A 57,671-nucleotide genomic window follows, 5' to 3' on the forward strand; every position below is an offset into this window, starting at 1 on the left:
CCCTGATTTTGTCTCTGCCCCCTTCGCCTTCGACGCTCTTGGCTCCGTTTTTCTCTATTTCTTACGGGGGAGTTTAGTCTCCGCCGCACTTGCCTTCTTTTTTACCTTTTGCGTCGCCGCCACATTTACCTTCGCCGCACTTACCTTCTTTTTTACCTTTTGCGTCACCGCCACATTTGCCTTCACCGCACTTTCCTTCGGCAGCATCTAATTGGTAACCAGAAACAAGTTGCTGAAATTCAAACGGGTTTGCTTGTACATCGGCAGATACAAAACTCGCAGAACCCACGACTACTGCACCTAATGTTAATGCGATTGTATTATTTTTTACTGTATTCATTATATTTGCTCTCTATACTCAATGTGTGTAAATCATCGCAATGTAAATATCGTTTTAAATTGCGTGTATGTTTAAGTAGACCTGTGATGAAATAAAAACTTTCATTTTTATTTTATTTAATCGAAAAAATTTGCATCATGCGTTCTCGCTTTAACTATGAGTAACAATTACAGATTTATCAATATGCAATTTACAGGTAAACTAAGCACCTTATTTTTAAAATATAATCGCTTTATGAAACTTGTTTTAGCACCTATGGAAGGTGTTGTAGATTTTAAAATGCGCCAATTGTTAACTGACCTCGGTGGGTTTGATTTATGCGTGACCGAATTTGTAAGAGTGGTTCAAGCACGCTTACCTGAAAAAGTATTTTATCGATACTGCCCAGAACTAAATAATAATGGCTATACCCGAGCAGGCACCCCGGTGCGTATACAATTGCTTGGCCAAGAGGCGAATCCATTAGCTGAAAACGCAGTCAGGGCGATTGATTTGGGTTCTCATGGTGTTGACCTTAATTTTGGATGTCCTGCGAAAACAGTTAACCGCAGCCGCGGTGGTGCCGTTTTGCTTAAAGATCCCGAGCATATGTATACCATAATTAAAGCAGTTAGAGATGCGGTAGATTCAAAACATGAAGTGAGTGCAAAGATACGTTTAGGATTTGATGACGACAGTAAAAGCCAAGAAATTATTGATGCGGTTGTAAGTGCTGGTGCTAATAGCGTTGCGATTCATGCCAGAACAAAACGCGATGGATACAACCCGCCAGCATATTGGGAAAAGATACCGCCTATAATAAAAGGAAAAAATATTGCTGTTGTTGCAAATGGTGAAATATGGCAAGTTGAAGACGCAATGCTATGCCAAAAAAGAAGCGGTTGCAGTGACTTAATGCTTGGCAGGGGCGCACTATCTCACCCTGATTTAGCAAAAAAAATAAAAGCGCATGTCAACAATGAGCACTATGAGGGTTTAGAGTGGGAGCATGTTCTCTATCACTTAATTCACTCAGCTATTCATCATGATCCAGCTAAAGATGAAAAATATTTTGCATCTAGAACTAAACAATGGCTAGGTTATTTAAAGCGTCAATACCCACAGGCAATAACGTTATTTGATGAAATTCGTAGGTTAAAAACCAAAGAAGACGTATCTGCAGTTTTAAAAAAATATGCAAAAGCACCACAACTTGATTCAAATCATGACAGTTAATTAAATGCAATTAGATAATAACAGTATAACGAGCAGTTAATGTAAAAGGGTTATGCTGATAATGAACCACCAAAAGCGCTTATATGATGAACTAACACAAGTTAAATCAAACATACTTGTTATGCTTTCTAAATCGTCTCATCCTGACCACCAAGGTTTAATCACAACATTAAGACATACAGCAAATAATGAATGGTTAGACCTTGCTGCAAAGAAGCTCGGTCCTGAGTATGCTAACTTAATTAACCGTATGACTATGCTAGAGGCCGCAGTGAGTCAAATTGATATAGGTCAGTATGGCTACTGTTGTGATTGTGAAGAAAAAATCGCAACGGCGTTGCTTCAAGAAGACCCAGCAACACAACGTTGTACAACGTGCGACATTAAAAGGACATCGAACTAATTATTGAAAGTCATAAGCTATAACCCTCTTTAGTTGGTGCCTGCTGAGCTTTTGAGGTTAAAATTTGTTTAAACGGGGTACGAAATTTATTGGCCTATAGGCAAAGTAAAACCTCTGTACCCTACTCATGCCAGTTAACGAATTGTACTTAAGGCAACTAATAATAAGCTGCCCTAGGACGGGCTAAAAAAAAGAAGCAACCCATGTTTAAAATATACGCTGCGTAATTACCTATTAAATGATAGGTATCTTCACCCAAGGCTTTGCCTTACCAAAAGTCTCGGCAGATAAAAAATCCTAGATTAATGACAAACCTGTCCACAAAAACTAAACGATTGACCTGGATAAAGAATAATATCTTCAACTAAGTATTGCGCGGTCTGTTCTGGCACTTTAAGACGCTTTGATAAATTAACTTTAGCCTGAGCAATCGTCCATGCGTGGTAATGAATACCTATATCTGTTTCCATCATTGCAAGCATGAGCAACTTATCCTTATTAGACAATTTTGCTTTGCTAGCCATAGCGGGCAAATCTAAGTAATGTGCTTGCCAGTCAAGTCCATTAATCAATGGCTCTTCAGATAAATACTGCACTACAAACGATTTAATATGATTTTGTGCAAATTTGGCATTAATAACTGCACTTTCCAGAACTTTAAGTTTTTCGTTAATAATAACAACCCACTCTAGAGGTGAATTAACTGCACTACCATAATAATTGAGTTTACTCTGATACCACTCTGAACCATTAGAAAGCCCTCTTAAACCAACACTTCCTCGAGGCTTATAGTTGGCCAAATAGTTAGAAAAGGCCCTGATGTGGCTTTTAATTGCCCCTTGTGTAGCCTTGTTTTCAATAGCTTGCGCTACATATTCCTGTAGTAAAGCATACTCTAACTTATTTAGTTTTAAATTACTTTGCTTAGCAATTTCTAACTTAGCTTGGGTAAATTTAAGCCACTTTATAGTCTGCTCAACAGTGCTAGTGGAGTGTTTAAATAAGCTCATATTATTTAAAACATTTACTTGGGCTGGCCAAGGAAAAAACCGCTCAGGAAACCGCTCTGCAATAACCAAATAATTAACTTGAGTAATTTGATTAGGTGTTAACTTCATCGTCATCAATTGCTGATAAATAGCATGACGGTTATCAAGATATTCGTTCGAATAAACGATATTTTCATCTGTAAATTTTTTATTATTTGTTCCCTCTTCTAATACCAACGCAGTATTTAAAGACTTTAAGGCGCTTCGTGCCTCATCAAAAGAACTAAAACTATCACTCTTATCAGTACAGCCAATCAGAAACGCACACAATAATAATGATAAAAAAAACGTTTTATACATAGTAATCCTAATAAAAAAAGCCCCAGAGGGGCTTTTTAAAAGTTGCTAATGTTAGCTAAAATTAAATTTTAACACCGTTGCGAGCGGCTTTATCTTTAATGTAGGTAGACCAACCTTTTGCAAACTTACGTGTGCGTGGGTCATCCATAGCTTTAACAATAGCAGCATAAGCTTGCTTATACTTGCCTTGGTAGTAATACGCTTCAGCTAAATCTGAATATATAGTCCCTTTTTTGTCAGAGCCAAGTTCTAACGCCTTGTTCAAGCGAACAACGGCAGCACTAAACTTCTCAGATTGTAAAAGTAATGAACCTGCTTTGCGGTAAAGCTCAGCGTCGTCATCAAATTTAGCAGCTTCTTCATAATACTTAGCAGCTTTCTCTATATCTTTAGAGCGATGATAGTTACTTGCAACCGCGTTGACATTTTGCTTAGTACGTTTAACTTTTTCTTCTTTAATTGCCTTTTCAAGCGTTACAGCCGCTTTGTAAGGAATTTCATTTAAAGAATAAAAGTTAGCAAGTACTTTATATTCAACTTCGTTTTCAAAGTAACCGTTTTTGAAAGCCACTTCCATTGTTGCAAGGCCTTTTTGATATTCTTCGGTTTGTAGGTAGTATTTACCTAAACCAACCCAAGCTTTCTTATCATCAGGCCAAACTTTAACAATTTCTTCACCCACTTTAACCATATTTGCATAATCTTTAGTTTCAAAGTATGCACCAAGTTTAAGCTGGTAAGGGCCTTTGTTAGGCTCTTTTTGAAGCGCTATTGCTTTGTTAGCAGGCTCAAAAACATCACTGAATTGCTCTAACTGAAAGTTAGCTTGCGCAATACGAGTATATACAGTTGGATCTTCCTCACCTGTGAAGTCCATCCATGCTGTGTATGCTTTTTTTGCTTCTTTGTATTTTTCAGTACCCGCGTACAAATCACCTAATAACTTAAGTGTTTGTTCGTGGTCTGCAAAGTTCAAAATATCAGGCGCTACTGCTAGCTTGCTGTATTTGATTGCATCAGCGTAGTTTTCTTTCTGCGCGTACATGCTACCTAAGTAACGATTTACAGTCGCTTTATCAAACTCATCTGAAGGGTCAATCTCTCTCAGCAATACAATCGCTTCGTCAACTTTTTCTTCGTTATACAAGTCAAACGCTTTAATTACTTTTTTACCAGTACGCTCGCCCATGATCTTAGTTTTTGCTTTCTTACGCTCTTCAATTTTCGCGTAATCTGGCGCCGCTAATACAGATGAACTTAAAGTTGCACCTGACACAGACATAAGAATTGCAAGAGCAGTTACTTTAGATAAATTTCTCATTACTCGCCTCCTTAGCCTTGGTTAAGTTTAAAATCTAGTTGAACTTGTAAACCAACTTGTTTTTGTGGCTTACCGTCAATGATTTTCGGACGGTATTTCCACTTACGAAGTGCACGTTTAGCTTCACGGTCAAAGATACGTTTAGGCTCTGCGTCGATTACATCAACATCAATAACCCCACCTAACTCATCAATTGTGAACGAAAGTTGTACCCAACCTTCTTTACCATCACGCGCTGCTTGCGTTGGATATTTTGGTTCAATACGAACGATAGGTGTCGCATCACCATCTCGTCCAAATGCACCTGGACCACTTAGTCCACCAGCAGAACTCCCTACGTCGATGCTTGGCATGTTAAATGACATTGCACCTGGGTTAGGATTAGTATCCGGCTGTGGCGGCTGCGGTTTAGGCGGCTGCTTTGGCGGTGGCGGAGGCGGAGGCGGTACACGCTTCCTCTCCTGCACCTTAGATTCAGGCGGATTCGTCATAATTTCGACTATGATCTGCTCTTTTTGTTCCGTATTACGGTCAGCCCCACCAGAGATGAGGTAAGCCATGAAGTAGAACAAGCCGAAAGTAACTGCCCCACCTGCAATCAGTGAAAACAGAAAACGAATCATTACTGATCTCCAGCTATTGAAATTCTTAGGTTATCGCCCGTCGCTTTAATCTGGTCCATAACTTTAACCACTGTGCCGTGTTTTGCTTCTTTATCAGCTTGCAAAATTACAACGTCAGTAGGTTGTTCTGCTAATAAGCTTTCAATCTTCGCTGAAACACGTTCAACGTCAACTTGCTGCTTATCAATCCAGATTGCGCCATCACTACGTATAGCAATAAAAATGTTAGCATTTTTTTGCTTCGTAGCTTGGGCAGCTTTAGGTTTATTGACCTCGATACCAGCCTCTTTAACGAACGATGTAGTTACGATAAAGAAAATAAGCATGATAAATACGATGTCAAGCATTGGTGTCATATCTACCGCTGCTTCTTCTTCTTCACGAAAACGTTGTTTACGTGCCATATTTAATTCTCTCTCTAGTGATGAGGCATGCTATCTACAAGTTTGGCTTTCACCATTCTCGCTCTTGCCTCAAGGCGTGAGCTAAAGAAAACTCCAGATAGTGCCGCAACCATTCCAGCCATTGTTGGGATTGTTGCCATTGAAATACCTGATGCCATTAAACGTGCATTACCAGTACCTTGAGTTGCCATGGTTTCAAAAACCGCGATCATACCCGTTACAGTTCCAAGTAAGCCTATTAAAGGACAAACAGCTACTAATGTTTTAATCAACAACATACGCTGATCTAATTTTTCAGACGCTTCAGAAATCCATGCTTCACGGATTCTGTGTGCGTACCAAGACGTAGTGTCTTGGCGGGCATCCCACTTTGCAACAATATCCTTCGTTAAACGAGGAAACTCTGCAAGTAAGAACCAATAGCGCTCAATCATTAAAACCCACATCAGAAAGAGTGCTATCGCGACCACGTATAAAACCTGGCCGCCTGTGCCAACAAAATCCCTGATAGATTCCCATATCTCCATCAGGACTAGCATTAGGCTTTCTCCTTCTCCGCGTGAGTAGCGATGATACCAGCGCTTTGCTCATCAAGGATATGTAATACCGACTTACTACGACCTGCAACAATAGAGTGCAATAGGATAAGTGGTAGTGCTGCAATTAGACCTAGCGCTGTAGTTACAAGTGCTAGAGAGATGTTACCAGCCATGATCTTCGGATCGCCCGTACCGAACAATGTGATTGTTTGGAACGTTAAAATCATACCGATTACTGTACCTAGTAGACCTAGTAATGGTGCGATAGCAGCAAGGATCTTGATGATGTTGATACCAGCTTCAACACGTGGAGTTTCACGTAGAATCGCTTCATCAAGTTTAAGTTCAAGGTTTTCAACATCTTGAGACTTGTTGTCATGATACACTTTAAGAATACGACCCAGAGGGTTGTTTGTATTCGGTGTAGACAAGTTCTTAAGTTGTGATTTGATCTTAGAAGTAGTAAGCGCTAAGTCAATGAAACGAACTAAGAAGATTAATAGGCCTACAGCAAGTAATACAGTGATGATGTAACCAACTTCAGCACCTTGCTCGTAGTATTCCATTAACGTTTTCTTCTGCGTATTAATACGTAAGATAGCACCGCGTGTAGGGTCAATGTAAACGCCCGCGTAGCTATCAGAAGACGTTGCTTCTAGGTTAGAAATGCCATCTAGAATGTAGCTATCAGGTTGTTTACCTAAAGGCTGGATAGACTTTGTTTCTGGTGAATAGATTAAGTAACCTTCGTCAGCAACTAAGTTAAAGTTACCAATACGAGTGATTTTCTTAACCGCAGTGTTTCCGTCAAGACCAGCAACTTCAGATTCAAAAGTAGAAACTTTTGCTGACTCTGTCATTTCTGTTTGAAGTGAAATCCAAAGCTCTTCTAACTCACGAACTGTTGGAAGTTCTTTAGCGGCTGCTAGTGAACGAAGTACTTCAGCACGGCCTGGTTTTTCAGCACTTACTAAAGATGCTTCAATTGAACCAATTGCGTCTTGCGCTGCACGACGTACAACACCAAACATCTCACCTAACGTACCTTGCGCGTTTTGTAGAGCTTGCTCTTTTTCCGCTAAAGTATTTTCGTTTTGTGCATATTGCTTAGCTAAAGAGTCACCACGTGCTTTTTCAGCAGCTAGTTGGCTTTTCGCTTTATTAAGTAAAGATTGCTTGTCAGCACGCTCTGATAAGAACTCTTGCTCACGTTGCTTGTTGATTTTACCTTCAGAGATACGCTCTTGCTTAACTTGCTCAAGAATTTTGTCTAAAGCGTCAGTGTTTGCGTGTGCGTTAAGCGCGGTACCTGCAGAAACAGATAGTACTGCTGCAACAGCAAAACCTTTAAATAGTTTCTTCATTATTGATTACTCCGCGCCAAAGATTGGTAGTTTAACAAGTTCTAGTGTCGCTTGCTTACGTGCCATGCGGATCACTTCTTTAACAGGTTTTAGGTATTCTTCACCTAATTCTTTCCACTGTTTAGTGTTGTTATCCCATACCCAAGCATGTTTCAAGTCAAAAGACTGAGCAACATAAGTAATACGACCTAAACGACCGATATCTACGTTGATGTTTTTGCCATCAATTTCCAGCGTACCTTGAGAAGCAGTTACTGCAGAGCTGTATGCTGTTTCAACTGTGTAAGCTTCAAGAACCTGACGGAATTTTTCAGACGTAGTAACAGAAGCTGATGCCATAATGTCACGAAGTCTTTCAACACGGCCTAGGCGCGTTTCAAGATTGAATGGAACGTCCGCTTTGATGAATTGCTCAAGCGTATCGATCATGCGATACATCAAAGGCACAACGTTTTGTTTAGTGTTATCGATAGTCGCGATTTGACGATCGAACGATTCAATCGATGCATTTTGGTCAGCGACCAAACGTGCTACGTGATCGTTGTACACTTTCATAAGTTCAGTCTCATCAACGATGCTACGGTACTCAGCGATTAGCTCTTGAGTTTGACCGTATACATTGTCAATTTTAGTTTGAGACTTAACAGCAGCCTTTTGAATTGTTTGACCTGCTTTTTGCACGTCATTCAAAGGATCTGCAATCACATTGCTGCTTGCAAATGCAAAAGCGCCAACCAACGCAGTTGCTACAAGACTCTTTCTGATTTTAACAGACATAGTTCCCAACCAATTAAGTAATGTTACTTTTATAATTTAATTATCCTCCGAAGAGAACAACCCTGATATCTTTTAATAGATATCAACCTTTCAATAATGCTAAATGCAATAAGCGCTGTCAACTTGATGTTGGAGGTAATTAGCAAATAAATCACCTACCGATGGACCACATTAAAGTAGCACCAATAAAATGTTAACATTATTGCAACCAACTGTATTATCAACACTCCTAGCAAACCCCAATAAGGTTGATGTTTGACTGGATAGACCTCTAAACAAACAACATAAATGCAACATTTAGTTCAAACTAGATATATGTAAAAAAAAAATAAAAACATTTAAAAAAAAACTCTTTTAGAGGCTCTATTTGACGTTTTTTTATCATTTTTTAGCACTTTAACTCAGAAAAAGAACGGTTTAACGCACAAAAATCAAACGTTACACATATTGAAAGTTGTAAAGCTAATAGAGGGAATTCAATATCGAATTTGTGAAGGTTTTTTCGCACTCAAAAACTATAAGCAGCGTTCTAAACTGATGGACGAAATAAAATCTCATTAATGGCTTCGGCTAAATCAAAATTAAAACAGACTTTTTTTAGTTAATTATTTTCATGAAGCTTAAACCGAGTCTTTATCTATGTTGACTGTATATTACTTATTAGCTCACTATCCAAACTCAAAGTTTTGACGATTAACCATATAATCTAGTTTGAAGCTGAGTTTTGTAAATATTAATACTTTAAAACTTACAAGTTAACCTAGAAGAGTTACGAAAATATTAGAACTTTATAGGAAGCACAAAATTAATAATGCATAAATACTGTTTAGCATATTTAAATTGAAATCAGGTTTCTAACAAAATTAAGACATATAATGGTCTTTTGGAGTTTAGATATAAGAAATGAGCGCTATTAATGATTGGAGGTATTGAGCTTTTTTAGTATGAGAGCGTTTTAAGGGATGATGGTGAAACAGAGAACTGCTTCACCAAGATGAACATGAGTTCACATAATTAAAATTATGCTGCTTCAACGTTCTCAGCTTCAGGGCCTTTTTGACCTTGTTTGATGCTGAATGTCACTGCTTGACCTTCGCTAAGAGTGCGAAAACCAGAACCAGAGATTGCGCTGAAGTGTACAAACACGTCAGGACCGTTTTCTTGTTCAATGAAACCAAAGCCTTTAGCTTCGTTGAAAAACTTTACTTTACCAGAAACCGACATACTAAATTTTCCTGTAAGTCAATAATTAAAAATTCTGCCACGTTATTGTGGCAATAGCCTCCTTGAGTCAATGCTCATAAAAATAGAGGTATAGTACAGGAACAAGTAATAACCTAACTGGTAACCTTAAACGCAGCACAATATCCGTAAATTCAATTCATAAAAACTCAAAGCAAGGTAAGATTAACACATTCTATTTTTTTTCGCTCTATTAATTGAAAATAATTTCTAAAAAAACTTACCCCGTGAGTAAAAACAGATAAGACTTTGATTAAAATAAATAAAAATAAAATATTATTGTAATATTTATTACAAAACCCTAATAAAAATACAGCAATTGCTAACCCTTTACAGGCTAATTACTGTTCATACTAAAACAAACAAGAAATAATTATTAAGTAACAAGCCAATTTGCAGCTTTTTATACAAGCCTTGAGCCTAAATATTTACATACAAAAAAGCCGCTGTAGAAAGCGGCTCTTATTTCAAGTGCTTAATTTTACTTTAAAACAGCCCAATCAATTACAGATTCAGCTTTTATCGGTACTACTTCAGAATCACCAAGCGTATAACTTGCAGGCACAGTCCAAGGCGACTTTTGCAATGTAATTGTATCGCTATTGCGCGCTAAACCATAAAAGTCTGGGCCGAAGTGGCTTGCAAAACCCTCAAGCTTATCTAAAGCACCTGCTTCTTCAAAAGCTTCTGCGTAAAGCTCAATAGCAGCATGAGCCGTGTAAGCTCCCGCACAACCGCACGCAGCTTCTTTCTTGTCTTTATAATGAGGCGCTGAGTCAGTACCTAAAAAGAACTTTTTACTGCCACTAATAGCTGCAGCCATAAGTGCCTGTTGATGAATGTTACGTTTTAATATTGGCAAACAGTAATAATGAGGACGGATTCCCCCTGCTAACATGTGATTACGGTTGTACAATAAATGGTGTGCAGTAATCGTTGCCGCTACATTACTCGGCGCATTATTCACAAAATCAACCGCATCTTTCGTTGTTATGTGCTCCAGTACAATTTTAAGCTCTGGAAAGTCGTTAACTACATCCCCTAAAATGGTTTCTAAAAATACTTTCTCTCTGTCAAAAATATCAATTGATGAATCAGTTACTTCACCGTGAACAAGTAAAAGCATACCAACATCTTGCATAGCACTAAGCACTGAATATATATTTTTGACAGAAGTTACGCCAGAATCAGAATTGGTTGTCGCGCCAGCAGGATAAAGTTTAGCAGCAAAGACTTTGCCTGATGCCTTAGCTTTAATTATTTCTTCAGGTGTTGTTTTATCTGTAAGATATAAAACCATCAATGGTTCGAAGTTCCCTTGTGGCTTAGCTGCCATTATACGGTCTCTGTACGCTAAAGCAGTATCAGTACAGGTTGCTGGAGGAACCAGATTTGGCATTATAATAGCACGCCCCATATAGCGGCTAATATCTCGCACCGTATCTTTAAGCTGATCACCATCGCGTAAATGCACATGCCAATCGTCAGGTCGGGTAATTGTTAACGTTGTTACAGGGGTTGTATTATTACTGGTCATTACTTCATTCCACAGCTGAATTTTTGTGATCATAGGCATATGATCTTTTCGAGTAAAGATTTTATTAAAAATAATCAATGACTGATTTTCCCCATATTATTTACAGCTTTGTTAAAACGTTTATCGTTTTATTTTGTAGAAGCGTTAATATTAGGTTAACGTAGTTATTTGTGTGTAAAAAGAATAAATAATTTGCCTATGTCGAACGATATCGATACCTCTAAAGCGCTTGAATTAAAAACAGATCAACTCAGTATCATAAATCAGTTTTCATCAAGCCTATTACAACTCGACACATTAGATGAGCTATTTGAATATGTAACGACTCAAGTTGTGAATCGTCTTGGATTTGTTGACTGTGTTATTTACCTCGCTGATGACTCTGCGTCTAAGCTAAGCCTTGTTGCGTCTATGGGAGTCGATCGCCAAAGATACAAATACAAAGCCCAACGTAAAGTAATCAATTTTAATGAAGGTATATCAGGGTTTGTAGCAACCACAAAAAAGGCAATAATTTTGGGCGATGTCACAAAAGATAGCCGCTATATTGCAGACGAACGCCCTGCTCAATCAGAGCTTTGCGTGCCTTTAGTATATAAAGACCGTATTCTAGGTGTTATTGATTGTGAACACCCGGCTATGAACTATTTTACTAATGCGCACCTCGAAATATTAACAACAGTGGCACATCTTTTAAGCGCTAAAATAAACCAAGTTAACATGGTCAATAGCCTTCAATCGACTGTAGAACAATTGAACGATGCACAAAAGCTTGAAAACAGTCTTCTTCAAATAGCTAACTTAACCTATAAAGCCAGTGACTTAGATACATTTTTTGAATCTTTACACACTATTATTAATAGCTTATTACGAGCCGATAACTTTTTTATTGGGCTATACGATAAGCAAATCGACATTCTCGATATTGTTTACATTGTTGAAGCCGGAATACAAACAAACACACATCAAAAAATCTCCAAAGAGCAGCTTAAAGACACCGCGTCTTACTTTCTATTGCAAACAGATCAAGCCATGTTGTTAACAAAACAAGACTACATTGATCATATCGAGCAAGGTAATTTCAAATTAATTGGTCGCCAGGCTGAATCCTGGTTAGGCGTACCATTTAAAGCCAATGAACGAATGAGTGGGGTAATTGTTGTGCAAAGTTACCATGAAGCACATCATTATAATGAACACGATAGTTCACTGCTTACCTACGTGAGTAGGCAAATAAGCATGGCAATTGATAGACAGTTGGCTAGGCAGGAGCTTGAACACAAAGCTTTACATGATGGATTAACAGGGCTTGCTAATCGCTCTTTACTGATAGAAAGAATTAAGCATGCAATTTTACGCTTAACGCGTGTAAAAAAAGGCACTGTTCATGCCCTACTTTATTTAGACTTTGATCGATTTAAAAGCATTAATGACGCGCTCGGCCACGAAGTTGGCGACCATTTTTTAATTAAAATTTGTGAATTGATAAAAGGCACCGTTCGCAACACTGATACTTTCTCACGTTTGGGTGGCGACGAGTTTGCTATTTTAATGGAAAACATAACTCATCGTAATCAAGTCAAAGAAGCGCTCAACCGTATACAAGAAGCGCTCTCTCAACCAATAAATGTTGATGGCCATTTATTGCAAGCCTCAACCAGTATAGGGATTGCCTATACCGATAACGTTGACGATAAAGCCTACCTCTTATTGCAACAAGCAGATGCTGCTATGTACGAGGCTAAATCAACAGGGCGTGGGCAAGTTAAATTTTTCAACAATACAATGAGAAAAAAACTCAAAACCCACGCCGACATCGAAAATGATTTACAACTTGGTATTGAACAAAATGAATTTGAGCTCTATTTTCAGCCCATTTTTACTATTTTAGAAAGCCACGTTATTGGCTTTGAGGCACTTGTTCGTTGGCACCATCCTAAAAAAGGATTTGTTTCTCCCAATGACTTTATTCCTATCGCAGAAAAAACAGGCCAAATAATTAACCTCGATTTACATCTACTCGATTTAGCCGCACAGCATATTTCAAAATGGCATCAACAAGGACACCGTTTTTTAAAAGTCACTGTGAATGTATCATCGCGTCATTTTGCAAGCCTAGATTTTGTAGCTCAAATCCATGCTATTTATAACAAATACCAGTTGCCATTAGGGTCTTTGTGCTTAGAAATAACAGAGTCTGGATTAATAGAAAACTTAGAGCTTGCCACACAAATCATTGAAGGGCTCTCGCCGCTTAAAGTAAAACTGTGTCTTGATGATTTTGGAACAGGTTACTCTGCACTAGGCTACTTACATCAGCTGCCAATTCATATTCTGAAGATAGATAAAAGCTTTATTGACCACGTACAAGATTCAACAAACCCTCTGGTTGAGGCTATTTTGTCACTCGCTAAGTCGTTAAAACTTGAAGTTGTTGCTGAAGGCATTGAGACTATTGGACAGTTAGAAACTTTACAAGCTACGCACTGTGAATACGGACAAGGTTACTTAAAATCAAAGGCAGTTACCGCACATGAAGCTATATTACTAATTAATAAACCACTTTAGCCTCAATACATAATATCACCGATAGATATTAAGCCTAGCAGCTAGGTGATGTAGGTCTTTATGTATTAAAGCTTGTTCAAGCTAGAGGACCTTTGGGGTTTGAAACCTAGCGGGCTCGATAACTTGCCCCTGCGTTATTTTATTGGCTTACATTTATTTAAGGATAAGTAAAAGCTAAGCAAAGCTTTCGCGTCCTGTTCACGCCCCCTTTCCTTCAGCCATCTAAGCAAAAAAGCGTAAATAAACTTTAGGCAGAGCGCTTTAGGCTGAACCTGTTTGGCATTAATACTACGTTAACGCTAATTTATGGAAAACAACCACACTACATAGGCTCTGCCTTGCCAAGTACCATACAGGCTGCTGCAAATTCAACCTTGAAAGATTAACAGACCTAAAGCAGCTAAAAATTTTTTAAAACAGACACATTAACTTTTCATCATGAAGTAAATTAATACAAACAATAAAAAACCAGCTTTAATCTAGCAGTTTACGCTAAAAGTAAAATTTTTAATTAAAGAAAGTATAATTATTAGCAGATTTTGGACGTCTAGACGTTGAAACGTTTTTTATATAGGCGTAGTATTAAATAACAATAAGTACCGCTCAATTTTTTCATGAGAATTTTTAAAGATGATTGGCATAAAACATTTAAAAACTATTGCAACTCTCAAAGAAACAGGGTCTTTAGTTAATACCGCGAGAGAATTATTTTTAACTCAGTCTGCGCTGTCGCATCAAATTAAAGATTTGGAAAACAAGCTAGACTGTCAACTGTTCGAACGTAAAACACAACCTGTTCGGTTTACGCCACAAGGAATGTTATTGCTTGAATTAGCCCATGAGATATTACCTAAAATTGAAGCCACAAAGTGCCGTTTAAAAGAAAGTTTAAATCAGCCAATTTCACAATTACGACTAAGCGTTGAATGCCATGCGTGTTTTCACTGGCTACTTCCAACAATCAAAGATTTTAATAACTTTTGGCCAGATATAAAAATTGATTATGAACGTGGTTTTAGTTACGACGCTATTCCAGATTTACTGAACGATGAATTAGACTTAGTGCTAACATCAGACATCCGTGAACCCGATAAGCTAGAGTATGCTCATTTATTCGACTTTAAGTTAAAGTTAATTGTTGCACCTGATCACGATTTAGCTAAAAAAGCGTATGTAACCGCACTTGATTTAAAAAGCGAAACCATTATTTCATACCCTATTCCGCGTGAGCGCCAAGATATATTTAAGCACTTTATTCAAAACGCCCGCTTTGACGGCACACTTAAAAATGTTGATCAAGGCTTATTAATTTTTCAGCTAGTGAGCGCTGGAATGGGAGTAGCAGCATTACCTGATTGGTTGGTCACACCATACGAAAGCCAAGGACTGATAAAATCGATTCCACTGGGTGCACTTGGTTTAACTCGCCCAATGTACTTAGCAATGAAAAAAGACATGAAAGACAACCCCGTATATCGTCACTTTTTAAATACATGCAAACTAAATAACGGTCGATAAATCATTCATTAGTGAGTAACATTACTTTAATTATTGCTTTTATGTTGCTCATTATGTTCGCTTTAAAAAAGTTAGTTGGTAGCTTGCTTATGCCACTCCCTTTGCTTGGTCTTTTTACACTTCTCGCTTTGTTTTCAGCATTCAAAGGCCGCAAATTTTCTCTAGTAATTGCATGTTTAGGTCTTTCAACATTGTTGGCAATAAGTACACCGTTTGTTGCTAACCTGATTTTAAAAAACAACGAGCCAGCAACTCTTTCTTTTCACCCATCAAAACATCCAGAATTAGACAAGATTGTTGTGCTGGGCTGCGATATAAATCCCAGTCCTGCATTAAGTGCCAATAATCAATTAGGTAATTGCGCACTTACCCGTCTGGTTGAAGGGGTCAAATTGGCCAAACACTACCCAAAATCGCAGCTTATTGTTTCTGGCGGCGGTTATGAGAATATTACTAACAGCAGTTTAATGTATCAAACTGCCATTGACTTAGGCATCGATAAAAATAGGCTTATACAAAATCCATATGCCATGGACACAGCACAAGAAGCTGCGCTGCTTGCGCCAAAATTAGTTGATTTTAAAGTAGCGTTAGTAACTTCGGTATTGCATATGCCCAGAGCCCAAAATTTGTTTTCAGTACAAGGTGTAACAAGCATTCCTGCAGCAACTGACTTTCACAATTTTGCCGCGTTTCCTCTTCATAAACAGTTTGTTCCAAATGCTCAAGTATTACTAGCTGTAACGCAATACTGCCATGAAATGATAGGAACTGCGTGGATAGCAGTACGTCGATGGTTAGACCCTGAAGCACTTTAAATACCGTGCTATCGGGCAGCTTTTAACGCGAAAGTTTGACTGGCTTGCGCTTAATGTGTGCCGTTTGAGAGAAGCAAACTCAAATATCAATACAGTAATTATGTGAGTAACGTCTTAGCTAGATTTATTTTCAAACACTAACGTTATTTCACTTTTGCAGTGCTTACTAATGAGTGTTTAGTCCAAAGCCGATAAAATACGACTAAAAACACGCCTAGCAGCAATATACTCAGCGCAGTTAAGTTCTCTACACCTAAAGACTCAAAAGCTGCTCCAAAAGTATACCCTCCACCGACTAAAATAGTGACCCATAAAAAAGCTGAACAGGCATTTAAGGTGCTAAATAGGCGCCAAGATATGTTGGTTAACCCTATCGGGTGTGCCCCTATTGTGCGCAAACCTTTGGGGTATCGGTATAAAAATATGTAAGCCAGGCCATAACGATTTGCGAGCGCGCTTGCTGTTTTAAATAGCTGACCTATTTTGTTTGGTTTTTCTAGCCATGAAGTACCGTAGGCTCTTGCTAGGGCAAACCGTATTTCATCACCCACGTAGCCGCCCATAAAAGTAGCTACAATAACTAAATTAATATCAAGCGCACCTGTGTGAGCAGCGTAGCCTGCAAATAAAGGCAGCCAGCCACTTTTCAATGCACAATAGCCAAAGAGTAACAGATAAACAAATAAGCCGTACTGCTCGAGTAGAGCCAAAACCCCTTCCATTATTATCCTTATAAAGTCATTTTTTATAAAACCAGTGATATATAACGAATTGGGTAATTTAAAAGATCGTTATTAGGAGTAAAACAGCTTAACTTATAACAGAGCCATTTAATTGGCCGATGTTCAAATAACGTATGTGTAAAGCCGAAACAGCGTCGAGGCTCTACTCACACCAGTTTTAAAAAAATAGATAGAGTTTGCTAGAACAGCACTAGCAAACTATTGAACCATTCTTGTTTTAGTTTACACAGGGTTATCAATATCAATAAAACTCACTTCAAAACCGTACTCCTTGGCAAGCAGCTCACCCAGTGCTTTGATACCGTAGCGCTCAGTTGCATGATGCCCTGCTGCAAAAAAATCAATATTTTGTTCTCGTGAACTATGAATAGTTTGCTCTGACGCTTCACCTGTTAAATATGCATCAATACCTTGCTCAGCAGCTAAATCAATATAACCTTGGCCACCACCAGTACACAGCGCAATGGTGTGTATTTTACTTGTGCGAACTAAGCTAGTCAGTGGTGCTCGGTTAAGCACCTTAGCTATTTTAGCTGCAAATTCATCTCCGTTGAGTGGTGTTTTAAGGTATCCTTTCATTGCAACACTGTTAGCCACAGGTTCAAGGCCTGTTTGTATTTCAATATCTAATAATTTTGCAAGTTGCGCGTTATTACCAATCTCTGGGTGAATATCTAAAGGAAGATGATACGCAAATAAATTAATGTCGTTAGCCAATAAAGCGCCTATTCTTCGCTTTTTCATTCCGGTAATAGGCTGAGACTCACCTTTCCAAAAATAACCATGATGAACCAAAACAGCGTCTGCTTGTTCATCAATTGCAGCGTCAATTAAAGCTTGGCTTGCTGTCACTCCGGTAACAATTTTTTTAATTTCATTTTTACCCTCGACTTGTAGCCCATTTGGGCAAAAATCTTTAATACTATGAGGCTTTAAAATATCATTTAATAACTGGTTAAATTCTTGACGTTGCATATGTGTAACCTTACTTTGCACTGAATTTTGTGCAAATTTTGGCGTTTATTGCTTAAAAATGGAAGGAAAATCGCAAAAAATTGAAAAACTGATTCAAAATAGGTATAAATACCTTCTCTTTATCTGTGTTCACAACGTATAGGGTCTCTGATGAGCAAACTAGACAAAACAGAAGTACTATCTGCCTTTGAAGCAGCGTATGAAGCTGCCAATGGTAAAAAACCTGAAATTACAACTAAACCAGGCTGGTACAGCATCGATGGCGGAAAAAACTTACGCCTAGCTGACGTAGCTGAGCTAACTAAAGAATTAAGCAGTGGTAAAGCCACACCGACAGCTGCTGACAAAGCGCCCGCTAAAAAAACTAAAACCAAAAAAGCTGCGCCTGTTACTGCTCAGAAAAAAGCGCCGTTCACTGTTGTTACACAAAGTGAAGAAGGTTACACCGCTGAAGAATTGTGGATTGTAATCCTAGCGCGTAAAGATCATGACTGTCGCCTACCGCGCGGTGTTGTTTAATCAACATTAATGATTTTAAAAGAAACCGCGTTAAGCGGTTTTTTTATGCCTGCTCTTTGCAATACTAATTTCGCTTAATTAAATGATCTATTTTGAGGCTGAAAAAACGTGTTAATAGCAACGAGAAATTTGCTATTCACTTGCTTTAAATGAGAATTTTCACGCAGGTAATGACACGCTTAGCACCGCAAAATGATAAAGTATTATTACAGATTGGTATAATCCATAAAATAAAAAAGCGGCATTAAAGCCGCTTTTCAACAAAGTTAATTTGAGTTGTTACTTTTCAAAATAAAGCGGTTGGCGTGCTTTTTTACCGACTTCATTCATCGTTTCTGCATTAAATAAACGACCATTAATCATTGTATACTCGACTTTATCAGAGCTGCGAATATCAATTAGCGGATCGCCATCAATTACCATTAAGTCAGCCAGTTTACCTACTTCAAGTGAACCTATGTCTTTATTCAGGCCTAAATATTTAGCTGGATCGAGTGTTGATGCGCGTATGGCCTCAAGAGGCGTCATACCTCCTTGGGCAAACATCCACATCTCCCAGTGTGCACCTAACCCTTCACGTTGGCCGTGAGCACCCAAGTTAACTAATACACCTAAGTCTTGTAGCTCAGCCGACACACGTGCGTTGTTAAAATGATTGTAGTGGTGATCGGGTGCTTTAACACGACGCATAGAACGCGGTAACAGCTGATTTTTAGGTACAAATTTACTTAAACGTGGATGGTTCCACACGTCAGTTTTATCATACCAATAGTTTTCACCCCATATGCCACCATAGGCAACAACAAGCGTTGGTGTATAGCCCACATCACTTTGCGACCATAGTTGTTTAATATCATCGTATATGTTTTCTACAGGAATTGAATGTTCAATACCTGTGTGTCCATCAACAACCATACTCAAATTGTGCTGTAATAACGAGCCGCCTTCTGGCACGACCATCATTTCAAGTTCACGGCCTGCTTCAACTACTTGTTGTCGCTGCTCACGACGGGGTTGATTGTATGATTTAACACTAAACGCACCTACTTTCTTTAAACGTTCTAAGTGAAATTTAGCATCTTCTAAAGAATCAATATGCGAGGTATAACCCGGCATATTCGCCCCATACAAAATAGTACCCGTAGAAAAAATACGCGGACCAACAATCATCCCTGCTTTTTGCATTTCACTGGCAGTAAATATTTCAGTGGTGTCGTTTGAAGGGTCGTGAATAGTGGTAACACCTAAGGCTAAACCTGCAAAGTTCTTCCAGTTTTGCTGAGGAATTATCTCACTGCTACCTTGAGAACCATGAGCATGGGCATCAACAATACCCGGCATAATAGTTTTGCCAGTAACATCAACTACTTCAGCATCTTTAGGTATGTTTATCTCAGAGGCTGAGCCTACGGCTTTTATATGCTTGCCATCAGTAATTATTACACCATTTTCAATGACTTTGTCACCATCCATAGTAATAATTTTACCGCCAGTTAAAGCGAACATGCCTTTTGGCTTATTCATTTTTTTACTAAAACCGATGTTTTCGCCACTCTTTACTTTAAAATCAGCATCGCTTTTACTGTTAATCGCAAACACACCATTTAAACTCGCATGGTAAAGCTCAGGGCCTAATGACCAATAAAGTTTGCTGCTATCGGTACTCCAGCTAATACTTTCACCAGCACGAACAGATAACTGCTCTATCGGGAATTTACTGTCTTTAGGCCCAATATTTATAGCTTTTCCGCTTTCAACTAATGGGGTTACATACACTTTAAATCGCTCAGCAAAAGCGAGGTATTGCCCATCTGGCGACACTCTAAATTCAGTGGCATGCTCAGATTCATAAAGTTTTGATACTTTTTTACTTTCTAACTCAACAACACTTAACGAAGGCTTTGGCCATGGGCTCATTAAATAAACACGCTCATTATTAGCTCCAAATTGTGGTTGGTATCCACTTTTTGAAATTAATTCACTTTTGCCCCCTTTTGCGCTAACACTGTAAACACCCGGGTTTAATGACCATTTAGGATTTAAAATACTGCCACCGCTGGCTTTGCGATAAACAACCTTATTACCATTAGGGCTAAACGTTGGCTCTAGATACTTGCCAGGCTCTTGTGTAATCGTGTCGCCTCGACCACTGCGAGAAGATACAACACGAACTTGGCCTTGCTTTTCATCGTTCCACGTGGTGTAAACTATTTTTTTACCATCGCGAGAATACTGCGGAAATAATTCGAAATGATCCGTTTGTTTTGTTAAGCGCTTAATTTTTCCAGATTCTAAATCGCGTTTATAAATATAACCTAACGCTTCGAAAATAGCGGTCTCACCGTCGGGGCTTACTTGTACATTACGCAGCATTTTTACGTCAAATTCATCAGTGTCTAAATTTTGAGTAAAACGAAGTGCTGGTTGAATTTTTTTAGTGGTTTCTACTTTAAATGCAATTGGGCTGACTGATTTGTTTGTCACGTCAATGGATTGAATTTTACCGCCTGCCCAAAATACCAATTCTTTATTATCGGGTGTCCAGGCAATGGTTGGATAAACACCGTGAATTGCCCATGTTTCTTGCATATCGCGCTCGAGCTTATTGTAAAGCTGAGTATGCTCACCTGTAGTTAAATCATAAAGATACAAACTAGTTTGAAAGTCGTCCCGCTTAATATAAGCAAGCGTTTTTCCGTCAGGTGACGGGGTTGGTCTAATTGCGCCGCCCATACCGTCAATAATTGTTTCTATTTCACCTGCTTCTCGGTCATAGCGTTTAATTTTATAAATACCCGCTACAGAATCTTTTGAATAGTGAAATGTTTTACCCGGTGTAGCATCATGAGAAAAATACACATAACGCCCATCAGGTGAAAACATTGGCTCACCTAAGTCTTTTTGATCGTTCTCGCGCTTAGTGAGTTGAATGCCTTTACCACCCGCTTTATGGTATAGCCATACTTCACCAGCACCGAGAGAACGACTTGCCGTAAAGTGTTTACGGGCAACTAAAAAATCACCATCGGGGCTCCATGCTGGGCTGTTTAATAGTCTAAACGTTTCGTTAGTTACTGCACTTTGGTTTTCACCGTTTAAATCCATAACCCAAATATTGTCGCCGCCACCTTGATCTGAAGTAAACGCAATGTGTTTACCGTCGGGACTAAAGCGAGGCTGCATTTGCCATGCTATATCTGAAGTTAATTGTTTAGCAGTACCGCCACTCATTGGCATTGTGTATATATCACCAAGTAAATCAAACACAATGGTTTTTCCATCTGGGCTGATATCAATATTCATCCATGTGCCTTGCTCTACGCTAATTTTAGCGTCAACAAATTGCCCTTTAGGAGAATCTACTTGCCATTTTTTTTCATCTTTTTTATCGGTCGATTCAGCATGTACTTGCCCAAGGGCTAATGACACTGACAAAGCCAACGCCGTATGCAGCAATTTCTTCATAACTTTCTCACTTATTATTGTTGCTGTGTGTTTTAACCGATTGCAACAAAAACAACCAAAAGTTACCAGCGTTATTTGATAAAGCGCAGTTTATTACGTTTAATGCCAAGAAATAGGATCAAATTGGTAGTAGTTAACCAGCAGTCTATAAATTTCTGGATCGTAGCGTCGCAACTCTGCGGGTTTTTCGATAAAAGTTTCGGTGATCACAGCAAAAAATTCGGCCTCGTTTGTGGCGCCATAGCTATGAATAACATGAGGCATGCTATACGCTACATGACTTTTTAACTGCGTAAAGGCACGACTAAATACTCTGCCCCACTCTTTATAATCAGCCGAGCTTTTTAAAAGTGGCGTACCGGTTGTTTTACCTGTTTCCTGATCTAACTGATGAGCGAATTCATGAAACACTAAGTTGTGCCCATCACTGGGTAAACGGCTTCCTTCAAGTACATCATGCCAGCTTAATACTAGCGTACCTCCTGGCCAAGATTCACCTTGCCTCACCGTATTATGATAGCTAACTAAACCGGCACTATCACGCGTGGTTTGTGGTGCGTAGTAAGCACTTGGGTACAATAATATTTCTTTTACATTGGTATAAAGTGGCCACGGCTTATTGAGCACGAGCACACAGGCATCAGCAGCTACAATAAGTTTCATCGCAGGTGTGAGTTTTAATCCATCGCAGCCAACAAAACGTTTTTCATTTAAAAACCAAACAATATGTCGCTCAAGTTTGGCTCTGTCAGCATCGGTCATTTTTCGGTAGATAGGCATACAGCGCAGTAAAATATCTTTTTGCTGAGAGCTTAAACCCATACGTTGATACTTATTGCGCCAAAGGTAGGCTTGAATAGAAGGCCATTGCCAAAATATCACCACAAACAACACCAAAACGCTAATTAACAATCCATTTATCATGGCAACACCTTAAGCCTGCTTATGTTTCTATAAATAGGTCCAATGCTATGGGTTTTCAACAGACATAATAAATTTAACGATTCTTAGCGCTTATATTACCAACCCTAAAGACACTTAAAACTATCAATTTCAGTTTGTAATATTTTAATAAAGCGAGCGACGTGCAGGCCGTCCATTAGAGAATGATGCACATCAATAGCAAGTGGCATCGTGCCACTGTGTTTATTGTACTGGCCAAATACAAACTTAGGGATCCCTAAACTTTGCCCTTCGCTAAATGCATGTGAAAAAGCGCTAAAATTTAGCCAAGGTAAAACAGATATATGAATTAAATCAGCCTGCCCTTCTGTGTTTGCAAATGCGTCGCTAAATAGCGGGTTTGACTTAGCTTGTTTGCTTACTTTTTCGCTATGGGCTGAAAACTCTTTAAAAGAGTCCATGTAGTCAAAGTAACTAAATATAAAACACTCTTCCTCATCAAGCTCTACAACACTTGCGCGAGTGCTCGTAAGTAACCAGGGTGTTTGTTTAATAATGCGCAACATTATCGGTTCGTACGCATGGCATGCTTTTAATGTGCAATAAACATAAGCCTGAAAAAATGAAATGCGCTGCGCTTTACAATAGCTAAAGAGTGTTTTTGCATCTAGTTGAACACACACATTAAAGTAAGGCTGGGTGAAGTTTTTGAATAACTCAAAGTGTTGTTTACGAGGCCAGCTATCAAGGTCTATAGGCTGCATATTCGAAGTTAACGTCATTATACGTACCACACTTAATTAAAAATAAAGTGTACCGTTGTTTCATAAAAATAGCATTAATAACAAAAAGAAGGACGCAGTTGCGTCCCTCTTTTTTTGCAGGATTAAATTTAAAGTCCTTTTTCTATAATTTCTTGAGCAAGTTCATCTGCTATTAAATGCGTCGACTTTTGCTCTTTTTCGCTGCGTGCAAAAATCTCTGTTAGTGTATTAAAAATACCCTCAACGTGTTTATTAGAAGCCTCAACAGTATAACCTTCTGGCGCAGTTTCGTAATAAACATTAATAATACCACCTGCGTTTATAACGTAATCTGGCGCATACAAAATGCCTTTTTCACGTATAATTTCACCATGACGAGATTGGGCTAACTGATTATTAGCACAACCAGCAATAATGGTTGCTTTAATACGCGGTATAGTATCATCGTTTATGGTTGCGCCTAATGCACAGGGCGCATAAACGTCTACGTCTAGGTCATAAATGTCATCAATACCAACAGCTGTTGCGCCAAAATCGTTAACAACACGATCAATTGCAACCTGATTTATATCGGTTACAAACAACTGCGCCCCTGCATTGGCTAAGTGCTTACACAAACCATAAGCAACAGCCCCTAAACCTTGTACTGCTACTTTTATACCCGAGAAATCTTGGTGACCGCGTTGATGCTGTAGCGCAGCTTTAATACCTAAAAAAGTGCCGTATGCAGTAAAGGGAGATGGATTTCCGCTTTTGCCTTCAAGACCAAGTACGTAATTTGTTTCTTTGTTCATTAAAGCAACGTCGGCACACGTAATATTGACGTCTTCTGCTGAGTAATAACTACCGTTTAAACGCTCTAATTGGCGACCAAAAGCACGAAAAAGTTGTTCTGATTTAATTTCTTTGGCGTTACCAATAATTACAGATTTCCCCCCACCAAAAGGAAGTCGCGCCACTGCATTTTTGTATGTCATGCCTTGTGATAAGCGCAAAACATCATAAACTGCATCTTCATCTTCAGCGTAATCCCACATTCTACATCCACCAACGGCAGGACCCAACTTGGTACTATGCACAGCAATAATTGCTTTTAAACCTGACTCTTTGTCCGAACAAAAAACTACTTGTTCATGATTATCAAATTCAACTTGATTAAACACAGCCACTAAAAATACTCCGAAAAATTGACCCGTGAGAGGGTGTACGCGCTGGAAATTGTGGAGACTTTATCACTTCAAGATAGTGTTCGCCACATGTCAAGATGATAAAGCTAACAAACACCAAGTGCTTAAATTAAATAGTTAAAATATAACAAATTAACAAATAAAAAATTCAAAATAAATTATAAAACCACACGTTAAAACTAAAAAAACACTACACCCTACCCTTTACGTTTACGTTCGCGTCATCACGAATTTATTCGTAAAGTTTTTAATACACCCATTATTAACACGTAAACTATTGTTATACATTGCTTTTAATTTAGCTAAACAGTTAACGCACAACTGGTAAGATCTGTTTTTAGTCATTACCTGTTGATTTAAAATAAAAAAGCGAGCACATGGCTCGCTTTGTAAACTATGATAACAACTACTTTAATTTGCTATCCAGTTCGGCAATTTTAGCTTTCCAAATTGCTGGACCTTGCGTATGCGCATTTGCACCTTCGCTATCTACAGCAACCGTGACCGGCATATCTTCTACTTCAAACTCGTAAATAGCTTCCATACCTAAATCTTCAAACGCAACTACACGCGCTTTTTTAATTGCTTTGGAAACTAAGTACGCTGCACCACCTACTGCCATAAGGTAAACTGATTTATGCTCCTTGATTGATTCAACCGTTGCAGGACCGCGCTCAGCTTTACCAATCATGCCAACAATGCCGGTTTTTTCTAGCATCATATCTGTAAATTTATCCATACGTGTTGCTGTAGTTGGGCCAGCAGGGCCTACTGCTTCGTCACCCACAGCGTCAACTGGGCCTACGTAGTAGATAAATTTATTATCAAAATCTACACCTTCAGGTAAACCTTCACCTGAATTGATCATATCTTGCAAGCGTTTGTGTGCTGCATCTCGGCCCGTTAAAATAGTACCTGACAGCAAAACGGTTTCGCCCATTTTCCACTCTTGAACATCATCTTTCGTCAGCGTATCTAAATTAACACGACGTGTGCCTTCGCCTACTTCAAACGTGACTTCAGGCCAATCTTCAAGCTTTGGCGCTTTTAAGTCAGCAGGACCCGACCCATCTAAAGTAAAGTGCACATGACGCGTTGCCGCACAGTTAGGGATCATAACCACTGGTTTTGATGCAGCATGCGTTGGTGCGGTTTTAATTTTTATGTCAACAACCGTTGTTAAACCACCTAAACCTTGTGCACCAATACCGAGTTTATTTGCACGTTCAAATATTTCTAGGCGCAGCTTTTCTTCTGTCGTTTCTGCTCCACGCTCCATAAGCTCGTGGATATCAACAGGATCCATCAATGACTCTTTAGCCATTACGGCTGCTTTTTCTGCTGTGCCACCAATACCTATACCCAGCATGCCTGGCGGGCACCAACCAGCACCCATTGTAGGCAATGTTTTTTCAACCCATGCGGCTACATCGTCTGATGGATTCAGCATAACCATTTTACTTTTGTTTTCAGAGCCACCGCCTTTTGCTGCAACCATGACCTCTACTTCGCCACCAGCAACCAAGTCGATGTGAACAACTGAAGGTGTATTATCTTTGGTGTTTTTACGAGTACCAGCAGGATCTGCAACAATAGAAGCACGAAGCGGGTTATCTGGATTCAAATACGCACGACGAGTACCTTCATCAACCATTTGTTGAACTGTTAAGTCTGTTTTATCCCACTTAACATCCATACCCACCTTTACAAAACACGTAATAATACCTGTATCTTGACAAAGCGGACGCTTGCCTTCAGCCGACATGCGCGAGTTGATTAAAATTTGGGCAATGGCATCTTTAGCAGCTTTGCTTTGTTCTTTGTTATAAGCTTTTTCTAAGGCTTGAACAAAATCAAGTGGGTGGTAGAACGAAATATATTGCAATGCATCTTCAATGCTATCAATAAAGTCTTGCTGACGGATTGTACTCATAATGGTTCCTTAAGTTAGCTTTACGCTTAAGCGTAATCTATACCAAACCGGTGACGGCGGTTTGTACTGTTTTAATTACAACGTTGATTTTATACTAAACGCTGCCAAAAAAATTTGACTTATGATACCCTCCCAGCCCGTTTGGAGCCAGTTCTTATAGGGGTAGTAAATGCTAAACAATAAAAATAATTGTGTAAAATTATCAATAACACAAAACTGTATTGATGTATTTTCGCATTTTTCTCATCTGCCTCATGCCATACTGCTCGATTCAGCTGATAGCGACCATGTAAATAGTCGCTATGACATAATTGCTATAGAACCTGCTCAATTGCTTGAAGTGAGCGACAACAAAACGTTCTTCAATGGTGAACCAAGTGAGCTAACCTGCTTTGAAATAATGAATATCCATTTGCGCACACTGAGTGCCACAAAAGCTCCTTTTGATTTGCCGTTTAACGGCGGCTGGCTAGGTTATTTTGGCTACGACTTGGGTCGTACAATTGAAAAAATGCCAACCATAGCAGAGCAAGATATAAACTTACCGCAAATGGCCGTAGGCCTTTATTTAGATGCCCTTATTTTTGATAGACAGCAAAATACTTGGTTTTATGTTTCACAACCTGATGTTGAGAGACTCTCGCTTTACGAACACTATCTAGCATCGACTCCTAATGATGCAAAGTTTGAGTTAACGTCTGATTGGCTTTCTAATATGAGCCAAGCCCAATACGCCAAAAAGTTTGCAGTAATTGAAGACTATTTAAAAAGCGGTGATTGCTATCAAATTAATTTAGCGCAGCGCTTTAAAGCCCAATATAGCGGTAACCCTTGGTCAGCGTATGTTAAATTGCGCGAGGCTAATAAAGCGCCTTTTTCAAGCTTTATTAATCATCCTGCAGGCGCTATTTTGTCTATTTCGCCTGAACGTTTTATATCAATTCAAGACAATATTGTAGAAACTAAACCAATAAAAGGGACACTTGCACGTAAAGCAGACGCTCGCGAAGATAATGCACAAGCGTTAAAACTTGCAAAATCACCCAAAGACCGCGCAGAAAACGTGATGATTGTAGATTTACTTCGTAACGACTTAGGTAAAGTTGCCAAACCTGGCAGTGTAAAAGTGCCTTCTTTATTTGCAATTGAAAGTTTTCCGGCCGTGCATCATTTAGTAAGTACAGTAACCGCCGAACTTGATATGAATAAAACAGCCGTTGATCAACTCGAAGCCGCTTTTCCTGGGGGATCCATTACAGGGGCACCCAAAATACGCGCTATGGAAATTATAGAGGAGCTAGAACCCCACCAACGCAGTGTTTACTGTGGCTCTATTGGTTACTTAAGTGCCTGCGGTAATATGGATACCAGTATTACTATTCGTACCTTAGTTTGTTATGAGCAGCATATATACTGTTGGGCAGGCGGCGGAATCGTGGCTGATTCTAAAGTCGAATTGGAATACCAAGAGACATACGATAAAGTAAATAAAATTCTACCTTTATTAGAGAGTTGGTGATCTTGAATAGCGACTTCATTAAAACACGTTTTCAATTAAGCCCAACAGCTGCGCCAAATCAAATAAAAGATGCTCGAAATAAACGTGCCAGTGCTGTTATGCTGCCTATTATTGATGTAGCCGGGCATGCACATATTTTACTGTGTAAGCGCCCTACCTATCTACATCATCACCCAGGTGAGATTTGCTTACCCGGTGGTAAGTTTGAAGCGAATGACAAAACTCTTCGCACAACGGCACTACGTGAATTGAAAGAAGAATTAAACATTGCGCAAAAAGATGTCAATATCCTTGGCAATTTACCAGAGTACGCTACTTTGACTGGGTTTAGTATTCGTCCCTACGTATGTGTTTTGAATAAAAATACGCAGTGGATAAACGATCATAATGAAGTGCAAGCCAGCTTTTTACTTTCTGTAGGTGAGTTAAGTAATGAAGCTAACTGGCAACCTTTGCCATTTCAACGTTTTGGTAAAGAAATTATCCTGCAAGGATTTGTTACCCCCCACGGGTTACTATGGGGAGCAACCGCTAGCATTATAAAAAACTTTACAAAACAACTCGCCTTACCAGTTTAAATCTTCGTTAATAATAGTTACATGCTAACAATTCCGCGTTATTATGCTCGACCGTTCAAAGAGCAGCCTCGGGCTGAGTAAATTAATAAGAGACACACACTATGATCAGTGCATTTGATATGTTTAGCATTGGTATTGGCCCTTCGTCATCACACACCGTCGGCCCAATGCGCGCATCACGCTTATTTGTTAATGAGCTCCATGAAAAACAGCTATTAAAAAGTGTTACCGATATAAAAGTAGAGCTATATGGATCATTAGGGCAAACAGGTATAGGCCATGGTTCTGGCAAAGCGGTTGTACTTGGCTTAGCAGGCTATGACCCAGAAACAATCGATGCCGATTTAGTCGATGATATTTTATTAACTATCGAACAAGAACAAGTTATTTATTTAAACCAAACACACAAAGCCAACTTTCCTAAGCAAGGTGCTATTGTGTTTCATCGTCGTAAAACGCTCCCAAAGCATTCTAATGCAATGGAGATTATTGCTTCAAATAATGGTGAAAAGCTTTACAGCAAAGTCTACTACTCTATCGGTGGCGGGTTTATTGTTACCGACGAAGAATTTGAAAACGAAAAACAAGCAGCGCTCGATATTAGAGAAGAAAACCCAGCACCCTACCCTTTTAGTAGCGCAAAAGAACTACTTGAAATGTGTAAAGATTCTGGCCTAAGTGTGTCAAGCTTAATGATGAAAAACGAACGCACACTTCGAACCGAAGGCGCTATAAAAGATGAGTTATTTCATATTTGGCAAGTAATGAAAGCATGTATTGAGCGCGGAATGCGTACTGAAGGAATTTTACCTGGCGGTTTAAAAGTAAAACGACGTGCCCCCAGCCTATACTTAAAACTGAATATCGAAGTGAGCAACGATCCACTCAGAGCAATGGATTGGGTCGACTTATTTGCACTTGCCGTTAATGAAGAAAATGCCGCCGGTGGACGAGTGGTAACAGCCCCCACTAATGGTGCTGCTGGCATCCTACCCGCTGTGCTTATGTATTATCACACATTTGTAAAAGAAGTAGATCGTGACATTGCCACGCGTTACTTACTAACAGCCGCTGCAATTGGTATTTTATATAAAAAGAATGCGTCTATTTCTGGCGCCGAAGTGGGTTGCCAAGGTGAAGTGGGGGTTGCTTGTTCAATGGCCGCCGGAGCATTGACTGAAATTGTGGGCGGTAATGTTGTACAAGTTGAAAACGCAGCAGAAATAGGCATGGAGCATAATCTGGGTTTGACATGTGACCCCGTCGGCGGCTTAGTGCAAGTTCCTTGTATTGAACGCAATGCGATGGGAGCGATAAAAGCTATCAATGCGTCTCGATTGGCCATTCGTGGTAGTGGCGAGCAAAAGGTATCACTTGATAAAGTAATAAAAACCATGCTTGAAACAGGTAATGATATGAAAACAAAATACAAAGAAACTGCACGAGGGGGTTTAGCCGTTAACATTATTGAGTGTTAGGCCACCCCTAAACAAAAAAACCGGCTATTTAAAAATAGCCGTTTTTTTTGTTTTCAGACTCAGCGCTACTTTACAGGTAGCTCTATATCTTCAAATAACTTATCTACATCATCTTGATTGCGCAATAAACTTGCACGCTCAACGCGTTCTTTAGTTAAGTGCGGTGCAAAGCGTTCGATAAAGTCATACATATAAGTACGTAAAAAGCTGCCCTTTCTAAAACCAATTTTAGTGGTGCTTGCTTCAAATAAATGACTTGCATCAATACACACTAAATCAGTATCAGTAATTTCATCAATTGCCATTGAAGCCACTACCCCAACGCCGAGCCCCAAACGTACATAGGTTTTAATTACATCCGCATCAGTCGCGGTGAATACAATATGCGGTTCTAACCCATGGGCGCTAAATGCTTTGTCTAATTCAGAACGCCCCGTAAAACCAAATACATACGTAATTAGCGGGTATTCGGCAATATCTGCTACCGTTAAACTATTAGCTTTTTTAGCTAAAGGATGATCTTTAGCAACAACAATACTTCGGTTCCAATGATAACAAGGCAGCATAACTAAATCTGAATATAAATGAAGCGCTTCAGTTGCAATGGCAAAATCGGCATCGCCCCTTGCCGCAGCATCAGATATTTGTTGCGGTGTGCCTTGATGCATATGAAGTGATACTGCAGGGTATTTTTTCATAAACCCTTGAATAACACTTGGTAAAGCATAACGTGCCTGTGTATGCGTTGTTGCTATATTGAGTTTACCTTGATCTGGTAATGTGTGTTCGTTTGCGACGGCTTTTATACCCTCTACCTTTGAAAGTATCTCACGCGAGATATTTATAATATCTTCACCAGCACTGGTTACATGCGTTAAATGCTTGCCACTTCGCCCAAAAATTTGAACACCTAACTCATCTTCTAACATACGCACTTGTTTAGAAATACCAGGCTGTGAGGTAAATAAACTCTCAGCGGTGGCTGAAACATTTAATTTGTGATTTTGTACTTCTACGATGTATCTGAGTTGTTGTAATTTCATGGCTGCATTTTTAACGTTGTAATTTATTATAAATAAAGGCAAATTCTATAAAGCTAAATCAGTTTTACTGGAAGCGTTGATTAAGCATATAGCGTGCATTTATCGAAGTGGTGCTCAAGGCTAGCATAATAAATATACTTGAGGTAGCCATGATTAGACGAATTAATCTCATAGTCCGCATATTTAACAACAGTTAATTTACCTAATTTAAAGTTAATTCGCGCAAAACTACCCCGATAGCTTATATTTAATGTAAGATTAAAAAATTAGGTTATGAATCCGAGAATTACACCATGATCGTGTCTATTATAATTGTCCTTATAGTTGCTTTGGTTGTGATTGCACTTTGGGTAAGTGCTGTTCAGCAACACAAAGAAAAACAAGAAAATGAGCGCCGAAAAGAACTCACTAAACAAAAGGCGATCATAGAAGAAACTGAAGAAGCATTGATGAATCAGGCTAATATTCCGTTATCTGAAAACGTTATTAGAGTATTACAAAGCCGAATTGCTGAAGCACTAAAAACAATGGTTACTCATTCTCCAACTTCAAAAGCATTAAAAAGCCGTTTAGAGGAAATGAAACAGCACCTTTCTAATCCTGTTCAAGGAACTAACAGCGACTCAATGGCGTTACCAAGCAACGATAAACAACTGGTTGCGTTAATTCAGGGCATAAAAAAACTACGTGTAATACTACGCTCTGAACACAGCAAAGGGCGTATTAATAGCCAGGTTTTTACTGGTGAAGACAAACAGCTTGAAAAGCTACAACTCAAAATAAATATTGAAAGCCAAATTAAACGAGGTATTTCGGCACGTTCTGCTAGTATGGTTGGCTCTGCTAGACAATATTTTGAAAAAGCCTATGCAACGCTTAGTGCAGTGCCTTATTCAGACGAATATGTAAATGCCAAACGTCAAGAAGTAGAACGTTACCTTGAGGAAATTAGCGTTGAGCTAAAAGCGTCTAACGCAAGCGCTCTAAAAAAGAAAAACGAGCAAGAACAAGACGATTTAGATGTGCTGTTTGCCCCAAAAAAGAAATGGTAACAGCTGCTTTCCACTGAATAATATAAAAAGCCCATACATTGTATGGGCTTTTTATATTATATTAACTTTTATAACCGAAATTTGAACACTTCAACAGAAATACATAACTAAACATCACTGATAGTTATCTATCAAAATAGAAATTTAATACTTACGATAAAAACGCGAATTTAACGATGAATAACGCAGTTAATATCCACACGCTAATTGTTATGTCGCTGCGTTTACCACAAAGTAGCTTAACCGCCGTGTATGAAATAAAACCAAGTGCAATACCATGGGCAATTGAAAACGTAAGCGGAGTCATCAACAGTACAACGGCGACGGGAATTGCGTCTGTCATATCGTCCCAATCTACAAACTTAAGGTTTTGTAGCATCAGTACAGCAACATACAAAATTGCGCCCGCTGTTGCATAAGCCGGTACCATATTAGCTAACGGCGCAAAAAACATCATAAGTAAAAAGCAGCAGCCAACTACAACTGCAGTTAAGCCTGTACGTCCGCCAACAGATACACCCGCAACTGACTCTATATAAGATGTAGTCGTTGAAGTACCTAACATTGCACCTGCAATAGTGGCTGAGCTATCAGCACTGAGGGCACGCCCTAAACGTGGCATGTTTCCTTTTTCATCTGCAAGACCAGCCTTTTGAGTTACAGCAACAAGCGTGCCCGACGTATCAAACAAATCGACAAACAAAAATGCAAAAATAACGCTAAGCATTGAAAGTTCTAAAGCTGCAGCAAAATCCAATTGCATAAAAGTAGGTAGGATTGAAGGAGGGGCTGCGATAATTCCTTGGTATTCAACTAAACCTAAACCAAGTGAGATAGCAGTGACCAATAATATGCTGATCAAAACCCCACTTTTAAAATCACGATATAACAATGCCGCAATAATAAAAAAACTGAATATAGCCAGTAGCGGTCCCGGAGATGTTATGTCTCCCAACTGCACAAATGTAGCAGGACTTGCCACAATAATCCCAGCATTTTTAAGGGCAATTAAGGCCAAAAACGCACCAATACCTGTCGCAATAGCCCGCTTTAACACTAAAGGAATGGCATTTATTATCCATTCTCTAACCTTAAATAAACTTAACAATAAAAAGATACAGCCCGACATAAATACTGCGCCCAACGCAGCTTGCCACGTGTATCCCATACCTAATACAACGCCGTAAGTAAAAAAGGCGTTTAACCCCATACCAGGCGCTAAGGCTAATGGATAATTGGCCCACAACCCCATAATAAAACAACCGATTGCAGCAGCTATACAAGTAGCAACAAAAGCAGCCCCTTGATCCATTCCTGCTTCTGCTAACATGGCCGGATTCACAAATACAATGTAAACCATAGTGATAAAAGTAGTCATCCCCGCAACGCATTCTCGGCGAACCGTGGACCCATTTTCGTTAATTTTAAATAAAGCTTCGAGCATAATGAACTTACAACAATAAAAAGTAGCAAGATTTTATCATAAAAAGTATATTTTTCAGGACATTTTACCTTGCGATATACTAAACTATTGAAGTAATTAACTATACCGAATGACAGCATATGATAAAAACAACACCAACCGGTCAGGATTTAGAACAGCAATTAGACAACATTTTGTCTTTTGTGACACAACCAAGTGATACTAGTTCGCCTCCTGAAAGTGATAGCTCTCAACAAACTACGCTTAATAAGGCACTCTATTATTTAAAAAATAGCCAGCCTGCCCTCGCTGCAAAATGGATGCGTTTATCGGCAATGTCTGGTGATCATCGTGGGCAATTTTATTTAGGCTTATTTTTTGTAAAAGGCCAAGGCGTTCCACAAAGCGTATTTCATGGAGTTGCATGGCTAAGTTTGTCGAGCACCCAAGGTCATGAGCCTGCTACGGTTGCGCTTGCCGATTTAAGAAAATATATAGAAACAAAACGTTTTAAAGATGCTCAATGTTATGCCGCAAGTCTATATGAACAAATTCATCAGTTACAGTATGCCCATTTAATTCCCTCCGCACCTTAGCCAAAGCCTCCAAAACTGAGCCCCTCAAGATACTGTATACAGTACTGATCTATACTTTATATTTAAAAACCCATGAAAAAACCTTTCACCCTGTACGAAAAACACTCACACACGGGCATTTCGATAAAATAAAAAACAATAAATATCAATAAGATAAATATTATTTCTAATATTTTTTAAAATAAATTCTGAATTTGTATAAAAAAATAGCAAAAAAACACTTGCGCCATAACACTGTATAAACTACTGTATACATGTACTGTATATAAACCCAGTGAGCGAGATATCATGTTACAGCCTATAACCGTAAGAACAGTAAAGAGCTATCAGCAAGACGAACTATCTGATTGTGTAAATGTAATTCAAATTGAAGATGAGATTTCTGCGACATTTGAGCTTTTAAAGGTGTTACACCAATACAACAGCTTAAGTGCATGGACTTTGTTAATCGCACCGGATCATGTTCCTAGCAAGGCTTTACTTGATTCATGCTCAATAGATACAAGTAAATTATTGGTTATTAGGCAAAAACATCTAGTGAATTTAGAGTATGTATTACGCAGCGCACTTTATAACGGTAATTTTGCAGCAGTAATTACGTGGACAGACATGTTGAACAACCAACTGTTAGCTGATTTATCTCTTGATTTAAATAAGACAACAACGAAGTTGTATTGTTTTACTAAAAATTCTAACGTTATTGATGTACCTTCTTTAAAGCAAGCTTGTTAAACTAACGTTTTAAATTTTTTTATTAATTTTATGAACTCATTAGATAACAACGCTTGCCTGTGTGGTAGTCAACAGAATTACAAAAACTGCTGTGAACCACTATTATCAGGTGATAAACAAGCAGACACACCCGAGCAGTTAATGCGCTCTCGATTTACAGCTTACGCACAAAAAAATGCTAAATATATATACCAAACTTATGCGAGTGAGAAACAAGCAGAAAACCCTGTCAAAGAAATTAAAGAGTTTGCAACTAGTTGTCGATTTATAAGCTTATCTGTTATTGATACAAACAATGATGGAGATAGAGGAGTTGTTGAGTTCAAGGCAAACTACTTTTATCAAAATCTTTACTGTGAATTACACGAGCGGTCTCAATTTATTAAAGAGCAAGACCAGTGGCGATACCTCGATGGTATTATATTTCCAGTAGCTGATATCAAAGTGGGCAGAAATGATGATTGCCCATGTGGTAGTAACAAAAAATATAAAAAATGCCATAGCGCATAAAAATCATCTTTTAATTAAAGTGCACTGGGCACCTCACTTAATAGCTATTCAATCACAACCATTTAATGTAAAGCCTTAGCAATATTTATAAATATAACTCCCTTTATAACTCGTAAGGTTTAATACTAATTCCATTCATTGAGTGGCTTATACTGGTGTTAAAAGTAGTATTACTAACAATAAAAAAGTTAACGTCTTAAAACGATATGTAATGTTTTGCATTGGTTTAAAAGCATAAAGGTTGAATGTAATCTATAGGCATAAAAAATGGGCCAATGGGCCCATTTAAATAGTTTGATATGCACAAAACTAATTATTACTCGTCGTTATCAAGGTCTAACTGTTGGCGCTGTGCAGGTCTCGCTAATATTTCTAAGTAGAAAGACGTTAATTCTTGCTTTTCAATATCGCTAATGCAGTTGCTGATTTCAGCCACATGAACCACTTGAGCATCTTCGGCCGTTTTACCGAACTTACAGTCAAACGCCCAATAATCTGCATCTTCTGGTAGAGTTTTGTTGCGCTCTCTTTTCAAATATTTTTTCACTTCATGCTTCGCAGCATCAACCATACGAGGGTATTTGATTTTCTCGTGATTTAGCGTGAATGTTTTCTTCATTACGTTCCTAATTACCTTGGTTTAATGATAACGGCATTCATGTCATACCATTTATAGCCATTATAGCAATTGCATTTAATTTTTGGATGCTTTTTTTACATTAAATCAAATTTTAGTCAATTGGGCTTTGGTGTCACCATAAAATCTTATCAATGATGGCGATAATGGTTGGAAATTATTTATGGCAACGTAAATTATGCCATCGTCAAATGTAATGGTTCTCGCTGATTTACGTCTGTTAATACATTATAAAAGCCTGCTACATCCATCTTCGGATTATCTATTTCAATTTCGTTTTTTTGTATTCGCCTGCGCACAGCAAGTTCACAATTATCTATAATGGTCAGGGGTATGTGATTTACGTCATCTCTAATCGAAAAAGGCTCGGGGTTTAAACACTGGTTTAGTTTTATATCGGCCATACCTTTATTTTCACCTACCAAGCTCAAGCGATGTGCATTAAGTTGGCCTATTAGCATATTAAATTCACTGGGCGCTAATGGTTGCTTTGGTCCTGCCCCTAATTGATCTCTTAACTGCGCTTCATCTGCGGTTGTATCTTCAGTTTCAGTTTTGGGTAAATGAAATTGACTAAAATCTAAAGCATCTTGTGAAAGCATTGCCAGCAGCAATGAAAATTCACCACGGCGGTCTGCATGTACACTTTGGTTTAACCGAGTACTTAATTGCCGCTCTGTGATTAACAAATCATCGATTTGCATAGACTTTAGCCGATTAGAATGAGTAATGAATATTTATCGGCTTTATTTAAATTTTCTTTAGCTTTTTTCTTTACTTAAAGGCACATTTTGCTATTATCAGCGCCGTTGCATTGGAGGGGTTCCCGAGCGGCCAAAGGGATCAGACTGTAAATCTGACGGCTCAGCCTTCGCTGGTTCGAATCCAGCTCCCTCCACCACTTTTCTTACCGCTAGGTTAAGTGGGGCCAAATGTAACAAAAATAGTGTGGAGGGGTTCCCGAGCGGCCAAAGGGATCAGACTGTAAATCTGACGGCTCAGCCTTCGCTGGTTCGAATCCAGCTCCCTCCACCACTTCTATTCCTATATTACTATATTCCTATATTCCTATATTCCTATATTCCTATATTCCTATATTCAAAATAGCTTAAAACACCCACTGTAAACTCATGCCGTTTGTTTTTAACCAATTGGATGCAGCTTTATAGTCTGGATAAAAAACCTCTACTCTGTCCCAAAATTGCTTACTGTGATTTAAATACCTTAAATGAGCAAGCTCATGCACTATTACATAATCAATAATTCTATGAGGTGCTCCTATTAAATGTAAATTAAACGACAATTCTCGCTTACTGTTACAACTGCCCCAACGACGCTTGTAAACAGCTAACGTTAATTTTTTCGGCAACGCCTCATCCATTTTTTCACAATAAAAAGCAATACGCATTTCCACATAAGCCGCTAACTTTTCTTCTAAATAGCGTTTAATTAAACTCTCATATTTATTTTTATAATTTTTTACACGACTAGAGTGTGTAACATATAGCGTGTTATTATGCTCTTTCACGTCAGATGATGAGCCTTCACGAAAAATTAATTCAACCGACTCAGAAAAAATCTTTATTTTATTTTTCTCAATTGGGTACTGTTTAGTGTCTATTACATTAAGCTGCTTTTTTAATTGTGTTTCTATCCAATGTTGCTTTTCGAGTAACCAACTATCGATTTGTTTTATCGGCACATAATGAGGTGCGAATACGGTTACTGTTTGATTATATATTTTTATAGCCACTGTCTTTCTGCGCTTACTTTTTTTAAGTTGATAATCAAACACTACTTTCTCTCATTAATTTAATTCTTTGGCCCGTTTTAACGCTATTTAATGGATAAACGCTATTGGTTTTTACCCTGCTTACTTTTCATTTTAATTAATAACTTATAATAACTTTACTTAAAATAAACATAAAAAATAATAACTTGAAAACTATACGTTAAAAAATTGAAACGAAATCACTTTTTATACCGCACTCGTCAATTAAGTATATATTTATATGATAATTATATTAAACTACTTACTTAAAGACTAATTTTTGAGCCAATATGCTATCTGCGTTTTTTGTAACAGACCATGACCCTAGCCTGATTATTAACGGGGTATATAACCCACTTTTAGTATCTATATCTATTTTAATAGCGATATTCGCCTCTTTTTTTACAACTAGGCTCATTGATTTAGCAAAAGAAACAAAATTTTATAATTATAGGCGTTTAGCAAAATTCACTGCCGCAGCAATATTTTCAGCAGGCATTTGGAGTATGCACTTTATCGGTATGCTGGCCTTCTCTCTATGCACAAATATCAAATACGACCCAACAATCACTATTTTATCTTTTCTCCCTGCTTTTTTTGCTTGCCAATTTGCTGTATCTATTTTAATTAACAATAAGACGACCTTCAAAATACTTGGTTTATGTTCTGTATTATTAGGCGCTGGCATAGGTACAATGCATTACAGCGGCATGGCCGCTATGGAGTTGGCGCCTTTGTTACGCTACGACCCACTTACCTTTGTTTTATCGCTCTTTGTTGCCGTCGCTTTATCATTTATCGCCCTGTATAGCCGGTTTAACCTTACTAAGGTTTTCCCGAAATTAACAGCGCTACAAAGCCGTACCATAAGCGCTATTATTTTGGGCTTCGCTGTTGCAGGAATGCACTATATGGGCATGGCTGCAACACGCTTTGTTGCAACATCGCCTTTACTATTTACCGATGTTAATGCGTCTGCAGGCCTTACATTTGTTGCAATAGCCGTCGCAACCGCAACGATAGCAATTACGAGTGTGGTTGCCGTTATCAATGGCATGGTTCGTTATAAAATGTTGTTAGAGGAAAAATCTGCCGATGAGTCTCGGTTAAATGCCATTCTAGAAACCGCAATTGACGCAATTGTTACCATTGACCATGCAGGTATTATTTTAAGTTTTAATACCTCAGCCACCCATATTTTTGGCTGGCAAGAGCATGAAGTTAAAAACAAAAACATAAAAATGTTAATGGATGATAAAATTGCAAAGCATCACGATCAATACCTTGCCAATGCTGAAAATACATTCTCTGAGAAGGTCCTTGGGGTAAACCGTGAAATTTTTGCAAAGCATAAAGAAGGTTATCTTTTCCCTATTCGAATCGGTATTGGCGAAGTTAACCAGCCCGGACAAACTCCCCTATACGTAGGTTACATTACTGACTTGACCGAACAGCGCGAATTACAACGCAGCCTTATTGAAAAAGAGCAAAAGTACCGCTCTTTAATAAATAATATGCCGGGTGCTGTATTCAGATGTAGGCTAGATGAAAATTGGAGTATGTTATTTATAAGCCCAAGTATTTTAGAGCTAACAGGTTACCAATCAGATGAATTTACTGAGCATTGCTTAGAGTTTATTGATCTTATTCTAAAAACAGATCAGCAAGCCGTTATGGATGCAGTATTAAAAGCAGTCCAAGATAAACGTCAATACTCTATCGAGTATAGAATTCGTCACAGAAATGGCAAAGTGTTATGGTTATTAGACCAAGGTAGCTTTTATTATAATAACCAAGATCAAGCTCAGTGGATAGACGGCGTACTTATTGATATCACCGAGCGTAAAGAATACGAAGACAAACTCGAAAAAGCTAAACTGCAAGCTGAGGAAGCCGCACAAGCTAAGCAATCATTTATGGCTAATATGAGCCACGAAATACGCACTCCTATGAACTCAATTATCGGTTTTAGCGACTTACTTATGGATACACCGCTAAATGATGAGCAGCAAAAGCACCTTGTTACTGTTAATAATGCAGCCCGTTCACTACTTCGCTTACTTAACGAAGTACTCGATTCAGCAAAATTAGAGCGTGGCAAGCTAAGAATAGAAGCGGTACATTTTAGCCTTAAACCCGTTATAGACAGTATTATTTCAACCTTTTGGTTAGAGGCAAAAAAGAAAGACCTTATACTCAATCTAACTATTAAAGAGTCAGTGCAAAACACTTACTACGGCGATCCTGACAGGTTAAGACAAATATTAACCAACCTGATTGGCAACGCGATTAAATTTACAGAGCGCGGCTCTATAAGCATAACAGTGAGTACGACGCAAAACGGGCACTTATTTTTTGAAGTACAAGACACAGGTATTGGTATTGCACCGGACAGAGTAAGCGCTATTTTTCAGCCTTTTGTTCAAGCCGACGGAACTACAACACGTCGCTTTGGTGGAACGGGGCTTGGTACAACCATAAGTAAACAATTAGTTGAACTTATGGGGGGGACTATAAATTTAGTCAGTGAATTAAATAAAGGCACCTGCTTTTATTTTTCGCTTCCTCTAAAGGTGGGTGATGAAAATAAAATTGATCATTTTGATCGCCTTCACACACAATTGCCTGCGCTAAGAGTATTAGTCGTTGACGATATAGAACAAAACACAGAGCTTCTCTCGTTATTACTCTCAAGAGATCACCATGCGGTTACGAAAGCGAGTAACGGTTTTGAGGCCATTGCTACTTTCCAACAACACGATTTTGATGTGGTTTTGATGGATATCCATATGCCGGAGTGTGATGGGATTGAAGCATCTATGAGAATAAGAGAACTAGAAAAGCAAAAAAAATTGAAAAACACCCCAATCATTGCATTAACAGCCAGTGTTTTGCAGCAAGACAAACTTTCGGCCAAAAAAGCGGGGATGAATGGGTTTGCAAATAAGCCGATTGATATTAATCAGCTAAACCAAGAAATCGCACAAGTGCTGGGTTTAGGCGTTTCTAAAGAGATAGAAATTGCGCAAACTGACCCTAATGCTAAACATATCGACTTTAAAAAAGGGTTAGCCTTGTGGGGCTCTAAATCTAAACAACTAACTGAAATTACTAAATTTACAAACGATAGTGATAATCGATTTGAACTTTTGTTAAATGAGCCTCAGCTAAACTCTCAAAGTAGCTATAGTTTAATACATACACTAAAAGGCATTTCTGGCAATTTGGGCCTAATTGCGTTGATGAAGCTTTTATCCAACTTAGAGCAAGCTATTAAACAAGGTGATAGCGTTGATGATATTTTAAAAGCAATAAAAGCTGAGTTGGTTATTATTTCTAAGTTGTTAACATTCAAAAAAACTGAACCACTCAGTAATCCTGAAAATAATCAAACAGTTATTTCCAACACTGAACTAAAATTATTGTGTGAAACACTCATCGAATCCGCAATAAATGCTGAATTTAATGACACTGCACTTAGTGGCCTTCAAAGTTGTTCAAATGGTTCATTGGTAAGTAATATTAAAGCAATAACCGATGCCTTTGATGAGTTTGATTTTGATAATGCGCAGGTTAAGTTAAACGAATTACTAAAAAAGCTAAACGATATATGAGTATATAAATGATTTTTTCTGCACAAAGTCCCAAAGTATTAATTGTTGATGATGAGCCGGCAAACCTAAAAGTGATGCGTGAAATATTAGGCGAACAGTACCGACTGTCGTTTGCAAAATCTGGAACAGCGGCCTTAACTTTACTTGAAAAAGAATTACCTAAGCTTATTTTACTCGACATAATGATGCCAGACATGAATGGGTTTGAAGTATGTGAGCACATTAAAAGTAATCCAAAAACAGCGCATATTCCCGTTATTTTTGTCACTGCGCTCGGTGACGAAAGTGACGAGTATAAAGGGTTTGAATTAGGGGCTGTTGACTACATAACCAAGCCAATAAGCCCTGCCATTGTAAGAGCGCGTGTTAAAACACATCTTTCATTAGTACAAGCTGAGCAATTAAAGCAGGCACATGTAGATTTAGTTCAACGTTTAGGGCGTGCAGCTGAGTATAAAGATACCGATACGGGTGAACACATAGTTCGTATGAGTCAGTATAGTAAAGTTCTTGCCTTAGGAATTGGCATGTCAGAAAATCAAGCAGAGCTCTTGCATCAAGCAGCGCCTATGCATGATGTTGGAAAAATAGGTATTCCTGATGCAATTTTATTAAAACCCGGAAAATTATCTGTCACAGAGTTTGAACACATGAAAGAGCATGCCTTAATTGGCGCAAAGATTTTAGCTAACTCATCTTCCCCGCTATTACAACTTGCTCACAAGTTAGCAATTGAGCATCACGAAAAGTGGGATGGATCTGGTTACCCATATGGTTTAAAAGGTGATGAAATATCCATCGAAGGCAGAATTATTGCTGTTGCAGATGTATTTGACGCACTGACTTCGAAGCGCCCTTACAAAGACGCGTGGAGTGTAGAAAAGACAATTTCACATATGAAAGAGCAAGCAGAAAGCCACTTCGACCCAGCTATTATTGACTTATTAGTTGAAAAACTGGACGAAATACTCACTATTAAACAAAGGAATCAAGAAAGTTAAACCTTTTTAGCGCTGTGCGAACCTTGTTCAACATCTGGATAAAACGCCTTTATATATTCATAATCATGAGATGTTATTTCATGGCTATTACCGCTTTCATCTTTAAAATACATTGAAAACGTAACACCGTGGTCGGCCAATACTGCTTTTACATCCATTGCTTTAAAGTGCGCAAGCCACGCAATAAATTGCTCCCCAGTTGCAGCAAACGCGATACCCTTGCTACGAACTTGACCTTCAAACAATGCTAACCGTGTTGTCGCATTTTTATCTTGTAACGTTAATGGACCTTTTCCGGTTTCATCCCAAAAGGCAAGTTCTTCTATAACCTTAAAGCCAAGAACTCGCTCAAACCACACTACTGCGCTGGGCAAGTTATCTACATTAATATGGCAATGGTCAATTCCTGACAAAAAAGGGATTGTTTTGTTACTCATACTATTCACCTACCTCAGACCTTAACTGCTCTAAAAATGCGTGCATATAGTGGGTGCGTTTATTCGCCTCCTCTTTCGCTGAGGGGGTATTCATACTCTTGGCAATATTTAAAAGTTTTATAAAAAAATGATCTAGAGTAAATTTATTATCGTCTGGCTTTCTAGTTGTACAAAATGGATCATCAGGGCTATAAAGTAGGCGATTAATAGAGCCCCCTACTTTCATGCAACGGCTAATACCAATAGCGCCTAAGGCATCCATTCTGTCTGCGTCTTGTACTATTTGTGCCTCAACCGTTTTAATTTTAATATTGGCGCTAAAACTATGTGCAGCTATTGCATGATGAATATCTTCAAACAAGCTTTCGTCATAACCTAAGCCTTGTAAAAACCCAATTGCTTTATCTGCTGCCATAGTCGATGCTTTGGCCCTGTCAGGGTGGTTTTTAGCAACAGCTACACAGTCATGCAACCATGCTGCGGGTAGCACAACAGCCATATTCGCTTTTTCAGCGTTGCAAAGCTGTATCGCCACTCTAACCACACGCTCTATATGGGTAATATCATGGGCTGCATCGGCATGTATAAGCGATTTAATAAAGTCACGGCATTGCTCAGAAAGTAATTGTAATGACGGAGTTAACGTAGTTTCAACCAAGGTATTTTCCAAAAATTTATTAACACATTGAATTAACCTTACTTTACCGTGCTTTGCAGTTTACTTGCAAAACATTCATTGTATGTTGACCTTGCCTTGACTAAAATACAGCGCTTATTTACTACAACAGAGAAGTCTTATGTCATCTGCCGTTTACCTACAAGCTGGTCGCGATAAATCATTAAAAAGAAAACATCCGTGGTTATTTTCAAAAGCCATTAAAAAGATCAAAGGTAAACCTGGGCTTGGCGACACAGTTACAATCCATGATAGTGAAGGTAAATATTTAGCAACAGCAGCATACAGCCCGCACTCTCAAATTCGAGCTCGTGTGTGGAGCTTTGACGAAAAAGAAATTATTGATCAACACTTTTTTGAGCGACGCTTACGCCGTGCATTAGAAGCTCGTAGTCAAGTAATTGAAGAAGGTGGATTAACCGGTTACCGATTATGTGCCGCTGAGTCTGATTACTTACCGGGTGTGACAATCGATAAATTTGATAATGTGCTCGTATGCCAACTTTTAAGTGCAGGAGCTGAGCGTCATAAAGGTGAAATTGTAGGCGCACTGATGGCTATATTTCCTGGCAGCAGTATTTATGAACGTTCAGACGTAGACGTACGGACAAAAGAAGGTCTGGAGCCAATTAAAGGTATACTTTGGGGCTCTGAACCAACACAACCTGTACTTATTGAAGAAAATGGTTTAAAGCTCGAGGTAGATATTTTAGAAGGCCATAAAACCGGGTTTTATCTAGATCAACGCGATAGCCGAGCAGCACTTGAACGTTTTTCAAAAGATAAAACCGTGCTTAACTGCTTTAGCTACACAGGTACGTTTTCACTTTATGCGCTTCGCGGTGGCTGTAAGCATGTTACTAATGTTGACGTATCACAACCGGCACTCGATACCGCAAAACGTAATGTTGAGCATAATAATTTAGATCTAAATAAAGTCGATTTTGTTAAACAAGATGTATTTAAACTTTTACGCCAATACAGAGACGAAGGTAAACAATTCGATACTATCGTTATGGACCCACCTAAATTTGCCGACAACAAGGCACAGCTAACAGGTGCATGCAGGGGCTATAAAGATATCAATATGATCGCTATGCAAATATTAAAGCCGGGCGGCACACTATTAACGTTCTCTTGCTCTGGTTTAATGGAACAAAATTTATTTCAAAAAGTAGTTGCAGACGCAGCACTGGATGCTGGAAAAGACTTATTAATAATGGAACGTTTAAACCAAGCAGCTGACCACCCCATTGCGGGCAGCTACCCTGAAGGCTTTTACTTAAAAGGGCTTATTTGTAAAGTTTATTAATTAACATTTAATTGGTTAATTAAACTCTATTATCTCAAGCCCTGCTGTAATTGTGCCATCATCTTCTTTGCTGGCACGTATTACCTTAGCGGTCGCTTTTAACGGAGCAATACTTGGATGAGTTGATGCGATATCAACAGACAAAACTGTATTTGGTTCTAGCAAATCATCTAAATGAAGCGATAAACCCGTTGCACTTAAGTCTACGCATTCAGCGGTATATGTTAAGCCTGCGACTGGCTCAATAGTTGTAAGCATTGCAGTAGCGTTTACCTGCATGCGTCTATAGTTTCGTTTATCTTCTGTGAACATAATTCCCTCTAAACTATTGTGTTTATTTGCTCTAACAGTGCGCTTATAGCGAATGGTTTCACTACATAAGCATCACATCCAGCGTCAAACCCCATTTTTTTCTCAAGCTCAGACTCAAGGCCTGATACCATAACCACAGGAATGTTTTTAGTTTCTGGCGTATGTTTTAGCATTCTGCATGTATCATAACCATCAAGGCCTGGCATACATACATCAAGTAAAATAATGTCAGGAGGATTGGCAATTGCAGACGCAAGACAATTCTGACCTGAGTCAGCATAACTAACGTCAAATTTAGACTCTAGTGCAGATTCAAGCATTTCATAATTAAAATACTCGTCATCGACTACTAGCAGCCGTTTTGTTTTTGGTTCAATCACCGAGGACATGCTTATGTCGTTTCCTTCTCAAAACAAAAATAAATCCTACCTTTAAGGTACTAACCTTCTTAATAAATGCAAGCATTATTCTATTTCTTTTATAGCATTTAAAATTCGTTTAGACGAAATAGGGTAAGGCGTTCCTAACGTTTGTGCAAATAATGAGACTCTAAACTCTTGTTGCATCCAAAATATCGCTTCTATGTCGCTGGGTATCGGCATACCTTTGGGTATTTTATTCGTTAGTTTTTTATATTCATTGGCCACTTTATCAAGCTCAAGTACACACAACCTGTCTCTATTAGGATCAACCGGAAGTTTTTCTAATCGCTTTTGAATCGCCTTTAAGTAACGAATTAAATCAGTGAGTTTAGTCGCGCCATGTTGACTAACAAACCCTTTAAAAATTAACGACTCAAGTTGCGATTTAATATCGCCATGAGCGGTGATCATGGTTAAATCAACCCGCCCTTTCATTTTTTTATGCAGCGCATGTGCAATACTGAGAACTTGTTCAACATGTATTGCTATGTCGACTACGGCATCACCTAGCTCGCCACGTATCTCTTCTTTAACGTTTTCAAACTCAGCGCTTTTTCTGATGTCACCATACTTAAGTAACAAACTATCAACGCCTGCAGCAATGCAATCGTTAATTAAGTCGGCTATTTTTCCAAATGGATTAAAGTACAATCCCAACTTAGCCTTATTAGGTAGATTCTGCTGTAAATATTTAATTGGTGAAGGCACGTTTAACAGTACCAATCGGCGAAGACCTTGTTGGTGAGCAACCTGTGCCTTTATTTCGTTATCAAATAGCTCAACCGCGGCACTTGATTTTTTATCCACCAGCGCTGGGTATGCTTTTATTTCATACTGGCCTTGCTTTTTAACGTAAGACTTAGGCAGTTCACCAAAGTTCCATTGTGTTAGGTCTGCTTTTTCAATGCCATCATCAGCTACTTTTGAAAGTGTTTCGGTTACCTCTCCTTGAAGCTCTGCCTTGAGCTTCGTAAGGTCTAAACCGCGAGCCAGTAATTTATTGTGCTCATCGCGCACCTCAAATTGTAAACGTAGATGAGGAGCAAGTGATGTTAAATCCCACGCCTCAGGGTCAACGCGCACACCAGTCATTCGCAATAAGCGTGTGGTTAGTGCGTCAAGTAAAGTGCCTTGCATTGGCTCTACCGCTGCAAGTACAGCGTCTGCATAATTGGGAGCCGGTACAAAGTTACGACGAAGTGACTTTGGCAGTGATTTAATCAAACCACTTATTAATTCGTGCCTGAAGGCAGGAATATGCCAATCAAAGCCGGTTTCTTGCACTTGATTTAATAATGCAACAGGGATTTGTACAGCAACACCATCAACCGCTTGACCTGGGTCAAAGTGATACGTAAGCGGTAATATTAAATTATCTTGCTGCCACGTATCTGGATAATCAAATTCTGTAATACTGTTTGCGCCATGGCGCATTAACTCATCCCGAGTCATGTGAAGATAGTGTTTGTTTTGTTGTTTTTGGGTTTTATACCACTTTAAAAAAGCGGCTCGATTATTAATTTCTTTTGGTATTTTTTTATCGTAAAACTCAAATAAGGTTTGTTCATCAACTAAAATATCACGGCGGCGCGACTTGTTTTCAAGGACTTGTATATCTTCAATTAACTCACGATTAAACTGTAAAAAACGCTCGTTTAAACCAAGTTCTTGTTCAACCAATGCAGTTCGCACAAACAGCTCTCGGCTAACCTTAGGGTCTATATTGCTATAAACACAGCGGCGTTTATTAACAACTAACAATCCGTATAAAGTTTGTTGCTCAAAGGCAATAACAGCTCCAGGTTTTTTCTCCCAATGGGGCTCAGAATAGCTGCGTTTTACCAGGTGTTGGGCTAAGGGTTCAACCCAATTGATATCGATTTTTGCATTAGTGCGCGCATACAATTTACTCGTTTCAACAAGCTCTGCTGACATAATCCATTTAGGCGCTTTTTTAAATAAACCCGAACCCGGAAAAATATGAAACTGACTATTACGCGCACCTTTATAAGCTTGTTTTTCGTCTTTAAAACCAATATGGCTAAGCATACCGCTTAGTAAGGCTTTATGTACTGCTTCGACATCAGCAGCATCACTTGTTGCCTTCATACCCATTTCGTTACACACAGTACTTATTTGATAAACAATATCTTGCCATTCACGCAGGCGCATATAAGCTAAAAAATCTTTTTGGCATAACTTTCTAAACTGACTATTTGTCAGCTCACTTTGTTGCTCTTCTAAGTAATTCCATAAATTTAAAAAGGCAATAAAGTCTGAATCAGGATCATCAAAGCGACCGTGTTTTTCATTCGCTGTCGCGCGTTTTTCTTGAGGGCGTTCACGTGGGTCCTGAATGGATAAAGCAGCCACAATAATAATAACTTCACGCAGTGCACCTAGCTTATGCGCTGTTAAAACCATTTTAGCTAAACGCGGATCAACGGGTAATCGGCTTAACTCTCTACCCGATTGCGTTAACGCGGTTTTATTATCACGCTTAGCCGACTTTACCGCTTGTAACTCCTCAAGCAGAGTTAAGCCATCGCTGATATTTCTACTGTCTGGCGCTTGAACAAATGGAAATTGCGCCATGTCGCCCAAGCCCAAAGCAAGCATTTGTAAAATAACAGAAACTAAGTTTGTACGCAGTATTTCAGGGTCGGTAAATTCAGGGCGAGATAAAAAATCATCCTCTGAATATAAACGGATACAAATACCCGCTTCAACACGCCCACAGCGGCCCATCCGCTGATTAGCACTTGCTTGTGAAATAGGCTCTATGGGTAAACGCTGTACTTTTGTGCGGTAACTATAGCGGCTAATGCGCGCAGTCCCTGGGTCTATAACATAGCGAATGCCAGGCACGGTCAGTGACGTTTCAGCCACGTTAGTCGATAAAATAATGTGACGGCGAGAGTGCGGCGCAAATATTCTGTTTTGCTCTGTATTTGATAAACGCGAGTACAGCGGTAATACATCGGTGTGCTTAAGATTACGTTTGCTCAACGCATCTGCAGTGTCGCGAATTTCACGTTCACCGTTTAAAAATATGAGTATGTCGCCGGGGCCTTCTGCACATAGCTCATCAACTGCATCAAAAATACCTTGTAACTGGTCGCCCTCGGCTTCCATATCGTCTTTTTTAATATCGCTAATTGGGTTGTAGCGAACATCAACGGGGAAAGTACGACCCGATACCTCAATAATTGGCGCATCGTTAAAATGTTTAGAAAAACGCTCTGGGTCAATGGTTGCAGAAGTAATAATAATTTTTAAATCAGGGCGCTTAGGCAGCAAGTTTTTTAAGTACCCTAAAATAAAGTCAATGTTTAAACTACGCTCGTGGGCCTCATCAATAATGATAGTGTCGTATTGATTTAAAAAACGATCTTGCTGAATTTCGGCAAGTAAAATACCGTCAGTCATCAGTTTAATGTATGTATTGTTAGAAACCTGATCGCTAAAACGGATTTTAAAACCCACTTGTTGACCTAGTTCACACTTCATCTCATCGGCAATACGGTTTGCAACGGTGCGAGCGGCTAACCTACGCGGTTGCGTGTGGCCAATAAAACCATCAACGCCGCGGCCAAGCTCTAAACACATTTTAGGTATTTGTGTCGTTTTTCCCGATCCTGTTTCACCAGCAATAATAACAACTTGATTATTTGCTATCGCGTCTTTAATGACTTGTTTTTTTTGGCTTACCGGCAGCTGTTCTGGGTATGTTACCTGTGGCAAATTTGCTAAGCGTTTTTCTTTAGATTGTTGGCTACGGGTTATATCTGCGGCAATTTTTTCAAGCGCATTGGCTTGTTTAGTCTCGTCGACGATTTTTTTAACGCCGTGAAGGCGTTTTTTAAAGATGAATTGATCTTTTTTTAAGCACGTTTTTAGCTCGCCAAACAACTGACCTAGGTTAACCACCCGCATACCTTATAAAATATGTTAAAGAGCCGTAATTGTATCAAAATTAACGGCTGGGGTTAATCCTACAAATCATTAAACGCTCAGTTGTTTGACATTTAATCACATGTACAAGGCTGTATTTCTATTCGCCTTTAAAAATGCCTACATAAGTTGCTTGCGTATTCGATTTACTTGCGCGATACATCCCCGACGTATTAAACGGTAAGCTAATGTTGCCTTGCGTGTCGATAATAATCACACCGCCTGTGCCACCTATTGGCTTTAATACTTTGTTTATTACTTCATCACCGGCTTGGGCGATTGTACTGCCTTGGTATTTAACACGAGCGCAAATATCACTTGCCACGTTGTAGCGAATAAAATATTCACCGTGGCCGGTCGCCGATACCGCGCATGATTCATTTTCAGCAAACGTACCTGCACCTATAACGGGTGCATCTCCAACACGACCATAGCGTTTTGCAGTCATTCCACCGGTTGATGTACCAGCGGCTAAGTTACCATTTTTATCAAGGGCAACAGCGCCAACGGTGCCCATTTTAAAGTTATTAGGAAGCGCATTGTGCGCGGCTTGATATAATTTACTTGTTGCTTTGGCTTTATCAAGTTTTTCTTTTGCTTTAAGCAGTGCATCGTAACGGTGTTTGGTATCAAATAAATTATTTTCGATAAGTTCAATACCTTGCTCTTTTGCAAACTCCTCAGCACCTTGACCACTGAGCATAACGTGCACTGAGTTATCCATAACTAAACGGGCAAGCTTAATTGGGCTTTCTACATGTTTTACACCTGCAACAGCCCCTGCTTGACGGTTACGTCCGTCCATAATTGACGCGTCAAGCTCGTGCCCACCATCGTAGGTATATACTGCGCCGCGTCCGGCATTAAAAAACTCAGATTGCTCTAATACTGTAATTGCAACAGTAACCGCATCTAAGCTTTCCCCGCCTTTTTCTAGTACGTTGTAACCTGCCTCAACGGCCTCGGATAATTTAGCACGATAAGCTTTTTCTTGTTCGGGGGTAAACTTTGCTTTATCAATTGTTCCTGCGCCACCATGAATTGCAATGGCAAGCGGAGATTCTTTACTTAATGCACTGTGAGTAAATCCTATACATGCACTGGCTAAAATAGATAATAAGATTATTTTTTTCATGACTGCCTTTCTCATCAAAGTATTAAAACTAATGTGAACGGTTAAAAAGCAAATTTCAACTAAAGTAAGTTTAAAGACATAAAAAAAGCGCCTTAAGGCGCTTTTTATTATTAACGTGTTTAAAATTAAGCTTGTTTAGCTTTTAAACGCGCTAAACGTGCTACTTGGTGAGTAGACGTTAAGAAAGAATAAATTGGTGCTAAATAACCGCGCTTACGAAGTTCTAAGAAGTCTTCATCGCTTAGCTCATTTAGTTTTTTCTCGTCGATAAGGTAGATACCGTTGATGTCTTTTTTCTCACCTTTAATGTCTACTGTTAACGTTTGAGCAATTAGTAGCTCTTTATCAGCAAGAAATTTAGTGAATGCATCGGTTACCTGAGAAAACTCAATGAAAGACACTAGCGACTCTTTACGACGCTTTAAGTAATCTGTTTCTTCACCGTTTTCAAATAATGCATTGCCATCAGTTTCACTTACAAGCGGGCTTGCTTCATCAATAACAATACCAAATTGGTCTTGATCTGGGTGTTTAACTAAACCAAGTGGGTAACGTGTAGAGGCCATTGGTGCAAAAGAAGCTGTCCACTTATCGCCTTCAACAAATAAGTTCTCGCCTGGCTCTAAACCAAACATTGCAACTGCTTGGAAAGTACCTGCTTCGTTATTTTTAACAAACGACATAGGAAACTCATTTGCTACGCGTGCAAACTCATGTGCAACTACAGGCACTAAATGTTGAGTTTTCATGAAATCTACATTGATGCCGTTTTGAATTTTAATGTTGGCATGTTTTTCGTTGTGTAAAGGCTGTACTTGTTGCTCCGCCATGTTACTGCTCCGTTTTTTAAATTTATAAGTTTCATTGTTAATGCCTTAAGGCTAATGCTTTTGAGGTAAAAAAGGAAGGGAAAGTTTTATGACACAAGCCATCTAAAAATAAAATTTAAATAAATCTGCATGTTGTCAAAAAACATACAAGTAATAATTTTAAAACATGCTTAAAAATAAAGCGTTACACGGTTATTTAGCATACAAAGGGAGGTGGCTTATTTACAAAAGTTAACAGACTTCTGTCTACAACCACGCTCATAGTGAAGAATATTTAGGCAAACAAAAAGGCAGCTAATTTAGCTGCCTTTATAAAATGGGGTAAGCAATGCAAATTTACTTAAATTATGGAGCCCAATAAACTTCGATATTGATGCTCGGATGATTAAGTACTGCACGCAGTGGCATATCGTTAACATCACCACCGGCTTTAGCCTGCTTGTACACAGCAAGCTTTTCATCGCCGCTGATAAGTAGTTTAACCACTTTAGAGTTGGCTATTGCATTTAGAGTAAGCGTCATTCGCTCGGTAATACTACCTGTTACGTCACTTTGAATTGCGTTAATCGCACAAACCGTTTGAGTGGTTGTTAAACCATGCTCTAACCCATCTGCATGTGGGAATAAAGACGCAGTGTGACCGTCTGACCCCATACCTAAAATAGTCACATCGTAAGGCGTTTTCAGCGCACTGTATGCGGCTTCACACTTTTCAGCACCTTGTTGTGCAGTAGAAGCGTCGTTTTTCATTGTTATAAAGTTGGCTGCATTACCAAAGTTTTGCAACAACGTACTTTTAATAAATGCTTCATTACTTTTTTCGTGATTTGGCTCAACCCAGCGTTCATCAACCATAGCTACATCAACGTTCTGCCAATCTAAATCAAGGGTTGATAAATGCTTATATGCTGCAGCAGGTGATGAACCACCTGATACCATCAGTACAGCGCGACCATCGTCTTTAATGCCATCTAATAATGATTGCTCTAAAGTTGCCGATAACTCTTTTGTTAGTGCATCTTTATCATCAAAAAATTTTTCAACTAATGTAGCCATAATTATGCCTTATCACCTGTGTTAAACCACAGGTGGTTGTTCTCTGCTAATAACTCATCGGCATCATCTGGACCCCACGTACCAGCACGGTAAAGTGCAGGCTTGCCTTTTTCTTGCCAACGCTCAACAATCGGATCAATCCATTTCCATGCTTGGCGAACTTCATCACGATGAATAAACAACGATGGGTTATTCGCAGCGGCATCAAGCATTAGACGTTTGTATGCATCAGAATGAAAACCATTGCTGTAAGCTTGTGATAACTCAATGTTCATAGTTACCGGCTCTAATTGCATTTCAAGGTTATCTAAGCGCTTTGACATAAGCGTTAGCTGAATAGTTTCTTCTGGCTGAAGGCGAATAACTAAGCGGTTTGGTTCTATGTTGCCAACATTTTCTTCATAAATATTGTGCGATACTTTTTTGTACTCAACCACAATTTCAGCACAGCGTTTTGCCATACGTTTACCTGTACGAAGGTAAAATGGTACGCCAGCCCAACGCCAATTATCTATGTGTGCACGTATAGCAACAAAGGTCTCTGTTTTACTAGCGCCCTCGTTTAACTCTTCCAAGTAACCAGGGACAATCTTACCGTTTAAATCCCCTGGTACATATTGACCACGCACAATATTACTATCAACGTCAGAGTCAATAAGTGGTCGAAGTGCTTCTAGCACCTTTAGTTTTTCATTACGAATGCTATTAGCGTTAAGCTTATTAGGCGCTTCCATTGCAACAAGGCATAAAAGCTGTAGCAAGTGATTTTGAACCATGTCACGAAGTGCACCGGCTTTGTCGTAAAACCCTGCTCTGCTCTCAAGTCCTACGGTTTCAGAAAGACTAATCTGAATATTATCAATCGATTTAGCATCCCACATGTTTTCAAATAATGAATTTGAAAAACGCAGTGCCATTAGGTTTTGTACTGTTTCTTTACCTAAGTAATGGTCTATACGGAAAATTTGGTCTTCTTCAAAAAATTCAGCAATTTTAGCGTTTATTGCTTCTGCAGATTCACCACAGTAACCGATTGGTTTTTCTACTACTACACGCGATGTTGGCGTAATCAAATCTTTTGTAGAAAGAATTTCACAACACTTGCCATAAACGGCTGGTGGTAAAGATAAGTAAAACACGCGAGATTTAGTGCTATCGTGCTCATCTAAGATCTCTTTAAGTACATCCCAGTTATCGTCAGCTTCAGTAACATTACTCACCACTGGCACTAAGTAAGTAGAAAATGCTTTCCAATCTTTGGCGTTAAATTCACCTTTACTTAAAAACTCTTGCAGTGCTTTGTGCGCTGTTTCAATGTATTCGGCACGTTTGCTTTCTTCACGAACTGTTGGCAGGATGCGTGAGCCTTCAGGTAGGTTCCCTTCTTGATATGCTCTGTACATTGCAGGTAGTAATTTGCGTAACGCAAGATCACCACCGCCCCCAAAAATTATGATATCAAAAGGATTAAGCATAGCTACTCTCTACGTTGTGATACCCCGTCCTAAATAAGTTCGCGGGTATGTCTGTTTATAACTTGGATTATGATAGCTTTTATAATGTGTTAAAAAGCCTGCTGAATTGTTCTTAATTGATGATGTATTATTATTTTTTTATCATCTACGCTTTATTAAATGAGCCTTAGGATTCTGTATCTCCTCTCACAAAAATACAGACCCTAAGCACTCCAGCGCTACCCGTTCAAAGGTACTCGGTTTACCTACTTTTAAGTAGGTTAAATTGTTACTGCGTACGGTGTTGCTTATAGTACGCCATCAGTCCACTTGTAGAGCTATCGTGATCGTGATTTACACTATCATCTGTCAGCTCACTTTCAATTTTAGATGCCAAGCCTTTACCCAGCTCAACACCCCATTGATCAAATGAACAAATGTCTAAAATTATGCCTTGGCAAAAGATTTTGTGTTCGTATAACGCAATTAAACGCCCTACCGTTTTAGCATCAACAGTGTCTAGCAACATTGATGTTGTTGGACGGTTTCCTTGATGAATTTTGTGATTTAGTAGTTCATCAATCTGCGCCTGCGATTTGCCTTTAGCTGTTAAGTCGGCTGTAACCTGTTCTGCATCAACGCCACTCATCATTGCTTCTGTTTGAGCAAAAAAGTTTGATAATAAAATGTCATGATGCTTATCAACATTAATTTGTGGTTTAACAGAGGCAATAAAATCTGCTGGCACAATCACGTTGCCTTGGTGCAGGCATTGATAAAACGCGTGCTGACCGTTAATACCAGTCATACCCCAAATGATTGGTACCGTGGTGTACGGTACTACTTTGCCTGCAAAGTTAACATGCTTACCGTTACTTTCCATTTCACCTTGTTGTAAATACGCGGGTAACATGTGAAGAGATTGGTCGTAAGGTAAAATTGCTTGCGACGTGTACCCTAAAAAGCTGGTATTCCAAACACTTAACAAAGCCATTATTAAAGGAATATTCTGCTCAAGCGGCGCATTTTTAAAGTGTTCATCAACTTCAAAAGCACCTGTTAGTATTTCTTCAAATGCGTCATAACCTAAATACAGCGCAATTGGTAAGCCTATCGCACTCCATAATGAAAAGCGACCACCTACCCAATCCCACATAGTGAATACGTTTTCATCAGCAATACCAAAGGCAGCTGTTTTTTCTAAATTTGTACTTACTGCAACAAAATGTTTAGCAATTGTGCTTTCATCTTTTGTTGTTTTTAAAAACCAATCTACCGCTGTTTTAGCGTTCGTCATGGTTTCTGATGTAGTAAATGTTTTTGACGAGATAACAAATAATGTTGTTTCGGGATCAATATTTTTAAGTACCGAAGCAATTTGTACACCATCGGCATTTGACACGTAGTGCACATTTAACGTGTTGTCTGCGAGTGCTTTTAACGCCTCAGTTGCCATTTGAGGACCTAGGTTCGACCCGCCTACTCCAATGCTAACAACGTCTTTCACCGCTTTGCCCGTATAACCAAGCCATTGGCCGCTTCGCACTTTTTCAACAAATACTTTAATTTTGGCAAGTTCATTATCAACCGCTTGTGTTACATTTTCTCCATCAACAATTAATGGAGTATGTGCACAATTACGTAATGCTGTATGTAGTACAGAGCGTTCTTCGGTGATGTTGATTTTTTCACCGCTAAACATTTTATCTCGCCAAGAGGCAATATCGCACTCTTTAGCAAGCGACACTAAATTAGCAAAAACATCGTTATCAATTAATTGTTTAGAGTAGTCGAATAATACACCTGGGATCTGAGTTGAAAACTTAGAAAAGCGGGTACCGTCTTGTGCAAATAACGTTTTAAGATGTGTTTGTTTCATCTTAGCAGCACTTTGTTCAAGGGCTTGCCAACTTGCTAATTGCGTTCGGTTCGACATTTAAATATCCTCTAAAAATTTTAACCGGTTGATTTATAGTTTCTTTTTATAATGTAAAAGTCTTTAATACGCGCTAAACACACTAAAATAAAACGCTGATAGTATAGTTAAAAACGTAAAAAAAGCGCTGCTTTTACTATTTTATACGCAGATGATAACGCAATTTTTGTCTTTTGACACCGGTATCATAAATATTTTGCAAATTATTTTACCCGCAATTTCAAAGGCACCTACAAAGCTTAATCGATTAAGTTGCTATGTTCGTGAATTTTACTAAACGTTCAGTACTTTTTTAATAGTTATGACATTTATGTGAATAAATAAAAAATCGGCTACCAGAGCCGATTTAATTTGAATCCTATTAGTGTCGTATAATTAGAGGCTCAATGCCAAACCACCCTCTAAGTTATACACTGTTTGATACCCTAGTTGTGTTAGGTTAGCAGCCGCAAGCTTTGATCGGTTACCGCTACGACACAACAATATATATTTACCGCTCTTACTAAGCTGACCTTCCATCAATGCATTAGCCATTCTACTAAGCGGTATATTAAGTGTTTTTATTTTTTTGGTGCAAAACAATTGCGATACATTATTGGCACCATGCTCGTATGGCTCTCTGGTATCAATCAAATACGCATCGTTTTTAGTAAGCATTGCCTTTGCACTATCAAAATTTAATTGCTGAATAGATGATTCGGGCAACGCGGTGACATAACCACACAATTGTGACCTCGATTTTTCTTTAGCCTGATCATCAAGCTGTTTTTTAATAACAAAGTCATCAATACTCATTTGGCCGTTTATTAATCCGTTTAATAAAGGTGTTTGTTGTTGCTCTGCCTCCCAGTTCATCGCAAAACATTGTAAATAATCATGTCCTGAACAAATCACACTTGTTTCATCTAGCTGCTCAGCAAGCGCTAGAATAGAATGAGCCATGGCCTTTGCATTGCCACCAGCTAGAGACGTGTTCCCCAAGCCTGCGGGTAATATTAGGTCACCACAAAAGCAATAATTGATGTGATTATCTTCATTTTTTAGAACATAACTTACGCTATCTTCACTGTGCCCTGGTGTGGCTATTTTTTCTAATCGTTGGTTATTGAGGTCAATATACGCTGCATGTATTGGCCACCCCAGTTTATCTATTTCAATGTCATCGCATCGACTCCCTAATACACTGCGTAATAAAGTAACACCGCAATGGCGCTCTTGGTGAGCATGCGTATTCAGCACTGCCTTAATAGTGAGGTTTTGTGTATTGGCTATTTTTTCTAAACGCGGTATGAGCTCTACAATAGGATCTATAATAATTGCCTGTTTATTCTCACTTACATATAACCAACAACAGGCTCCTTGGTGCCTAAACTGCGTTAAACCAAGCGCGCAAACATCTTGGTAAGGTGTTGCGCTATCAGATACGATTAAACAGTTAGCCTGCAAAATGGCTTTTAATGCACGTATAGATTCACACGCATTTGCTATTTCAGCGGCAGTGGCAGCGGGACCGAATGATAGCCTAATTGCATTTTCACTCTGCCATTGGTTAACTCCCATCGCATCAAGCACAAAACTCGTTGAAGAGCCCGTGCTGCATGCAGAGCCTCCACTGACACGAATACCAGCGGCATCAAATAAATCAATTACTTCTTTGCTTGTTAACTCATTTACAGCAAAGTTTAA

At 38.9% G+C, this 57,671-nt stretch carries 48 protein-coding genes, 2 tRNA genes and 1 pseudogene (1 of these 51 running past the window's edge); 18 read left to right on the forward strand and 33 right to left on the reverse strand.

What is annotated here, in order from left to right; translation table 11 throughout:
* Window positions 1-82 precede the first annotated feature (82 nt).
* Window positions 83-340 (reverse strand): annotated as a pseudogene (locus tag CWB62_RS03515) (HvfA family oxazolone/thioamide-modified RiPP metallophore); the annotation flags it as partial.
* Between the two features lie 234 nt (window positions 341-574).
* On the opposite strand from CWB62_RS03515, the gene CWB62_RS03520 reads away from it, so the two are divergent.
* Entirely contained in the window at window positions 575-1,555 is a 981-nt protein-coding gene (locus CWB62_RS03520; protein WP_058404470.1) for a tRNA-dihydrouridine synthase, read from the forward strand.
* A 61-nt stretch (window positions 1,556-1,616) separates the two neighbouring features.
* Window positions 1,617-1,958, forward strand: a complete 342-nt coding sequence (locus tag CWB62_RS03525) for a TraR/DksA C4-type zinc finger protein (RefSeq protein ID WP_058404294.1) — start codon at window positions 1,617-1,619, stop codon at window positions 1,956-1,958.
* A gap of 302 nt (window positions 1,959-2,260) precedes the next feature.
* Here CWB62_RS03525 and CWB62_RS03530 read toward each other — a convergent pair whose 3' ends face one another.
* The 9 genes from CWB62_RS03530 to pyrC form a co-directional block, all read right to left on the reverse strand.
* On the reverse strand, window positions 2,261-3,307 hold the full coding sequence (locus CWB62_RS03530; protein ID WP_058404293.1) for a hypothetical protein: 1,047 nt from the start codon (window positions 3,305-3,307) through the stop codon (window positions 2,261-2,263).
* Window positions 3,308-3,368: 61 nt separating this feature from the next.
* Window positions 3,369-4,628: a tetratricopeptide repeat protein gene (locus CWB62_RS03535; protein WP_006792386.1), complete on the reverse strand. Its 1,260-nt coding sequence runs from the start codon at window positions 4,626-4,628 to the stop codon at window positions 3,369-3,371.
* Between the two features lie 11 nt (window positions 4,629-4,639).
* Window positions 4,640-5,251: an energy transducer TonB gene (locus CWB62_RS03540; protein ID WP_010557583.1), complete on the reverse strand. Its 612-nt coding sequence runs from the start codon at window positions 5,249-5,251 to the stop codon at window positions 4,640-4,642.
* Window positions 5,251-5,655: an ExbD/TolR family protein gene (locus CWB62_RS03545; RefSeq protein ID WP_006792384.1), complete on the reverse strand. Its 405-nt coding sequence runs from the start codon at window positions 5,653-5,655 to the stop codon at window positions 5,251-5,253. The genes CWB62_RS03540 and CWB62_RS03545 overlap by 1 nt, the downstream gene beginning before the upstream one ends.
* A gap of 14 nt (window positions 5,656-5,669) precedes the next feature.
* Window positions 5,670-6,194: a MotA/TolQ/ExbB proton channel family protein gene (locus tag CWB62_RS03550; protein WP_004588135.1), complete on the reverse strand. Its 525-nt coding sequence runs from the start codon at window positions 6,192-6,194 to the stop codon at window positions 5,670-5,672.
* The gene (locus CWB62_RS03555) at window positions 6,194-7,558 is read right to left on the reverse strand and encodes a MotA/TolQ/ExbB proton channel family protein (RefSeq protein WP_006792382.1); all 1,365 of its coding nucleotides are present in this window, start codon (window positions 7,556-7,558) and stop codon (window positions 6,194-6,196) included. Before CWB62_RS03555 ends, CWB62_RS03550 begins: the two co-directional genes overlap by 1 nt.
* 6 nt (window positions 7,559-7,564) lie before the next feature.
* On the reverse strand, window positions 7,565-8,335 hold the full coding sequence (locus CWB62_RS03560; RefSeq protein WP_058404292.1) for a DUF3450 domain-containing protein: 771 nt from the start codon (window positions 8,333-8,335) through the stop codon (window positions 7,565-7,567).
* 1,020 nt (window positions 8,336-9,355) lie between these two features.
* Window positions 9,356-9,559 (reverse strand): cold-shock protein, encoded by a 204-nt coding sequence (locus tag CWB62_RS03570; RefSeq protein WP_006792379.1) that lies wholly within the window; start codon window positions 9,557-9,559, stop codon window positions 9,356-9,358.
* A 499-nt stretch (window positions 9,560-10,058) separates the two neighbouring features.
* The gene (gene pyrC / locus CWB62_RS03575; protein WP_058404291.1) at window positions 10,059-11,114 is read right to left on the reverse strand and encodes a dihydroorotase; all 1,056 of its coding nucleotides are present in this window, start codon (window positions 11,112-11,114) and stop codon (window positions 10,059-10,061) included.
* Window positions 11,115-11,312: 198 nt separating this feature from the next.
* Between pyrC and CWB62_RS03580 the strand changes: the two genes are divergently transcribed.
* The 3 genes from CWB62_RS03580 to CWB62_RS03590 all read left to right on the forward strand — a co-directional run bounded on the left by CWB62_RS03580 (window position 11,313) and on the right by CWB62_RS03590 (window position 16,018).
* A complete protein-coding gene (locus tag CWB62_RS03580; protein ID WP_138530871.1) occupies window positions 11,313-13,682 on the forward strand; it encodes a bifunctional diguanylate cyclase/phosphodiesterase in 2,370 nt (789 codons plus the stop codon).
* A gap of 630 nt (window positions 13,683-14,312) precedes the next feature.
* Window positions 14,313-15,200, forward strand: coding sequence for a LysR substrate-binding domain-containing protein (locus CWB62_RS03585; RefSeq protein ID WP_058404289.1), 888 nt, complete (start codon window positions 14,313-14,315; stop codon window positions 15,198-15,200).
* A 53-nt stretch (window positions 15,201-15,253) separates the two neighbouring features.
* Window positions 15,254-16,018, forward strand: coding sequence for a YdcF family protein (locus CWB62_RS03590; protein WP_249310811.1), 765 nt, complete (start codon window positions 15,254-15,256; stop codon window positions 16,016-16,018).
* A 143-nt stretch (window positions 16,019-16,161) separates the two neighbouring features.
* Here CWB62_RS03590 and CWB62_RS03595 read toward each other — a convergent pair whose 3' ends face one another.
* Both CWB62_RS03595 and CWB62_RS03600 read right to left on the reverse strand, forming a co-directional pair.
* Complete coding sequence (locus tag CWB62_RS03595) at window positions 16,162-16,740, reverse strand: DedA family protein (protein ID WP_138530869.1); 579 nt, start codon at window positions 16,738-16,740, stop codon at window positions 16,162-16,164.
* 243 nt (window positions 16,741-16,983) lie between these two features.
* Window positions 16,984-17,736, reverse strand: coding sequence for a Nif3-like dinuclear metal center hexameric protein (locus CWB62_RS03600; protein WP_138530866.1), 753 nt, complete (start codon window positions 17,734-17,736; stop codon window positions 16,984-16,986).
* A gap of 150 nt (window positions 17,737-17,886) precedes the next feature.
* On the opposite strand from CWB62_RS03600, the gene CWB62_RS03605 reads away from it, so the two are divergent.
* Window positions 17,887-18,255 carry a hypothetical protein gene (locus CWB62_RS03605; RefSeq protein WP_138530864.1) on the forward strand — a complete coding sequence of 123 codons (369 nt, stop codon included), beginning with the start codon at window positions 17,887-17,889 and terminating at the stop codon, window positions 18,253-18,255.
* Window positions 18,256-18,534: 279 nt separating this feature from the next.
* Here CWB62_RS03605 and CWB62_RS03610 read toward each other — a convergent pair whose 3' ends face one another.
* The 5 genes from CWB62_RS03610 to CWB62_RS03630 form a co-directional block, all read right to left on the reverse strand.
* Entirely contained in the window at window positions 18,535-21,720 is a 3,186-nt protein-coding gene (locus CWB62_RS03610) for an amidohydrolase family protein (RefSeq protein ID WP_138530862.1), read from the reverse strand.
* A 99-nt stretch (window positions 21,721-21,819) separates the two neighbouring features.
* Window positions 21,820-22,644, reverse strand: coding sequence for a M90 family metallopeptidase (locus CWB62_RS03615; RefSeq protein WP_138530860.1), 825 nt, complete (start codon window positions 22,642-22,644; stop codon window positions 21,820-21,822).
* A 104-nt stretch (window positions 22,645-22,748) separates the two neighbouring features.
* Window positions 22,749-23,387: a CatA-like O-acetyltransferase gene (locus tag CWB62_RS03620; RefSeq protein WP_138530875.1), complete on the reverse strand. Its 639-nt coding sequence runs from the start codon at window positions 23,385-23,387 to the stop codon at window positions 22,749-22,751.
* 128 nt (window positions 23,388-23,515) lie between these two features.
* Window positions 23,516-24,556: a Leu/Phe/Val dehydrogenase gene (locus CWB62_RS03625; RefSeq protein WP_138530858.1), complete on the reverse strand. Its 1,041-nt coding sequence runs from the start codon at window positions 24,554-24,556 to the stop codon at window positions 23,516-23,518.
* A 424-nt stretch (window positions 24,557-24,980) separates the two neighbouring features.
* Window positions 24,981-26,507 (reverse strand): fumarate hydratase, encoded by a 1,527-nt coding sequence (locus CWB62_RS03630; RefSeq protein ID WP_006792366.1) that lies wholly within the window; start codon window positions 26,505-26,507, stop codon window positions 24,981-24,983.
* A gap of 169 nt (window positions 26,508-26,676) precedes the next feature.
* On the opposite strand from CWB62_RS03630, the gene pabB reads away from it, so the two are divergent.
* From pabB to CWB62_RS03645, 3 genes are all read left to right on the forward strand, one after another.
* Window positions 26,677-28,026 carry an aminodeoxychorismate synthase component I gene (gene pabB / locus CWB62_RS03635; RefSeq protein ID WP_138530856.1) on the forward strand — a complete coding sequence of 450 codons (1,350 nt, stop codon included), beginning with the start codon at window positions 26,677-26,679 and terminating at the stop codon, window positions 28,024-28,026.
* 2 nt (window positions 28,027-28,028) lie between these two features.
* A complete protein-coding gene (locus tag CWB62_RS03640) occupies window positions 28,029-28,604 on the forward strand; it encodes an NUDIX hydrolase (protein ID WP_138530873.1) in 576 nt (191 codons plus the stop codon).
* 101 nt (window positions 28,605-28,705) lie between these two features.
* Window positions 28,706-30,082: an L-serine ammonia-lyase gene (locus CWB62_RS03645; protein WP_058404278.1), complete on the forward strand. Its 1,377-nt coding sequence runs from the start codon at window positions 28,706-28,708 to the stop codon at window positions 30,080-30,082.
* Between the two features lie 65 nt (window positions 30,083-30,147).
* On the opposite strand, the gene cysB is transcribed toward CWB62_RS03645, so the two are convergent.
* Complete coding sequence (gene cysB / locus CWB62_RS03650; RefSeq protein ID WP_006792362.1) at window positions 30,148-31,125, reverse strand: HTH-type transcriptional regulator CysB; 978 nt, start codon at window positions 31,123-31,125, stop codon at window positions 30,148-30,150.
* Window positions 31,126-31,418: 293 nt separating this feature from the next.
* On the opposite strand from cysB, the gene CWB62_RS03655 reads away from it, so the two are divergent.
* The gene (locus CWB62_RS03655) at window positions 31,419-32,177 is read left to right on the forward strand and encodes a hypothetical protein (protein WP_058404277.1); all 759 of its coding nucleotides are present in this window, start codon (window positions 31,419-31,421) and stop codon (window positions 32,175-32,177) included.
* A 151-nt stretch (window positions 32,178-32,328) separates the two neighbouring features.
* Here CWB62_RS03655 and CWB62_RS03660 read toward each other — a convergent pair whose 3' ends face one another.
* Window positions 32,329-33,621 (reverse strand): NCS2 family permease, encoded by a 1,293-nt coding sequence (locus CWB62_RS03660; protein WP_171034634.1) that lies wholly within the window; start codon window positions 33,619-33,621, stop codon window positions 32,329-32,331.
* Window positions 33,622-33,740: 119 nt separating this feature from the next.
* Here CWB62_RS03660 and CWB62_RS03665 point away from each other — a divergent pair, with 119 nt between their 5' ends.
* From CWB62_RS03665 to CWB62_RS03675, 3 genes are all read left to right on the forward strand, one after another.
* Window positions 33,741-34,196, forward strand: a complete 456-nt coding sequence (locus CWB62_RS03665; RefSeq protein ID WP_058404276.1) for a tetratricopeptide repeat protein — start codon at window positions 33,741-33,743, stop codon at window positions 34,194-34,196.
* A 288-nt stretch (window positions 34,197-34,484) separates the two neighbouring features.
* Complete coding sequence (locus CWB62_RS03670) at window positions 34,485-34,928, forward strand: SulA-like leucine-rich domain-containing protein (RefSeq protein WP_058404275.1); 444 nt, start codon at window positions 34,485-34,487, stop codon at window positions 34,926-34,928.
* 30 nt (window positions 34,929-34,958) lie between these two features.
* Window positions 34,959-35,438 (forward strand): YchJ family protein, encoded by a 480-nt coding sequence (locus CWB62_RS03675; protein WP_058404274.1) that lies wholly within the window; start codon window positions 34,959-34,961, stop codon window positions 35,436-35,438.
* A gap of 316 nt (window positions 35,439-35,754) precedes the next feature.
* On the opposite strand, the gene CWB62_RS03680 is transcribed toward CWB62_RS03675, so the two are convergent.
* Window positions 35,755-36,057 (reverse strand): DUF6172 family protein, encoded by a 303-nt coding sequence (locus tag CWB62_RS03680; protein ID WP_058404273.1) that lies wholly within the window; start codon window positions 36,055-36,057, stop codon window positions 35,755-35,757.
* 194 nt (window positions 36,058-36,251) lie between these two features.
* A complete protein-coding gene (locus tag CWB62_RS03685; protein ID WP_058404467.1) occupies window positions 36,252-36,779 on the reverse strand; it encodes a VC2046/SO_2500 family protein in 528 nt (175 codons plus the stop codon).
* A gap of 112 nt (window positions 36,780-36,891) precedes the next feature.
* Here CWB62_RS03685 and CWB62_RS03690 point away from each other — a divergent pair.
* Window positions 36,892-36,976, forward strand: a tRNA-Tyr gene (locus CWB62_RS03690).
* A 49-nt stretch (window positions 36,977-37,025) separates the two neighbouring features.
* A tRNA-Tyr gene (locus CWB62_RS03695) sits at window positions 37,026-37,110 on the forward strand.
* 73 nt (window positions 37,111-37,183) lie between these two features.
* Here the strand turns inward: CWB62_RS03695 and CWB62_RS03700 are convergent.
* Window positions 37,184-37,870 carry a M48 family metallopeptidase gene (locus CWB62_RS03700; RefSeq protein ID WP_138530927.1) on the reverse strand — a complete coding sequence of 229 codons (687 nt, stop codon included), beginning with the start codon at window positions 37,868-37,870 and terminating at the stop codon, window positions 37,184-37,186.
* A gap of 266 nt (window positions 37,871-38,136) precedes the next feature.
* Here CWB62_RS03700 and CWB62_RS03705 point away from each other — a divergent pair, with 266 nt between their 5' ends.
* Together CWB62_RS03705 and CWB62_RS03710 are read left to right on the forward strand one after the other, a co-directional pair.
* Entirely contained in the window at window positions 38,137-41,460 is a 3,324-nt protein-coding gene (locus CWB62_RS03705; protein ID WP_138530925.1) for an MHYT domain-containing protein, read from the forward strand.
* An 8-nt stretch (window positions 41,461-41,468) separates the two neighbouring features.
* Window positions 41,469-42,461: a response regulator gene (locus CWB62_RS03710; protein ID WP_138530923.1), complete on the forward strand. Its 993-nt coding sequence runs from the start codon at window positions 41,469-41,471 to the stop codon at window positions 42,459-42,461.
* On the opposite strand, the gene CWB62_RS03715 is transcribed toward CWB62_RS03710, so the two are convergent.
* On the reverse strand, window positions 42,458-42,898 hold the full coding sequence (locus CWB62_RS03715) for a VOC family protein (RefSeq protein WP_058404678.1): 441 nt from the start codon (window positions 42,896-42,898) through the stop codon (window positions 42,458-42,460). The genes CWB62_RS03710 and CWB62_RS03715 overlap by 4 nt on opposite strands.
* Before the next feature lies 1 nt (window position 42,899).
* A complete protein-coding gene (locus CWB62_RS03720; RefSeq protein WP_138530921.1) occupies window positions 42,900-43,556 on the reverse strand; it encodes an HD domain-containing protein in 657 nt (218 codons plus the stop codon).
* Between the two features lie 139 nt (window positions 43,557-43,695).
* On the opposite strand from CWB62_RS03720, the gene CWB62_RS03725 reads away from it, so the two are divergent.
* Entirely contained in the window at window positions 43,696-44,886 is a 1,191-nt protein-coding gene (locus CWB62_RS03725; protein ID WP_058404676.1) for a class I SAM-dependent methyltransferase, read from the forward strand.
* 15 nt (window positions 44,887-44,901) lie between these two features.
* Here the strand turns inward: CWB62_RS03725 and CWB62_RS03730 are convergent, their stop codons facing one another.
* From CWB62_RS03730 to CWB62_RS03770, 9 genes are all read right to left on the reverse strand, one after another.
* The gene (locus CWB62_RS03730; protein WP_058404675.1) at window positions 44,902-45,198 is read right to left on the reverse strand and encodes a PilZ domain-containing protein; all 297 of its coding nucleotides are present in this window, start codon (window positions 45,196-45,198) and stop codon (window positions 44,902-44,904) included.
* Window positions 45,199-45,206: 8 nt separating this feature from the next.
* Window positions 45,207-45,587 (reverse strand): response regulator, encoded by a 381-nt coding sequence (locus tag CWB62_RS03735; protein WP_058404674.1) that lies wholly within the window; start codon window positions 45,585-45,587, stop codon window positions 45,207-45,209.
* A gap of 75 nt (window positions 45,588-45,662) precedes the next feature.
* Window positions 45,663-49,550 carry an ATP-dependent RNA helicase HrpA gene (gene hrpA / locus CWB62_RS03740; RefSeq protein WP_171034635.1) on the reverse strand — a complete coding sequence of 1,296 codons (3,888 nt, stop codon included), beginning with the start codon at window positions 49,548-49,550 and terminating at the stop codon, window positions 45,663-45,665.
* Window positions 49,551-49,674: 124 nt separating this feature from the next.
* A complete protein-coding gene (locus tag CWB62_RS03745) occupies window positions 49,675-50,709 on the reverse strand; it encodes an isoaspartyl peptidase/L-asparaginase family protein (protein WP_058404161.1) in 1,035 nt (344 codons plus the stop codon).
* Window positions 50,710-50,834: 125 nt separating this feature from the next.
* Entirely contained in the window at window positions 50,835-51,539 is a 705-nt protein-coding gene (locus CWB62_RS03750) for a SapC family protein (RefSeq protein WP_058404160.1), read from the reverse strand.
* Window positions 51,540-51,884: 345 nt separating this feature from the next.
* Window positions 51,885-52,595 (reverse strand): 6-phosphogluconolactonase, encoded by a 711-nt coding sequence (gene pgl / locus CWB62_RS03755; RefSeq protein WP_058404159.1) that lies wholly within the window; start codon window positions 52,593-52,595, stop codon window positions 51,885-51,887.
* A 2-nt stretch (window positions 52,596-52,597) separates the two neighbouring features.
* Entirely contained in the window at window positions 52,598-54,070 is a 1,473-nt protein-coding gene (zwf, locus tag CWB62_RS03760; protein WP_138530916.1) for a glucose-6-phosphate dehydrogenase, read from the reverse strand.
* Between the two features lie 268 nt (window positions 54,071-54,338).
* Window positions 54,339-55,985, reverse strand: a complete 1,647-nt coding sequence (gene pgi, locus CWB62_RS03765) for a glucose-6-phosphate isomerase (protein WP_138530914.1) — start codon at window positions 55,983-55,985, stop codon at window positions 54,339-54,341.
* A 375-nt stretch (window positions 55,986-56,360) separates the two neighbouring features.
* Window positions 56,361-57,671: the 3' portion of an aminotransferase class V-fold PLP-dependent enzyme gene (locus tag CWB62_RS03770; protein ID WP_138530912.1), read on the reverse strand. Its footprint extends 936 nt past the window's final position; only the last 1,311 of its 2,247 coding nucleotides appear in the window; the start codon falls outside the window, past its right edge; it ends in the stop codon at window positions 56,361-56,363.

The sequence above is a fragment of the Pseudoalteromonas sp. S408 genome, from assembly GCF_005886645.1.
GTDB lineage: Bacteria > Pseudomonadota > Gammaproteobacteria > Enterobacterales > Alteromonadaceae > Pseudoalteromonas.

Coding starts and splice junctions, on each gene's coding strand:
- CWB62_RS03520 (WP_058404470.1), top strand. CDS start 575: ATGAAACTTGTTTTAGCACCTATGGAAGGTGTTGTAGATTTTAAAATG.
- CWB62_RS03525 (WP_058404294.1), top strand. CDS start 1,617: ATGAACCACCAAAAGCGCTTATATGATGAACTAACACAAGTTAAATCA.
- CWB62_RS03530 (WP_058404293.1), bottom strand. CDS start 3,307: ATGTATAAAACGTTTTTTTTATCATTATTATTGTGTGCGTTTCTGATT.
- CWB62_RS03535 (WP_006792386.1), bottom strand. CDS start 4,628: ATGAGAAATTTATCTAAAGTAACTGCTCTTGCAATTCTTATGTCTGTG.
- CWB62_RS03540 (WP_010557583.1), bottom strand. CDS start 5,251: ATGATTCGTTTTCTGTTTTCACTGATTGCAGGTGGGGCAGTTACTTTC.
- CWB62_RS03545 (WP_006792384.1), bottom strand. CDS start 5,655: ATGGCACGTAAACAACGTTTTCGTGAAGAAGAAGAAGCAGCGGTAGAT.
- CWB62_RS03550 (WP_004588135.1), bottom strand. CDS start 6,194: ATGCTAGTCCTGATGGAGATATGGGAATCTATCAGGGATTTTGTTGGC.
- CWB62_RS03555 (WP_006792382.1), bottom strand. CDS start 7,558: ATGAAGAAACTATTTAAAGGTTTTGCTGTTGCAGCAGTACTATCTGTT.
- CWB62_RS03560 (WP_058404292.1), bottom strand. CDS start 8,335: ATGTCTGTTAAAATCAGAAAGAGTCTTGTAGCAACTGCGTTGGTTGGC.
- CWB62_RS03570 (WP_006792379.1), bottom strand. CDS start 9,559: ATGTCGGTTTCTGGTAAAGTAAAGTTTTTCAACGAAGCTAAAGGCTTT.
- pyrC (WP_058404291.1), bottom strand. CDS start 11,114: ATGACCAGTAATAATACAACCCCTGTAACAACGTTAACAATTACCCGA.
- CWB62_RS03580 (WP_138530871.1), top strand. CDS start 11,313: ATGTCGAACGATATCGATACCTCTAAAGCGCTTGAATTAAAAACAGAT.
- CWB62_RS03585 (WP_058404289.1), top strand. CDS start 14,313: ATGATTGGCATAAAACATTTAAAAACTATTGCAACTCTCAAAGAAACA.
- CWB62_RS03590 (WP_249310811.1), top strand. CDS start 15,254: ATGTTCGCTTTAAAAAAGTTAGTTGGTAGCTTGCTTATGCCACTCCCT.
- CWB62_RS03595 (WP_138530869.1), bottom strand. CDS start 16,740: ATGGAAGGGGTTTTGGCTCTACTCGAGCAGTACGGCTTATTTGTTTAT.
- CWB62_RS03600 (WP_138530866.1), bottom strand. CDS start 17,736: ATGCAACGTCAAGAATTTAACCAGTTATTAAATGATATTTTAAAGCCT.
- CWB62_RS03605 (WP_138530864.1), top strand. CDS start 17,887: ATGAGCAAACTAGACAAAACAGAAGTACTATCTGCCTTTGAAGCAGCG.
- CWB62_RS03610 (WP_138530862.1), bottom strand. CDS start 21,720: ATGAAGAAATTGCTGCATACGGCGTTGGCTTTGTCAGTGTCATTAGCC.
- CWB62_RS03615 (WP_138530860.1), bottom strand. CDS start 22,644: ATGATAAATGGATTGTTAATTAGCGTTTTGGTGTTGTTTGTGGTGATA.
- CWB62_RS03620 (WP_138530875.1), bottom strand. CDS start 23,387: ATGCAGCCTATAGACCTTGATAGCTGGCCTCGTAAACAACACTTTGAG.
- CWB62_RS03630 (WP_006792366.1), bottom strand. CDS start 26,507: ATGAGTACAATCCGTCAGCAAGACTTTATTGATAGCATTGAAGATGCA.
- pabB (WP_138530856.1), top strand. CDS start 26,677: ATGCTAAACAATAAAAATAATTGTGTAAAATTATCAATAACACAAAAC.
- CWB62_RS03645 (WP_058404278.1), top strand. CDS start 28,706: ATGATCAGTGCATTTGATATGTTTAGCATTGGTATTGGCCCTTCGTCA.
- cysB (WP_006792362.1), bottom strand. CDS start 31,125: ATGAAATTACAACAACTCAGATACATCGTAGAAGTACAAAATCACAAA.
- CWB62_RS03655 (WP_058404277.1), top strand. CDS start 31,419: ATGATCGTGTCTATTATAATTGTCCTTATAGTTGCTTTGGTTGTGATT.
- CWB62_RS03660 (WP_171034634.1), bottom strand. CDS start 33,621: ATGCTCGAAGCTTTATTTAAAATTAACGAAAATGGGTCCACGGTTCGC.
- CWB62_RS03665 (WP_058404276.1), top strand. CDS start 33,741: ATGATAAAAACAACACCAACCGGTCAGGATTTAGAACAGCAATTAGAC.
- CWB62_RS03670 (WP_058404275.1), top strand. CDS start 34,485: ATGTTACAGCCTATAACCGTAAGAACAGTAAAGAGCTATCAGCAAGAC.
- CWB62_RS03675 (WP_058404274.1), top strand. CDS start 34,959: ATGAACTCATTAGATAACAACGCTTGCCTGTGTGGTAGTCAACAGAAT.
- CWB62_RS03680 (WP_058404273.1), bottom strand. CDS start 36,057: ATGAAGAAAACATTCACGCTAAATCACGAGAAAATCAAATACCCTCGT.
- CWB62_RS03685 (WP_058404467.1), bottom strand. CDS start 36,779: ATGCAAATCGATGATTTGTTAATCACAGAGCGGCAATTAAGTACTCGG.
- CWB62_RS03705 (WP_138530925.1), top strand. CDS start 38,137: ATGCTATCTGCGTTTTTTGTAACAGACCATGACCCTAGCCTGATTATT.
- CWB62_RS03710 (WP_138530923.1), top strand. CDS start 41,469: ATGATTTTTTCTGCACAAAGTCCCAAAGTATTAATTGTTGATGATGAG.
- CWB62_RS03715 (WP_058404678.1), bottom strand. CDS start 42,898: ATGAGTAACAAAACAATCCCTTTTTTGTCAGGAATTGACCATTGCCAT.
- CWB62_RS03725 (WP_058404676.1), top strand. CDS start 43,696: ATGTCATCTGCCGTTTACCTACAAGCTGGTCGCGATAAATCATTAAAA.
- CWB62_RS03730 (WP_058404675.1), bottom strand. CDS start 45,198: ATGTTCACAGAAGATAAACGAAACTATAGACGCATGCAGGTAAACGCT.
- CWB62_RS03735 (WP_058404674.1), bottom strand. CDS start 45,587: ATGTCCTCGGTGATTGAACCAAAAACAAAACGGCTGCTAGTAGTCGAT.
- CWB62_RS03745 (WP_058404161.1), bottom strand. CDS start 50,709: ATGAAAAAAATAATCTTATTATCTATTTTAGCCAGTGCATGTATAGGA.
- CWB62_RS03750 (WP_058404160.1), bottom strand. CDS start 51,539: ATGGCGGAGCAACAAGTACAGCCTTTACACAACGAAAAACATGCCAAC.
- pgl (WP_058404159.1), bottom strand. CDS start 52,595: ATGGCTACATTAGTTGAAAAATTTTTTGATGATAAAGATGCACTAACA.
- zwf (WP_138530916.1), bottom strand. CDS start 54,070: ATGCTTAATCCTTTTGATATCATAATTTTTGGGGGCGGTGGTGATCTT.
- pgi (WP_138530914.1), bottom strand. CDS start 55,985: ATGTCGAACCGAACGCAATTAGCAAGTTGGCAAGCCCTTGAACAAAGT.